Source organism: Kriegella aquimaris, assembly GCF_900103215.1.
Taxonomy (GTDB): domain Bacteria; phylum Bacteroidota; class Bacteroidia; order Flavobacteriales; family Flavobacteriaceae; genus Kriegella; species Kriegella aquimaris.
The window spans coordinates 115344-173014 of the sequence record NZ_FNGV01000001.1; the positions used below are offsets into that span (position 1 = coordinate 115344).

At 39.4% G+C, this 57671-nt stretch carries 58 protein-coding genes (2 of these 58 cut by a window edge); 22 read left to right on the forward strand and 36 right to left on the reverse strand.

The window, feature by feature from the left end; translation table 11 throughout:
• On the forward strand, positions 1-874 hold the 3' portion of the coding sequence (locus BLS33_RS00480; RefSeq protein WP_089884203.1) for a thiol-activated cytolysin family protein. The gene continues 680 nt to the left of window position 1, outside the view; the window shows 874 of its 1554 coding nt (coding positions 681-1554); its start codon lies beyond the left edge, outside the window; its stop codon occupies positions 872-874.
• 160 nt (positions 875-1034) lie between these two features.
• Here BLS33_RS00480 and BLS33_RS00485 read toward each other — a convergent pair whose 3' ends face one another.
• Genes BLS33_RS00485 through BLS33_RS00495 form a run of 3 tightly spaced genes read right to left on the reverse strand, consistent with a single transcriptional unit; the run spans position 1035 to position 5032 of the window.
• A complete protein-coding gene (locus BLS33_RS00485; RefSeq protein ID WP_089884205.1) occupies positions 1035-3209 on the reverse strand; it encodes an endonuclease MutS2 in 2175 nt (724 codons plus the stop codon).
• Between the two features lie 54 nt (positions 3210-3263).
• Positions 3264-4106, reverse strand: a complete 843-nt coding sequence (locus BLS33_RS00490; protein ID WP_089884207.1) for a hypothetical protein — start codon at positions 4104-4106, stop codon at positions 3264-3266.
• Complete coding sequence (locus tag BLS33_RS00495) at positions 4106-5032, reverse strand: aldolase/citrate lyase family protein (RefSeq protein WP_089884210.1); 927 nt, start codon at positions 5030-5032, stop codon at positions 4106-4108. The genes BLS33_RS00490 and BLS33_RS00495 overlap by 1 nt, the downstream gene beginning before the upstream one ends.
• Positions 5033-5275: 243 nt before the next feature.
• Between BLS33_RS00495 and BLS33_RS00500 the strand changes: the two genes are divergently transcribed.
• On the forward strand, positions 5276-6328 hold the full coding sequence (locus BLS33_RS00500) for a DUF6340 family protein (RefSeq protein WP_089884212.1): 1053 nt from the start codon (positions 5276-5278) through the stop codon (positions 6326-6328).
• Positions 6329-6482: 154 nt separating this feature from the next.
• Here BLS33_RS00500 and BLS33_RS00505 read toward each other — a convergent pair whose 3' ends face one another.
• On the reverse strand, positions 6483-7964 hold the full coding sequence (locus tag BLS33_RS00505; RefSeq protein WP_089884214.1) for a TlpA family protein disulfide reductase: 1482 nt from the start codon (positions 7962-7964) through the stop codon (positions 6483-6485).
• 233 nt (positions 7965-8197) lie between these two features.
• Here BLS33_RS00505 and BLS33_RS00510 point away from each other — a divergent pair, with 233 nt between their 5' ends.
• Positions 8198-9511, forward strand: coding sequence for a serine hydrolase domain-containing protein (locus BLS33_RS00510; protein ID WP_089884216.1), 1314 nt, complete (start codon positions 8198-8200; stop codon positions 9509-9511).
• Between the two features lie 242 nt (positions 9512-9753).
• Here the strand turns inward: BLS33_RS00510 and BLS33_RS00515 are convergent, their stop codons facing one another.
• Positions 9754-10185 (reverse strand): hypothetical protein, encoded by a 432-nt coding sequence (locus BLS33_RS00515; RefSeq protein ID WP_089884218.1) that lies wholly within the window; start codon positions 10183-10185, stop codon positions 9754-9756.
• 342 nt (positions 10186-10527) lie between these two features.
• Here BLS33_RS00515 and ung point away from each other — a divergent pair, with 342 nt between their 5' ends.
• Positions 10528-11193 (forward strand): uracil-DNA glycosylase, encoded by a 666-nt coding sequence (gene ung / locus BLS33_RS00520; protein WP_089884221.1) that lies wholly within the window; start codon positions 10528-10530, stop codon positions 11191-11193.
• A 177-nt stretch (positions 11194-11370) separates the two neighbouring features.
• The gene (locus tag BLS33_RS00525) at positions 11371-11790 is read left to right on the forward strand and encodes a response regulator (RefSeq protein ID WP_143017548.1); all 420 of its coding nucleotides are present in this window, start codon (positions 11371-11373) and stop codon (positions 11788-11790) included.
• Positions 11791-11807: 17 nt separating this feature from the next.
• On the opposite strand, the gene BLS33_RS00530 is transcribed toward BLS33_RS00525, so the two are convergent.
• The 5 genes from BLS33_RS00530 to BLS33_RS00550 all read right to left on the reverse strand — a co-directional run bounded on the left by BLS33_RS00530 (position 11808) and on the right by BLS33_RS00550 (position 16036).
• Positions 11808-12659, reverse strand: a complete 852-nt coding sequence (locus tag BLS33_RS00530) for a substrate-binding domain-containing protein (protein WP_089884225.1) — start codon at positions 12657-12659, stop codon at positions 11808-11810.
• Between the two features lie 153 nt (positions 12660-12812).
• Positions 12813-13691 (reverse strand): nucleoside phosphorylase, encoded by an 879-nt coding sequence (locus BLS33_RS00535; RefSeq protein ID WP_089884228.1) that lies wholly within the window; start codon positions 13689-13691, stop codon positions 12813-12815.
• 6 nt (positions 13692-13697) lie between these two features.
• Positions 13698-14630, reverse strand: a complete 933-nt coding sequence (locus tag BLS33_RS00540; protein ID WP_089884230.1) for a DUF1835 domain-containing protein — start codon at positions 14628-14630, stop codon at positions 13698-13700.
• 125 nt (positions 14631-14755) lie between these two features.
• Positions 14756-15082: a translation initiation factor gene (locus BLS33_RS00545; protein WP_089884232.1), complete on the reverse strand. Its 327-nt coding sequence runs from the start codon at positions 15080-15082 to the stop codon at positions 14756-14758.
• 3 nt (positions 15083-15085) lie between these two features.
• A complete protein-coding gene (locus BLS33_RS00550; protein ID WP_089884234.1) occupies positions 15086-16036 on the reverse strand; it encodes an isopenicillin N synthase family dioxygenase in 951 nt (316 codons plus the stop codon).
• Positions 16037-16165: 129 nt separating this feature from the next.
• On the opposite strand from BLS33_RS00550, the gene BLS33_RS00555 reads away from it, so the two are divergent.
• From BLS33_RS00555 to BLS33_RS00605, 11 genes are all read left to right on the forward strand, one after another.
• The gene (locus BLS33_RS00555; protein ID WP_245731229.1) at positions 16166-18139 is read left to right on the forward strand and encodes an alpha-ketoacid dehydrogenase subunit alpha/beta; all 1974 of its coding nucleotides are present in this window, start codon (positions 16166-16168) and stop codon (positions 18137-18139) included.
• A gap of 149 nt (positions 18140-18288) precedes the next feature.
• Entirely contained in the window at positions 18289-18774 is a 486-nt protein-coding gene (locus BLS33_RS00560) for a lipocalin family protein (RefSeq protein WP_089884236.1), read from the forward strand.
• Position 18775: 1 nt separating this feature from the next.
• On the forward strand, positions 18776-19471 hold the full coding sequence (locus tag BLS33_RS00565; protein ID WP_089884238.1) for a YiaD family glycine zipper/OmpA-like lipoprotein: 696 nt from the start codon (positions 18776-18778) through the stop codon (positions 19469-19471).
• Between the two features lie 173 nt (positions 19472-19644).
• On the forward strand, positions 19645-20766 hold the full coding sequence (locus BLS33_RS00570; protein ID WP_089884240.1) for an NAD(P)/FAD-dependent oxidoreductase: 1122 nt from the start codon (positions 19645-19647) through the stop codon (positions 20764-20766).
• A 3-nt stretch (positions 20767-20769) separates the two neighbouring features.
• Positions 20770-21498: a methyltransferase domain-containing protein gene (locus BLS33_RS00575; RefSeq protein ID WP_089884243.1), complete on the forward strand. Its 729-nt coding sequence runs from the start codon at positions 20770-20772 to the stop codon at positions 21496-21498.
• Positions 21491-22546 (forward strand): type III polyketide synthase, encoded by a 1056-nt coding sequence (locus BLS33_RS00580; protein ID WP_089884245.1) that lies wholly within the window; start codon positions 21491-21493, stop codon positions 22544-22546. Before BLS33_RS00575 ends, BLS33_RS00580 begins: the two co-directional genes overlap by 8 nt.
• Before the next feature lie 59 nt (positions 22547-22605).
• Positions 22606-23436 carry an SDR family oxidoreductase gene (locus tag BLS33_RS00585; protein ID WP_089884247.1) on the forward strand — a complete coding sequence of 277 codons (831 nt, stop codon included), beginning with the start codon at positions 22606-22608 and terminating at the stop codon, positions 23434-23436.
• A 65-nt stretch (positions 23437-23501) separates the two neighbouring features.
• Positions 23502-23972 (forward strand): 3-hydroxyacyl-ACP dehydratase FabZ family protein, encoded by a 471-nt coding sequence (locus BLS33_RS00590; RefSeq protein ID WP_089884250.1) that lies wholly within the window; start codon positions 23502-23504, stop codon positions 23970-23972.
• Between the two features lies 1 nt (position 23973).
• On the forward strand, positions 23974-25254 hold the full coding sequence (locus BLS33_RS00595; protein ID WP_089884251.1) for a beta-ketoacyl-[acyl-carrier-protein] synthase family protein: 1281 nt from the start codon (positions 23974-23976) through the stop codon (positions 25252-25254).
• 100 nt (positions 25255-25354) lie between these two features.
• Positions 25355-25609: an acyl carrier protein gene (locus BLS33_RS00600; RefSeq protein ID WP_089884253.1), complete on the forward strand. Its 255-nt coding sequence runs from the start codon at positions 25355-25357 to the stop codon at positions 25607-25609.
• Between the two features lie 3 nt (positions 25610-25612).
• The gene (locus tag BLS33_RS00605) at positions 25613-26044 is read left to right on the forward strand and encodes a hypothetical protein (RefSeq protein ID WP_089884254.1); all 432 of its coding nucleotides are present in this window, start codon (positions 25613-25615) and stop codon (positions 26042-26044) included.
• Between the two features lie 9 nt (positions 26045-26053).
• Here BLS33_RS00605 and BLS33_RS00610 read toward each other — a convergent pair whose 3' ends face one another.
• On the reverse strand, positions 26054-27007 hold the full coding sequence (locus tag BLS33_RS00610; RefSeq protein WP_089884256.1) for a TerC family protein: 954 nt from the start codon (positions 27005-27007) through the stop codon (positions 26054-26056).
• Positions 27008-27165: 158 nt separating this feature from the next.
• Positions 27166-27699: a YceI family protein gene (locus BLS33_RS00615; protein WP_089884259.1), complete on the reverse strand. Its 534-nt coding sequence runs from the start codon at positions 27697-27699 to the stop codon at positions 27166-27168.
• A gap of 134 nt (positions 27700-27833) precedes the next feature.
• Between BLS33_RS00615 and BLS33_RS00620 the strand changes: the two genes are divergently transcribed.
• Positions 27834-28184 (forward strand): hypothetical protein, encoded by a 351-nt coding sequence (locus BLS33_RS00620; protein WP_089884260.1) that lies wholly within the window; start codon positions 27834-27836, stop codon positions 28182-28184.
• Between the two features lie 68 nt (positions 28185-28252).
• On the opposite strand, the gene BLS33_RS00625 is transcribed toward BLS33_RS00620, so the two are convergent.
• Positions 28253-28555 (reverse strand): HPF/RaiA family ribosome-associated protein, encoded by a 303-nt coding sequence (locus BLS33_RS00625; RefSeq protein WP_089884261.1) that lies wholly within the window; start codon positions 28553-28555, stop codon positions 28253-28255.
• Positions 28556-28758: 203 nt separating this feature from the next.
• Between BLS33_RS00625 and BLS33_RS00630 the strand changes: the two genes are divergently transcribed.
• Both BLS33_RS00630 and BLS33_RS00635 read left to right on the forward strand, forming a co-directional pair.
• Entirely contained in the window at positions 28759-29133 is a 375-nt protein-coding gene (locus tag BLS33_RS00630) for a hypothetical protein (protein ID WP_089884263.1), read from the forward strand.
• A gap of 334 nt (positions 29134-29467) precedes the next feature.
• Complete coding sequence (locus BLS33_RS00635) at positions 29468-31078, forward strand: toll/interleukin-1 receptor domain-containing protein (protein ID WP_089884265.1); 1611 nt, start codon at positions 29468-29470, stop codon at positions 31076-31078.
• 962 nt (positions 31079-32040) lie between these two features.
• On the opposite strand, the gene BLS33_RS00645 is transcribed toward BLS33_RS00635, so the two are convergent.
• From BLS33_RS00645 to BLS33_RS00750, 22 genes are all read right to left on the reverse strand, one after another.
• Positions 32041-33678, reverse strand: coding sequence for a KGGVGR-motif variant AAA ATPase (locus BLS33_RS00645; protein ID WP_089884270.1), 1638 nt, complete (start codon positions 33676-33678; stop codon positions 32041-32043).
• 5 nt (positions 33679-33683) lie between these two features.
• Entirely contained in the window at positions 33684-34214 is a 531-nt protein-coding gene (locus BLS33_RS00650) for a helix-turn-helix domain-containing protein (protein WP_089884272.1), read from the reverse strand.
• The gene (locus BLS33_RS00655) at positions 34211-34741 is read right to left on the reverse strand and encodes a DUF6932 family protein (protein ID WP_089884274.1); all 531 of its coding nucleotides are present in this window, start codon (positions 34739-34741) and stop codon (positions 34211-34213) included. The genes BLS33_RS00650 and BLS33_RS00655 overlap by 4 nt, the downstream gene beginning before the upstream one ends.
• Before the next feature lie 606 nt (positions 34742-35347).
• Positions 35348-36592: an exonuclease/endonuclease/phosphatase family protein gene (locus BLS33_RS00660; protein ID WP_089884277.1), complete on the reverse strand. Its 1245-nt coding sequence runs from the start codon at positions 36590-36592 to the stop codon at positions 35348-35350.
• A 10-nt stretch (positions 36593-36602) separates the two neighbouring features.
• Positions 36603-36944: a hypothetical protein gene (locus BLS33_RS00665; RefSeq protein WP_143017549.1), complete on the reverse strand. Its 342-nt coding sequence runs from the start codon at positions 36942-36944 to the stop codon at positions 36603-36605.
• 354 nt (positions 36945-37298) lie between these two features.
• Positions 37299-38252, reverse strand: a complete 954-nt coding sequence (locus BLS33_RS00670; RefSeq protein WP_089884281.1) for a CE1 family esterase — start codon at positions 38250-38252, stop codon at positions 37299-37301.
• Between the two features lie 378 nt (positions 38253-38630).
• Entirely contained in the window at positions 38631-39410 is a 780-nt protein-coding gene (locus BLS33_RS00675) for a hypothetical protein (RefSeq protein ID WP_089884283.1), read from the reverse strand.
• 105 nt (positions 39411-39515) lie between these two features.
• Positions 39516-40424, reverse strand: a complete 909-nt coding sequence (locus BLS33_RS00680) for a hypothetical protein (protein ID WP_143017550.1) — start codon at positions 40422-40424, stop codon at positions 39516-39518.
• Positions 40425-40606: 182 nt separating this feature from the next.
• Positions 40607-41059 (reverse strand): hypothetical protein, encoded by a 453-nt coding sequence (locus tag BLS33_RS00685; RefSeq protein ID WP_089884286.1) that lies wholly within the window; start codon positions 41057-41059, stop codon positions 40607-40609.
• A 111-nt stretch (positions 41060-41170) separates the two neighbouring features.
• Positions 41171-41827: a hypothetical protein gene (locus BLS33_RS00690; protein WP_089884288.1), complete on the reverse strand. Its 657-nt coding sequence runs from the start codon at positions 41825-41827 to the stop codon at positions 41171-41173.
• Positions 41811-42302: an RNA polymerase sigma factor gene (locus BLS33_RS00695; RefSeq protein WP_089884290.1), complete on the reverse strand. Its 492-nt coding sequence runs from the start codon at positions 42300-42302 to the stop codon at positions 41811-41813. The genes BLS33_RS00690 and BLS33_RS00695 overlap by 17 nt, the downstream gene beginning before the upstream one ends.
• Before the next feature lie 150 nt (positions 42303-42452).
• Positions 42453-42743: a hypothetical protein gene (locus tag BLS33_RS00700; protein ID WP_089884292.1), complete on the reverse strand. Its 291-nt coding sequence runs from the start codon at positions 42741-42743 to the stop codon at positions 42453-42455.
• 13 nt (positions 42744-42756) lie between these two features.
• On the reverse strand, positions 42757-43215 hold the full coding sequence (locus tag BLS33_RS00705; RefSeq protein WP_245731232.1) for a GNAT family N-acetyltransferase: 459 nt from the start codon (positions 43213-43215) through the stop codon (positions 42757-42759).
• A 9-nt stretch (positions 43216-43224) separates the two neighbouring features.
• On the reverse strand, positions 43225-43569 hold the full coding sequence (locus BLS33_RS00710; RefSeq protein WP_089884294.1) for a 5-carboxymethyl-2-hydroxymuconate Delta-isomerase: 345 nt from the start codon (positions 43567-43569) through the stop codon (positions 43225-43227).
• A 6-nt stretch (positions 43570-43575) separates the two neighbouring features.
• Entirely contained in the window at positions 43576-44418 is an 843-nt protein-coding gene (locus BLS33_RS00715) for an NAD(P)H-binding protein (RefSeq protein WP_089884295.1), read from the reverse strand.
• 27 nt (positions 44419-44445) lie between these two features.
• Positions 44446-44964, reverse strand: a complete 519-nt coding sequence (locus tag BLS33_RS00720; RefSeq protein ID WP_089886117.1) for an anthrone oxygenase family protein — start codon at positions 44962-44964, stop codon at positions 44446-44448.
• Positions 44965-44968: 4 nt separating this feature from the next.
• Positions 44969-45370: a DUF5367 family protein gene (locus BLS33_RS00725; RefSeq protein ID WP_089884297.1), complete on the reverse strand. Its 402-nt coding sequence runs from the start codon at positions 45368-45370 to the stop codon at positions 44969-44971.
• A 100-nt stretch (positions 45371-45470) separates the two neighbouring features.
• Positions 45471-46325: a helix-turn-helix transcriptional regulator gene (locus tag BLS33_RS00730; protein WP_089884299.1), complete on the reverse strand. Its 855-nt coding sequence runs from the start codon at positions 46323-46325 to the stop codon at positions 45471-45473.
• Between the two features lie 205 nt (positions 46326-46530).
• Positions 46531-47634: an acyltransferase family protein gene (locus BLS33_RS00735; RefSeq protein ID WP_089884302.1), complete on the reverse strand. Its 1104-nt coding sequence runs from the start codon at positions 47632-47634 to the stop codon at positions 46531-46533.
• Between the two features lie 187 nt (positions 47635-47821).
• Positions 47822-50086 (reverse strand): carbohydrate binding family 9 domain-containing protein, encoded by a 2265-nt coding sequence (locus BLS33_RS00740; RefSeq protein ID WP_089884304.1) that lies wholly within the window; start codon positions 50084-50086, stop codon positions 47822-47824.
• A 120-nt stretch (positions 50087-50206) separates the two neighbouring features.
• Positions 50207-51097: a hypothetical protein gene (locus tag BLS33_RS00745; protein ID WP_143017551.1), complete on the reverse strand. Its 891-nt coding sequence runs from the start codon at positions 51095-51097 to the stop codon at positions 50207-50209.
• Between the two features lie 3 nt (positions 51098-51100).
• Entirely contained in the window at positions 51101-53281 is a 2181-nt protein-coding gene (locus BLS33_RS00750) for a hypothetical protein (protein ID WP_089884308.1), read from the reverse strand.
• 577 nt (positions 53282-53858) lie between these two features.
• Between BLS33_RS00750 and BLS33_RS00755 the strand changes: the two genes are divergently transcribed.
• Positions 53859-54623 (forward strand): F0F1 ATP synthase subunit delta, encoded by a 765-nt coding sequence (locus BLS33_RS00755; protein WP_143017552.1) that lies wholly within the window; start codon positions 53859-53861, stop codon positions 54621-54623.
• Positions 54624-54902: 279 nt separating this feature from the next.
• Complete coding sequence (locus tag BLS33_RS00760; RefSeq protein WP_089884312.1) at positions 54903-55151, forward strand: hypothetical protein; 249 nt, start codon at positions 54903-54905, stop codon at positions 55149-55151.
• A 32-nt stretch (positions 55152-55183) separates the two neighbouring features.
• Here the strand turns inward: BLS33_RS00760 and BLS33_RS00765 are convergent, their stop codons facing one another.
• Positions 55184-56545, reverse strand: a complete 1362-nt coding sequence (locus BLS33_RS00765; protein ID WP_089884314.1) for a transglutaminase-like domain-containing protein — start codon at positions 56543-56545, stop codon at positions 55184-55186.
• Positions 56546-56882: 337 nt separating this feature from the next.
• Here BLS33_RS00765 and BLS33_RS00770 point away from each other — a divergent pair, with 337 nt between their 5' ends.
• Positions 56883-57671, forward strand: partial view of a sigma-70 family RNA polymerase sigma factor gene (locus BLS33_RS00770; RefSeq protein WP_089884316.1) — the 5' portion only. Its footprint extends 72 nt past the window's final position; 789 of the gene's 861 nt are visible here — the first part of the coding sequence; it begins with the start codon at positions 56883-56885; the stop codon falls past the right edge of the window.

A 57671-nucleotide genomic window follows, 5' to 3' on the forward strand; every position in this document is an offset into this window, starting at 1 on the left:
GATAGATATGGATCCGCCTAGCAATCCTAGTGATTTGTTCCGAGTCTTACCGGATCTAAATTCCTTAGGATCCACCAGTCCTGTGTATGTAGCATCAGTAGCCTATGGCAGAATGGTATTGTATACCATTGAAACCAATGCTAGCCAAACCGATATTGAAGCTGCTTTTGATGCTTCCTTTAAATATAATGAAACTGAAATTGATGCCGAATATTCTAAAATTATAAATGAATCCAGCATCAAGGCACTTATTATAGGTGGTTCGGGCGGTGATGCGGCAGAAGCCATTAACGGTCCGGCCGATGTATATGAATATATTGCGAATGGAGGTAACTATTCCAAGGATTCTCCCGGAGCACCGTTGGCCTATAAATTACGATATATTAAGAAGGGCACTCCCGTGGCGCGAGTGGTATTGACCTCTGAATACCCCATAAGAACATGTGATTTGGCCTATCCCAGATTTAGGATAAGTATAAATAGTCTTCGTATAGCTGACACACCGGGTGGCTTAGAGGGTTCTCATTTAGAAATATACGGTAATGTTACCGGAAAAGTCAATAAGGGGTCTAACAAAGAAGCGAAGTGGAGCCGTAGTAAAGCCAAAAATTTACGATTTACTGGTCTTCATTTTATTAATGAAAGTGTTGAAATTGAATTATACAGACCTAATTACGATGAGGATTATATTGAACTGTCGGGAAGTTTAACAGATGAAGATACCTCATCGGATGATTTCTTGGGAAAACGATCGAAAATGGTATTATTGAGAAGTTTAGAGCCTAAGGCAGCTTCGACAGGAGTGCAATTAATCTTTGATGAGAAACCCCAACACGATGTACGCGCTAATTTTAGTGTTCAACGTGTAAAATAAGTTTTCGAATTATCTAATACAGATTAGTCGGCATCCAAAGTTGTGATTCAGCAGCTTGGGTGTCGACTTTTATATTTTGTAAGAGTAGAACAGGTATGCTAAAAAGCAAGTTAAATCATATACGATTACCTATAATGTTATGATGGTCAATTAAATAATTCTATTTTTTCTTTGCTTCCACCAATTCCAGCTGGTCAACACTGACATTGGTGGTGAAGATGCCATAATTCACAATTGCTTTATTCTTTTCAAGGGAATCGATACTACCAACGGCTTTTCCATCGTGCATTCGCACGCGGTCTCCTATCTTAAAAACAGGCTTGGGCTTGTTTTTTTCCTTTACAATAGCCTTCTTCTTTTCGACCTTCTTGCGTTCGCGAATGACCTTGACCTCTTTTTGTACCTCTTGTTGTACCTGTACTTTTTTGTTGCGTTCGGCTTTTGCCTCGGTGGCTGATTTTTTCTTTCGCTTACTATTTTCGGTTTCTACGATACGCAATAGTTCAGAGACTAAAGGACGCCTCTTCTTATCATGAAAATACTTATCGGCTGCCGTATTTACCTTATTTCCCAATTGGATCATTCGTTGGTCATGGTCGTACAACTCTTGATAATTCTCCAATTTTGATTTGACTTTCGCGTTCAGTTTTTCCAATCGCAATGTTTCTTCACGGGCTTTGGACTCCTCTTCTTGTAAGCGGGAACCTGTTTGAACCATCTTGCTACGCTCTTTTTGTAGCTTGGCAATGGTAGCATCAAAACGTACTTTGCCACGTTCTATCTTTTTCTTTGCTTTGTTGATCAAACTGTAGGGAATACCATTTTTCTGTGCCACTTCGAAAGTGAACGAACTTCCTGCTTCTCCCAATACCAATTGAAACGTAGGCTCTAGAGTTTTCCCGTCAAAAAGCATATTCGCATTCGTTGTATGCGGTAGTTCGTCGGCCAAGGCCTTTAGGTTGGCATAGTGGGTAGTAATTACTCCATAGGCTCCTCGTTCATAAAAAACCTCCAAGAAGGCTTCAGCCAGTGCACCACCAAGTTCAGGGTCGCTACCCGTGCCAAATTCATCGATTAAAAAGAGGGTGTTTTTATCACATTTGCGTAAAAACCGGTTCATGTTCTTCAAACGATAGCTGTAGGTACTTAAATGGTTTTCAATGGATTGGTTGTCCCCAATATCGGTCAATACTGCATCGAATAAACACATGGTGCTGCGTTCGTGTACCGGAACCAATAAACCGCTTTGCAACATGACTTGTAAGAGTCCTATAGTTTTCAACGTAATACTTTTACCTCCGGCATTGGGTCCCGAAATGACGATAATCCGGTTTTCAGGATGAAGTACAATGCTCTGCGGAAACGTTTTTTCTCGTTTTCTTTTGTTGCTCATATACAACAAAGGATGATAGGCATCACGCAAATGTAATTCCCGTTCTGTATTGATGGTAGGCATCAACGCATTCATTTCCGAAGCATATTTGGCTTTGGCGGCAGTAACATCCATATGCGCCAAAAAATCTTGATAATCGGATAGGAGGGGGGCAAAGGGGCGAATTTGGGCAGTTAAAGCGTTAAGAATACGCTGAACTTCTTCCTTTTCATCAAACTCCAAATTATTTAGTTCACGACTGTATTTTAGGGTAGTCTCTGGTTCGATATAGACGATGCTTCCGGTTTTTGAAGAGCCCATCACGGATCCTTTTACTTTTTTGCGGTACATGGCTTTAACCGCTAAGACGCGACGGTTTTCAACTACAGATTCACGAATTTCATCCAAATAATCAGAACCTTGATAAGTGTGTAGGGCAGATGCAAAACTTTGTCCTATTTTACCCTTGACCTGATGCATTTGTTGGCGAATGGTTCGTAAATGTTCCGAAGCATTATCTTTGATCTCTCCGAAACGGTCGATGACCGAATCAATTTCTTTAGGAATTTCTTTATTGACCTCGACCGTTTCCGATTTCGCATGCAGTAACGGAAAATACTCCTTAAATTTCTTAAAGAATTTTTTAAATTCGTTCGTTGTAATGCAGATAGCACCAATACGCCGAAAACCACTGATTTCTAAAGTGGTATTTTCAATTCGCAATAGTTTCAAATCGGAATTGATGCTATCAAAACCATGGTTGGGAATGTGATTGTCACTAATTAGCGATGATAGATATTCTGAGGTCTCTCCTAGAATATTTAAAAGCGTTTCCTTATCCCGTTGTGGAGAAATAGATAAGGCCCTTTCCTTGCCTAACGCTGTACTACATCGAGCTGATAATTGCTGGAGTACCGTTGGAAATTCAAGGTCTTGAAGTGTTTTTAGTGCAATTTTATCCATTGATCAGTTAAATCGATGGCAAAGGTAGGGATTAGGTGTGAATTGGTAAGGCGCCTATATAAAATGTTCTACTGGCAATATTATTTCTTTAATTTCTACCATTAATTTATTCGCTACTTCCTCGTGGCCGACGGCATTCAGACATATTTGGTCCGGAACATCCGTTCCTTTTACAAATTTATAGTCCTTTTCGATATTGTACATGCCAAAAATATCGATGTAATTGCTACCAATAGAAGTAATGAATTTAGACATCCTTGCATTCAGACCTTTACAAATTAAATTTTCCAAATAGGAATTTGGTCTTGATGTTACCCCTAAGTACACTACCGGTATCTTTCTTTTCCTGGAGTATTCATCTATTTTAATTAAAAGATTTTCATATTTCCGTTCAACCTTCTTATGATTGTTTTTTGCCATCCCCAAGAGCAAGAGCAGTGGTCTTATCAGGTTTCTGCTAATTAGGCGCAATAACCTAAGAAGCGTGCTATAAAACCAAGATTCTTTAGATTTTACATGGAGTTTTATTTTCCTGTACAATCCGAACAACTTCTGATAAAGACTTTGTTCTTCGTTTTTCTTTACAATTGATATGTCGCTATCACCTGCTGATTTTGGTGTTCTTTTTTTATAAGTGGTGTTGCTTAGATAATCGTGCGATCGCACCTGAAAAATCATGAGGTCTACAATATTTGAATCGCAAAATGCCTTAACTTTTGGAAAACAATCTATCAAATCGCTATAGGTGATGATCGGGAAGTCAATGTCTATATCATATGCTTCCGAGATTTCCTTTTTCATGCGCCAATGGTATACTTCGTCTTGACCAATGTTCTTCTTGGCTCTATCTTGAACGGCCATGCAACCACTAACTAATACTATTTTCTTTGTAGCCATTACGAATCGTTTGAAGCCAGAACCCTTTGCGCCATTAAAATTTCGTGTGGACTCATTAAATATCCTTTTTCATCAATACCGAAGCCCTTATCGGTATCTTTAGTACACTCCAAGCTATCAAAAATATATTTTGCAAATGTAATTGGATCTCTTTCAATTGTAGAGAAACTGGTTATGCGGGGCTTTCTTGGAATATATTGATCACACCATTCCGTTTGTTTATAGTTCAGTGTCATTTGCCCATATTTTTCTTTGCACATAAAATGCAATTGGTCTAGGGTAAAATTAAATAATTCTTCATCACCAAGATAGAGACAGGGTGAATTGACGAAAGTGAGGTTAGACCCTTTCATATGATATAGTATGTTGGCAACCCATTTCCAATAAGTTACATCGTCATGATGTATAAAGGGGAAAACATTGCTATCAATATTAAAATCCGCATGGCCGAAAATTACATATTTCAGTTCGGGGGTAACCGGTTCAATTATCTCCTTTAGTGACGAAACACCTTTTCTTGTTTCGGCAAAAATGCCAATATTATTAAATTTTATTTTGTTTTCATACAGTATGGAAAGTACTTTTTCGATTTCAAATCTGTCCTCGACTTTTGGTATCAAGATGGTTTCCCAATGTACTTTTTTAAGGTCTTCGAGTAGAAGGATGTCGTGTTCAAACTCTTTTGAATTAACATTGTTAAGTCGAATACCGATACGGTGGTTTTGGTAGATTTCTTCGTAGGAGTTTAATAAAGCTTTTAAAATACCGCGATATTTTTGTTTTAAGGCATGATTTCCTTCTTCACTGGATACGTCTTGGATGCTGTCTTCAATGTCAAATACAAAAACAGCCTTACTTTTTGAAATTTTCTTAAAATAGGATGTAAACCCTTTACTGAAATATTTGATAAAATATAAAACCTCCATATTAAAGAAATAATTAGGTTAAAATTGAATCGCCCATTCATGAAACAGAGCAAAATTTGCTATTAAAACAGAGGGAAAATAGCTAATGACAGCAACAACCTTATACAAAATGAGCCGTGGAGCCGATATTTTCGACCTATGACATGTGTGAAGCGGAAATACGGACAATAATTTGCCCCCTTCCGAAGTTTTAATACCTCCAACTTCAACATATAATCTACTTTGAATTAGAAAAACCACCCCATGAAAAAACGAAACCTATTTCCAATCCTTTTTGGTACAGCAATTATACTGTCATCTTGTAGTGCTACGAATACCTTGACTATGGGCGCCTTGGAGCCTGCAGCGGTTCCTATTCCGTCTGGGGTTCACAGTGCCGGGATAATTAACCGGAGTTTGCCTTCTGAAAATAATAATGTGCTAGATAAAATTGATAAGATTGTCTCGGCAGAAGGATTGAATTTGGATGCCAAAGGTGCGGAAGCCACCATTACGGCATTACATGACGAATTGGAACGCGATATCCGTTTCGAAGACGTTAAAATATTGGAAAGTGGTGCTGATGTTCGAAAAGGGCTTGGTGTATGGCCGGCAACACTTTCATGGAAAACGATAGATATGCTTTGTCAGCAAAATAATGTAGACCTTATTTTTTCATTGGCCTTTTATGATACCGATACACAAGTAGCTTATAATATGACGACCATGCAAATCCCGAATCCATTGGGCGTCAAGGTTTCAGTACCGGCACATGAGGTTAAATTGAATACCCAAATAAAAAAAGGATGGCGCATCTATGATGCAAAAAATAGAAGGGTTTTAGACGAGTTCACATTTCGGGAGGGCATTTATTCCGCCGGTAAAGGCATTAACCCTGTAAAGGCCTTTGAGGCTATTGCCAATCGTAATGAAACGGTAGTGCAATACAGCAAAAACATGGGAAGTGCCTATGGCTTGCGCTTACAACCCCAAAAGCGAAGGATTTCAAGAAATTATTTTGTGCGGGGTAGTGATAAGTTCGTTATGGCCAAGCGTCGTGCACAAACAGGCGATTGGGATGGTGCTGCCGAACTCTGGGAGATGGAACTCACTAACAGTAAATCCAAAATTGCCGGAAGAGCCTGTTATAATATGGCCATTATCAACGAAATAAATGGCAATCTGCCCGAAGCGATGGACTGGGCGTCAAAATCGTATGCCGATTACGAAAATAAAGATGCGCTACGCTACTTAGATATACTTAAATATCGTTTTGCTCAAAATGAAGTTTTGGAGCAACAACAGGCTTCGCGGTAACCATTTTGCGAATTGCGTTTAGAATGGATGGATGAAAGGAGTTTCATTGTTTCCCTCAATTGGTAGGGGACAACTAATTCAACTATGCAGTTAAGAGCCATTGGGCAGAAATTTATAACGCTAATTAGTATTGCTAAAAAGACCGTTACTTAGACTAAGGAACGGTCTTTTTGGCAACTTTTAACAACTCCAATTTATTATTTAAATCATCCCATCTCAAGTTAGTGGCAATTATTTTGCCATGGGGATCTACTAAATAGGTTGTTGGCCAAGAATTAATTGAGTACCCTTTTATTATCGTTGATGAGTTTTCTTCATGAATATTTGGCCATGTAACATTTTTATCGGCTAAGAAGTCTTTTAAATCGATTTTTCCTCTTACATCTGCTACTCCTATTATTGCAAATTCCTTTTCACTGAATTTATCAAATACTTCTTTAATTTTGGGGAACTCTATAATGCAAGGAGGACATGACGTGCTCCAGAAATCAAGAAAAACATATTTGCCCCTATACCCTTTAAGTGAAATTTTTTTATTATCCAGAATATTTATTCCACTAACCTCCGGCGCAAACATGCCTACTTGATTTGTTGTTGGAATAATTTTATTGTCTTGGTCATAAGCGCTAATCGTTAATTCTATTTTGTCAAGATTTTGTGATATTGGGGAATATTGAACATAATTGTCGTCTATTTCTAGATATTGAGAAGGATTAATCTTGAACTTTCGGTCAAGTATGTTAAAATAAGGACGGTCTTTGACAAAAAAAATGGAACGATTAAAGCTCATAGATTCTGCAACTATGAGATAATCATTTTTGCCAAAAGTAACTTTGCCATATCGATATTGGGGAAATCTGAAAGATATGGAAATGTTTTTACCGTTGCCACCATTTGTAATCATAACAAGTTGCGTATCCTTTTTTATAGTTTCTCCGTCATAATATTCAATATCAACCGATTCAGAGTTCGCAACGATATCATCTTCTTTCATTACATTATCAAGCAATAATATCGGCGTATCATCTGAATAATCATTGTTATTATTTGAATCAACAATGTATACCACTGTACTATCGGCAGCATAACCGGCAACTACTGAAATGGTGTTTTTTACCTTTTTACCAGATAAAAATAGGGTGTCGTTAAGTTTTCTTCTATTCCCTTTAGCTTTCTTAAAGAAAAAATCTTTACTATAAATACCTTGTTTGTAATTGTGATAAAAAAATTGAAAACTATTTAACATAAAAAGATATTGTTTCATATTTGTCAAAGAGTCTGGTAAATTCTTCATTTTAGGATACCCTTTCAGTTCTTCTTCACCTATTAAATCTCTAGAAGCTACTACCATACTAGTATGTCCGTTGGGACCAATACCTTTTACCACTTTGTCAAGTTTTACAATTTTAGAAGTTATTTTATACGAATTAATTTCGACTGTTTTTTGATTTAAATCTGGGTTGCTATTCGTTATCTGAGAATAACTATTCATAGTTGCTATAATCAGTATGATAAAAAAGTTCCGACTTTTCATAAGAAATTCAATTAAAATATGCGCTACAACTATTAATTTCTGTTTTTTAGGATTGTTATCGAAGTTAGAGATTTTTTTACTACTTATGACGCTGATTGTCATGATGCTGTCAGATTATTAGTCTTCCGTCCGCTGAGCACAAACTTTAGGATAGTACCAACCTTCGAATCAAAACGGTCCCGTTTTTTAGAAAGTTTGTAGCCATTTATTTACTAAAAAAGGGATTGGCAAGAAAAAGTGATAAAATTTATAAGAAATTGTGTATTTCAACCGTTATTTAAGTATTTCATCTTATATTCATGCACTCATTTCGCAAGTAAAACCATAATTTATTCATGCAGCGACTCAAAATTTTGGCAGGATGTACATTTCTCGTCCTTGTCCTTTTTTTCCTAACCTTAAGTGCCACCAAACCCGAATCTACCCCTCCATCCAAAGCGACGTTTTCGGCTATTGACATAGCGCCCACAGAAAATTCAATTGACCAAAAAGAAATACGACGGTATAAACAACAGCAACAAGAATTGCAAGATGAGCTAAAGACCTATTTTAAAAAGGCGATTGCGGCGGGTGATATTGTAGGTGCCGGAGTAAGTATCGTACGCGGAGATTCCATAGTAATTTCACATGGTTTTGGTAAGCGAAACACTAACATGAACGACCTCGTTAATGGCGAGACCGTATTTCGACTTGGATCTTTGTCTAAAGGGTTTGCGGGAGTTTTAGCGGCAAATGTAAAGCAAGAGGGAAAATTAAGTTGGACGGATAAGGTAATTGATTATTTACCCGAGTTTCGTCTGGGGGATAGCAGAAATACAAATCAAATTACACTGGCCAATATTTTATCGCATACCTCAGGTACACCTTATCATAGTTTCACCAATCTTGTGGAAGCGGGGTTGCCAATGACGACCATAGCAGAGCGTTTTAAAGAAGTAGTACCGATCAGCAAGCCAGGCTTAATGTATAGCTATCAAAATGCCATGTTTGCCCTCTGTGGTGAAATGATGCGCAAAGCGACAGGTCAAAAAATCAATACCTTGTTGAGCAACCGGTTTTTTAAACCGTTGGAAATGTGCAATACGACCAGTGACTACGAAACATTGAACCATGTAAGCAATGTTGCCTTACCACATTCTAAAAGAGGAAAAAGTTGGAGAACATTAAAACTTACAGATAAATATTATAATGCAATTGCAGCAGGGGGTATTAGCTCCAATGCCCATGACATGGGTCGATGGATGCGATTTTTGCTGGGACACAACCCTGATGTATTGAATAAGTCCGCTTTGGAAGAGGCCTTTAACCCTTTTATAGAAATTGCAGGACATAGTAAGTATTACCAGCGTTGGCCCGGACATGTGAGGTCGTATTATGGCTTTGGGTGGCGGATTCATAAATTTGTGGAGGACGATGATACTCAGGAAAAAACCATTTGGCATCATGGGGGAAGCGTAAACAGTTACAGAAACGAAATCGCATTATATCCGGAAGCCGATTTGGGAATTTGTGTTCTTTTGAACTCGAACTCGAGACTGGCAACAAATGTGATTCCGGATTTATATGAAATTGTAAAGGACATTTACGAGCCCTCGTTCGCAAAAAAACATTCTTTAAATCATGGCACGGCTGCAGTTAAACACGAATAGTTAGATAGCTGTTGGTGCATATGGCTATTTGTGGCGAGGTGGTTTAACATTGACCTCAGGGAGATTTATTATACTCACATTTCCAGTAAAAACTGATATAAAGCTTTTCGTGTTCTTTTATTTTAAAAAGGGCATTAAATTCCACTTTCCACTAAAATAGTTGCATTTGTGAAAGGTGAGGGGAATTCTCTTCTTATTAGCAACTCCTGTTTTGCTATGGTCTTTCTCAACAACAATGGGCATCATTGCCGCTCATCTTTATGAACTATCAATTCTTGGGCGATTGGGTGGGGTTTTGGTATTGGTTGAATGTTTTCTTTAATGCGCATATATTCCTGCCAGCGATATGATTCGAGAACATCGGCCATCTCAGAGGTCTCACGACTCGAAATTTGTTTTAATAGGCTGTACTTGGCATTAGGTGAAAGAGCTGGGTTGGTTTCGATAGATTTGCGCTTCACCAAAAATTTGGCCACTGTTTGTTTGAAGATTAACGCTTGTTCGCTTCCCATTACCAAATGCGGTTGGTATGCTCTTGTAATATCCGCTGCTTTGAAACGTATGTTCCGGTCGATTTGCAAAGCGTAAAAAGTTTGGGCATGGGCTAAAGAGGTATAGCTTAGTACTAAAAACAGGAGTGTTTTGTAACGAATACGGTGTTTGGTTCCTATCATTTTAATATAAATTTCATTTTACATTTTTCGTATGTCATAACCCTAAATTAAGAAACAACACCTTTGTCGTCAAGGGTTTAAAGGGTAAAATTTTCTAAAAATACTGTTTAATTATAGCTATTGTTTTAGTTTAAGTAGTTCATTTCAAATATCTTTAAAACAGCGTTTTAAAAATATTTTTTAATACTTTTTGGTGACATGATACATAATTTGTGGCCCGCAGTAATACCAAAGTTTTTAACTATTTTTAAACTTTCCATTTTTTAGTCGATTCAATAATAAGATGAGCGGAAGGTGGATATACGAAGCGAAAAAAGTTTATAAAATTAAAATAGTTACTTGATGAGCGTTACCATCCATGAAAGTTGGTCAAAACAATTGCAAATGGAATTTGAACAACCTTATTTTAAAGAGGTACGGCGTTTTGTAAAGGCCGAGTACGATCATCATATTTGTTATCCGCCCGGAAGGGAGATTTTTGCTGCTTTTGACCATTGTCCCTTTGACGAAATCAAGGTGGTGATTATCGGACAAGATCCCTACCATGGTCCAAATCAGGCGAACGGACTTTGTTTTTCGGTCCGTGACGGTATTCCGCACCCTCCATCATTGATAAATATTTTTAAAGAATTGGAGACCGATACCGGGGTGCCATATCCTAAAAGTGGAAATCTAGAACGGTGGGCAGATCAAGGCGTACTGCTTTTAAATGCGACCCTAACCGTTCGGGCGCACCAAGCGGGCAGTCACCAAAAGAAAGGATGGGAAACCTTCACCGATGCTGTAATCCGTAAAATATCGGATGAAAAGGAGGGCGTGGTTTTTTTACTATGGGGAGGCTTTGCAAAAAAGAAGGCGGCATTGATAGATCAAGCGAAGCATCATATCTTGACCTCTGGCCATCCATCACCATTAAGTGCCAATCGTGGATTCTGGTTTGGCAATCGACATTTTAGTAAAGCCAATGAGCTGCTTTTGTTGAATGGCAAGGAAGAAGTCGCATGGTAGTTTATAAAGGCCGTTTTAAAAACATTACTTGGTTGCTGTAGAAATATTTTTTACGTTTGTAGTCATCTACTTACTTTAGCCTCAAATTCTTTTATATTTTAATTTATTTTGCAATAAACGGTTGTGTCGGTCGTTGCTGGTAAAAGGTTTTTTTTTATTGAATTTGATGCTAAAAATATGGTACATACCAATTTGAAATGGGTTTTGTTGGTCGATGATGACGGAACCACCAATATGTTAAACACGCTTTTTCTGAAAAGGGTGGTGCCTGATATTAAGATAGACACTGCTGTCAACGGCCATCGGGCCCTTGATTTTTTAGATTCCCATATGGATGAGATAGAACCCGGTACCTTTCTTTTGGTATTGGATATTGAAATGCCCCTCATGAACGGTTGGGAGTTTTTAGAAGCGTATAACATTCTTTTCAAAAAAGAAGAACGCGAAAAAATTGCTTTGACCGTATTGACGGCAAAGCCGAGTGAAGAGGTGAAATATAGGGCATTGGCTAATGCTAATGTCAAGGATTGTCTTTACAAACCGCTATCGGACATCAATTTCAAGAAAATAATCAAGACTTTCTTTCCAGACGAATAAGGTGTTTTTTTAAGGGATTACTTCACAAATAGCTTTGTATCCAGCCTATTCTCGGTTGCAATTAATTTTAAATGCAATAAGGTATCCTGTACTTTTTCAATAATCGCTGTGTTCAATTGGTTCTGGCTCCAACGTGTAATAGAAAGCCATTTTTGAATATCCGCTAATTGTTGGCCATATCGATTTGCCAAAGTTCTATCAATACTAGGAATCTGTTTAAATTCGACTGTATATTGGTTAATGATCTCCAAAACATGTCGCATTGCTCCCTCTTTTTCAGAGATAAATGTATCTGTAGCTGCAATGACAAAACAAGGCCATGGCGTAGGGCAGTCTCCTAAGCGTCTAAATGTTCCATTATCGACCAAAGGCTTGGTCGTAAACCGTTCCCACATAAAATAATCGGCTTGCCCATTGGTCAGTGCCGCTACAGCCCCATTCAAATTGTTGATAATCTCGAACTGCAAATTTTCAGCATCCCACCCCTCATTCAAAGCATTTACATAGGCCATGAGGTGACTTCCGCTTCCAAGTCTACTTATGGCCGCCTTCGTGTCTTTAAGCTCGGAAATCGTCTTAAAATCACTTTTAGCGCCTACATGGACACCCCAGAGCAGGGGAGTGGCTATATACTCCTGAACAATTTTAGCGGGATTACCTTCCGTGATGCTCTTAATGATGCCTTCCGTAAGAATTATGGCCATGTCCGTATCGCCATTTTGAAGCATTTGACACATCTTCCCGGTACCTTCCGGTACATCGGTCCATTCGAGGTCAATACCACGCGCAGCAAAAGCCCCTTCCTCAATGGCCATGTGCCAAGGAAGATTAAAGTGCTCGGGAACACCAATTATTCTTACTTTCTTCATAAAACGATTCGAGTTTAAAGCTTTTTATAAAAATACATCAGCCAGTTTTGATGATACATTTCGTTTAGACCCCAGCAATCTAAATTATTGTTAACTACTGTTTGGCAGCAAGGCCTTTTTTCGTTTCAGCTTTGGGTCGGTAACCTCGGTGGTCTAATTTTGATCAAGCGTCAATAGTTCCAATGCGTGTTTGATAAGTTTGTCAACTGTTTTTTTTGGAGTTTTGGAAAAAGCTCCTGTAATTCGATTTGCCAGTATCGCATTTAAGGAAATAGCTCGGTGTCCCAACAACTTTGAGAGCGCATAAATGCCCGAGGTTTCCATTTCTAAATTGGTCAACTGTTGTCCGTTATATTGAAAGGATTGCAAATCTGAGATAAACTCGCTATTTCGGGCAGCCAAGCGCAATTGTCTACCTTGTGGTCCGTAAAATCCCGTGCATGTTACTGTTGCGCCTAATCGTATACGATTTGAACTGAGTTTTTTGGCCAATTCCCTATCGCATTGGACCGTATAGGGCGTCGATTTTTCAGCGGCCCATTTGGTATGTCGTACAAAGGCTTCTTGAAAGTCAGCGTGCTGTATGTCACCATTATTGTAATAATGTATTAATCCATCCAGTCCTAAGGCATACTCGCTCAGCAAAAAGGAATCAATGGGTATATCTGGTTGAATAGCTCCTGATGTTCCAATACGAATGATATCTAGTTGCGTTTGTTTTGTCTTTATAGCTCGTGTCGTAAAATCGATGTTAGCCAAAGCGTCCAATTCATTGAGCACAATATCAATATTGTCAGTACCAATTCCGGTGGAGACTACCGATATTCGTGTTCCGTTCAGGGTTCCTGTGTGGGTTATAAATTCCCGTTTTCCTTTTTTAAGTTCAATGGTATCAAAATGGTCGGAAACGTCGCTTACACGGTCGGGATCACCAACGGTGATGACTGTGCCGGCTAAGTCTTGAGGCAGTAAATTGAGGTGATAAATACTTTGATCGGCATTTAAGATGAGCTCTGAAGCATTTAAAGCCATCTTATATTAGAGCTTTAGAATTCGATTGGCATCTGTATTGTAAAGGAAATTGTATTTTAATGCTCCGCCAAGGTAGACATCATTATCCTGAATGCAAGAGTAGTAACTGGTTTTTCCTTCCAAAATATCTTTCCCCTTACGTGATAGTTTGACAGGGTTAAAAGTAGAAAACAAGGGTTTAAGTCGGGTAATGGCCCTATCATACTGCGAATCTCCAAAACCAAGTCCTCCCTGATTTTTAACAAGAATATCAATAAATGCCTTTCTAGATGATGGTTTTTGATCTAAGGAAAGCTGCAGAATATTGTTTTCCATTTGGTTAAGGCCATTTTTGATAGTCGGAAACCGATGTAAATGGCTGTTCACCGCGTCGGCAAGGTAATTGAAATTGAAGTCTTCAAAATCTTTTAAGTTTTCAAGACGAATCGGGTTGTCACTACAGTACAATTGCCATACATAATCGGCGTATTCGATATCGTCTTGATTGAGAACCGTTCTGTTCTCGTACATATTTAGCAATTGTTCATCGCTCAGGTCACAGAGCCCGTACATGGTATCGCTATCATCTTCATTTCCACTGCAAACCAATGAGATTTCGGCATATTTCCGATGTGTTTGCAACCAACTGAGCACGGCAAGCATGTTTACTTGGCAAAAAAGATCATATTCGAACCAAAGAACGATATGATCTTCCTGTTTATGGTTACATAGTGATCGATACTCCTTTAGCGTTTTTTCTATGAACCAAGATTTTGATACTTTATAATTTTTGTTCAGGAATTCGAAGCGGGTTTTCCAGAAGGACTCACTGCCCACATTGGTTTCGGTCTTGCCTTCGCACAACATTTCGCGCCAGGTAATAATGTCTCCCTTTAACTTTAAGGATTTTAGTTTTTCCGTAAAGCGGTCTCCGTTAGTTATATGTAAAAGGGAACTCATGTGGGTGTGGTTTTAATTTGGATAATAAAAGTAATATTAAATCGAAAATAACAAAAATAATTAACAGAAAACAATGCTCTTCTGTAATAAAACACAGAAACGGCATGTTTTATTGTGATTGTGCTTTACCCACCTACACGTTTAACGTTAAAACCCTTGGCTTTTAGAATATCCATTATCTTGTTTCGGTAGTCTCCTTGAATGATAATTGAATCATTCTTTATGGTACCCCCAACACTTAATTTGGTCTTTAGTTCTTTGGCCAGTTTTTTAAAATCCTTTTCTGCCCCGTTATATCCTTCCAGAATCGTAATGGGCTTACCCTTTCTTTTCTCATATTTACAAATAATTGGGTCATCCTGTAGCCAGATATCACTTTTAACCGGTTTTTTTTCTTCTTCGGAAGGTTTATGTTCTGGAAACAAATTTTTTAGTTGGTCTTGAAGATCCATATGCTATTTTTTGATCAGTCCGAGCTCTATCAATCGCTCATTTAGAAATTCTCCGGCCGTGATGTCGTCAAATTGCTTAGGGTGTGCTGTGTCAACACAATTTTCCAAACAATTTAAAGGCATTTCACTAATCGGGTGCATAAAGAAGGGGATGGAATAACGGGAGGTACCCCATAATTCTTTTGGTGGATTTACCACTTGATGGATCGTCGACTTAAGTTTATCGTTGGTAAGGCGTGAAAGCATATCGCCTACGTTGATCATAAGTTGGTCGGGTCTGGCAATGGCATCGACCCACTCGTCTTTGTGATTTTTCACTTGCAATCCTTTACCATGCGCACCCATGAGCAACGTAATCAAATTAATATCACCGTGGGCCGCTGCACGTACGGCATTTTTAGGGGCTTCGGTAATAGGTGGATAATGTATGGGACGCAAAATGGAATTACCATTTTTAATATATTCATCAAAATAGTTTTCCTCTAAATCGAGGTGCAGCGCCAATGCCCTAAGTACATATTTCGCTGTCTTCTCCAGCATTTTAAAAGTTTCTTTGCCTACTTTATTAAAGTCGGGCAATTCTTCTACTGTTACGTTATCAGGGTATTCGGAATCCAATTTAGGGTCGTCTTCGACATATTGGCCAAAATGCCAAAATTCCTTCAAATCACCTTCTTTGCGCCCTTTTGCATGCTCTTTACCAAAGGAAGTATACCCACGCTGTCCACCGATTCCGGCAATCTCGTACTTGTCTTTGGTCTGTTGGGGAAGTGCAAAGAACTTTTTAATTTCATCATATAAATTTGCTACCAAGGCTTCGGAAAGAAAATGCCCGCTTAGGGCTACAAAACCAATATCTTCAAAAGCCGCCCCTATCTCATTGATGAATTTTTGCTTTTTAGCCTCGTCGCCAGATAGGAACTCTTCCAAATTTACACTGGGTATCGCACTCATAGGTTCTGTGTTTTTATTTGTTCAAAGTTAATAAAATATAAAGCATACAACATTTGATAACGGTAGTTTTTATGGACTCCAATTTTCTTACTTTTATGGCAGATAAGAAAATCTCTTATTTCAAATGCCATGCAATACACTACTACGGGCGTTGACCCGACCACTCAGATTTCCCTATACAAACGAATGTTAAGGCCGCGTATGATCGAGGAGAAGATGTTGGTACTTCTCCGCCAAGGCAAAATTTCCAAATGGTTCAGCGGTATCGGTCAAGAAGCAATCGCCGTTGGTGTAACAAGTGCCTTGAAAGCCGATGAGTATATATTGCCCATGCATCGAAACCTAGGTGTTTTTACAACGCGCAATGTGCCGCTACCTCGTTTATTTGCGCAATGGCAGGGTAAGGCAAGCGGTTTTACAAAGGGACGGGACCGTAGTTTCCATTTTGGGACACAGGAATATAAAATCATTGGTATGATTTCGCATTTAGGTCCGCAATTGGGTGTCGCTGACGGCATTGCCCTAGCGGATATCCTAAAAGGAAATAAAAGGGTAACCGCAGTTTTTACAGGGGAAGGCGGGACAAGTGAAGGTGATTTTCATGAAGCTTTAAATATAGCTTCAGTGTGGGATTTACCTGTGCTATTCTGTATCGAAAACAATGGATATGGTCTGTCAACACCGACTAACGAACAATATCGATGCGACAATCTAAGCGATAAGGGAGTTGGTTACGGAATAGAATCGTATACGATTGACGGGAATAATATATTGGAGGTTTTTACTAAAGTTGCGTCCCTTTGTGAAAGTATCCGTACTAATCCGAGGCCGGTTTTATTAGAATTCAAAACTTTTCGAATGCGTGGCCATGAAGAGGCGAGTGGCACTAAATATGTTCCGTCAGAATTGTTATCGAAATGGCAGGAAAAAGACCCAATTGAAAACTACAGGCAGTTTTTAATGGAGACCGAAATTATAGATGAGGAACTGCAGTCCGAACTTCAACAGGATATTGAGCAAGAAATCAGTGCCAGTCTGAAAATTGCCTTCGGGGAGAACGAAATAGAAGATGTAAGTGAAGAGATAGGTGATGTTTTTAAAAGTTCTGTATATCAACATTTTAAAGTAAATACAGAAATAAAGAATATACGTTTGGTCGATGCAATTTCCGAGGGACTTAGACAGTCCATGGAACGTCATGACGACCTAGTGCTTATGGGGCAGGATATTGCAGATTACGGCGGCGTTTTTAAGGTGACGGAAGGGTTTGTGGGTGCTTTTGGAAAAGATCGGGTTCGGAATACGCCGATTTGCGAATCGGGTATCATAGCAACCGCAATGGGATTATCCATTAACCGAATGAAAGCCGTGGTCGAGATGCAGTTTGCCGATTTTGTGAGTAGCGGCTTTAATCCGATTGTAAACTATTTGGCCAAAAGCCATTACCGATGGAACGAACCTGCAGATGTCGTGATACGCATGCCTTGCGGAGGTGGGGTAGGGGCCGGCCCCTTTCATTCGCAGACGAACGAGGCTTGGTTTACCAAAACTCCAGGTTTAAAAGTGGTGTACCCGGCATTTCCTTACGATGCCAAAGGTTTATTGACAACTGCAATCAACGATCCTAATCCTGTTTTGTTTTTTGAGCATAAGGGGTTGTATCGAAGTACTTACCAAGATGTTCCTTCCGGGTACTATACGCTTCCTTTTGGAAAGGCTAGTTTCTTAAGGGAGGGTGATGCTATTACCATAGTTTCCTATGGCCTAGGAATACATTGGGCTTTGGAGACTTTGGATAAACAGCCGCAGGTGCAGGCCGATCTTATTGATTTACGTACGCTAATGCCCTTGGATATGGAATCTATCTATACATCCGTCAAAAAAACAGGAAAACTAATCATTCTTCAAGAAGACAGCCTATTTGGTGGTATCGCCAGTGATGTTTCCGCGTTGGTCATGGAAAACTGTTTTGAGTACCTAGATGCTCCGGTACGTAGGGTTGCCAGTTTAGAAACCCCTATTCCCTTTGCTAAAAATCTGGAAGACAATTATTTACCTATACATCGATTTCAAAAGGAACTGTTGTCTCTTTTGGCTTATTAACATCTACGTTAAGAAATAATTCTTTCCGACACTCCTCTTTTTTTACTGTTTTTTATAATGTGGTATCATATTAACAGCAACTTAACGTTACTGTAAAATCGTAAAGCAAAGTGCTTGCGTATATAGTAAGAACTTAATTAAACTTAATAATGAAAAGACATTTTCTGATTTTTATGGCTTTGGCCATGGTTGCCGCTTCCTGCTCGGTATCCAAAAGCGCCAGGGAGAAGCGAAGTCTACTGGATGGTACTTGGACGTTGGAAGACGTTTCTTATGAAAACAACACTGGGAATTTCAAGTCGGTAATCTTTAATGATGCCGAGGATATCTGTTTTGAAGGGAGCGATTGGTTCTTTCGAAATAATAACAGTACGGGGCGCTATACAATAGCACCTTCTACCTACTGCAATGGCGGAGACCGCTATATTCGCTGGTCTGTAGTCGACAGTGATAAAAACTACACCAGTCAATTGCAATTCAAGTTTATAGATGCCAAATCGAAAGATATTTCCGGAGGATTGGGCTATCGTTTGAACATTGTATCCTTGACACCGCAAGCAATGACCTTAAAATCAAACAATACCGTAGACGGAGAAACCGTTACCGTAGTATACGAATTCACAAAAAAACAATAAAATGAAAAGTCTGATTATAAAAAATATGGCATTCGTTATGGCCTTTACTTTGGTATTGGGTTGTAGCGCCGTTAAAAATTCAAATCATAAACAAAGAGGAGCTACCGTAGGAGCCACTAGTGGTGCTGTTATTGGAGGCGTTCTCGGAAATAATGTCGGAAAAGGCAATAATACGGCACTAGGGGCTATTATTGGTGCTGTTGTCGGTGGTGTGGCCGGTGGATATATCGGTGATCGAATGGATCGCCAAGCGGAACGTATCGAGGAGGAAATTCCCGGTGCCGAAGTCACACGCGTTGGTGAGGGTATAAACGTAATCTTCAATGAAGATGCAGGTGTTTATTTCGACACCAATAAATCAAATATCAAAGGTACTTCGGCAACTACCTTGGACAAGTTGGTCGGAATTTTCAAAGAATACCCAAAATCAAATATTTTGGTAGAGGGGCATACCGATAGCGCAGGACCTGATGACTATAATATGAACCTGTCCAAACAACGTGCAGAGTCCGTAACCAGCTATTTGGTAAGCAAAGGTTTGGATAGCGGACGATTTACCACAAAATGGTACGGTGAAAGTCAACCGCGGGGCGATAATGCAACGACTGAGGGGAAAGCGCAGAACCGTCGCGTTGAATTGGCAATTGTAGCTAGCGAAGAATTAAAAGAGGAAGCCAAAGAGCAAACGAAGGGCTAGATTATTTCGGCCGAGGAAAGAATAGTTAATCCCGACACCTACAGTGTCGGGATTTTTTTATACTTGAAAGCCTTGTTTTGCTTTATTTTATTGCATCAAAAAATTGATTAAAAAGAAGCATAAAAAGTGGTTTATTAGTTTTTAGGCATTCTCGAAATGTCTACCTTTCCCTTGTGGAGCACTACGATGTAATTATTATCGGGGGTGGGCTGGCCGGACTCACAGCCGCTATTCAGTTGACCAAGCAAAATTGTGGGGTGCTCCTTTTAGAGAAAGAGCGCTATCCACACCATAAAGTGTGTGGGGAATATGTCTCCAACGAAGTACGACCCTACCTCAAAACGCTGGATATCGACCTCGAAGAAGTGGGGGCGGTGAATATAGAAACATTGCAATTAAGCACGGTATCCGGTGAATTGGTGCAGACCGTTCTGCCATTGGGTGGTTTTGGAATAAGTCGGTATGCCTTTGACCAGATGCTGTACAAAAAGGCCATATCATTGGGGGTATCTTTTATATTTGAGGAAGTTATTACTGTCAACTTCAAAAATGATGCGTTTACCATAATTACGGAAAGCGGTCAGCAAATGGCATCAAAAGTGGTACTCGGAGCTTATGGAAAGCGTAGTAGTTTGGATAAACAGCTAAATCGGGACTTTATTCAGAAAAAGTCGCATTGGTTGGGGGTTAAGGCACATTATAGATATGAAGATTTTCCTGATAATCTAGTGGCACTCCATAACTTCAAAGGAGGGTATGGCGGATTATCCAAAACCGAAACAGGGAATGTCAATTTTTGCTATTTGGCATCCTACTCCAGTTTTAAGAAAGAGAAAGATGTGGAACGTTTTAATGCAAATGTTGTTTCCCGAAATCCCTTCTTGGGTACATTTCTTAAGAGTGCAGTACCCGTTTTTGAGAAACCCCTGACCATAGCACAGGTTTCCTTTGAACCGAAAAGGGCTGTCGAAAACCATATGTTGATGTGTGGCGATACGGCCGGGTTGATACATCCATTATGTGGTAACGGCATGGCCATGGCCATTCATAGTGCCAAAATCGCTTCGGAATGCGTCCATGAATATTTGAACGGCAAAAATACGCGGGAACAGATGGAAAAGTCTTATGAATATCGTTGGAGAAATGCGTTCGCTCGTCGATTATGGGCGGGGCGGCAATTGCAGTCTCTACTATTGAATGAACGATTGACCAATTTGGGTGTTTTGTCGGTGGCGCGGTTTCCTATCCTTTTGAGAAAAATAATTAGAAGTACACATGGTCAACCAATTGATTAATATATGAATTTAGCACACCGAAATAGAACGCCGGAACTGATGGATGATCCCACTGTAGGCGAGTCGATGCTAGAACAGGTCTTGGAAGATATCAATCGGGCGAATCAGTTGTTAAACGGCAATAGACCTACGATAACGGCTGTGAATAGGCTCGTTCAAGATTATCCCGAAAAATCGTATACGATTTTAGATGTTGGTTGTGGAGACGGAACCATGCTTCGGGAAGTAGTTCGGTGGGCCCGAAAGAATAAGTATTCCGTAAACTGCATCGGAATTGACCTCAGCGAGAATGCCTTGCGGGTCGCTCGAAAAAAATCCATTGATTTTCCCGAAATACAATATGAGCGTCAAGATGTTCTTGATGATAACTTTGCCGCAAATTTTGAATGTGATATTCTATTGTGCACGCTGACCATGCACCATCTTTATAATGAACACATTCCTAAATTTTTAGAAAGATTTACAAAATTAGCGCGCACAGGCGTGATTATTAATGACTTGCAAAGAAGTCGTTTTGCGTATTATCTTTTTCAGTTCTTTAGTGCTATTTTTATAAAAACCAAGATTGCAAAACATGATGGTCTTTTGTCTATAAAAAGCGGTTTTACAAAAAAGGAATTGGCAGGCTTTGCAAAGAAAATAAAAAATACCCAACACCATATTCAATGGAAATGGGCCTTTAGGTATATATGGGTCATGCGCACCCATCGACTAACCAAAACATATGCATAACGTACGAATTACAACGGTGGCGAAGGCGCTCCCCAACTATAATAGAAAAACCGAAGACATTCTGCCCTTAGTCGAAGTATGGTTGGCGGGCCAAGAGCGGCGGTTTCAACGGAAAGTTATTAAGATTTTTGAAGGTGCCGCAGTTGATGTCCGGTATAGTATTATGAATCCCGAAGAGGTTTTTACGGCGACTTCGTTTGAAGAAAAAAACGCTATTTATAGTCGTGAATCCAAGAACCTAGGCACAAAAGTCTTGCAAAAAGCTTTAAAGCAGGCAAATTGGGAAGCTGCTTCACTAGACTATATTATTACGGTCAGTTGCACGGGGATCATGATACCTTCTTTAGATGCCTATTTGATCAATGCGCTAGAACTAAGGCAAGACATCATTCGTCTGCCAGTTACTGAAATGGGCTGTGCGGCGGGTATATCGGGTCTAATTTATGCCCGTAATTTTTTACAGGCTAACCCGGGCAAGCGAGCTGCCGTGGTCTCGGTCGAAAGTCCGACAGCGACTTTTCAATTGAATGATTATTCGATGGCCAATATGGTAAGCGCGGCCATTTTTGGTGATGGCGCAGCCTGTGTGCTGCTATCATCGGAAACAGTTGCCGTAGGCCCCAAGATAATAGGGAGTTCCATGTACCATTTTCCTGACGCCACGCACCTGATGGGTTTTGATTTGACCAATTCAGGATTAAAAATGATATTGGATCCTGCCGTTCCTGAAACCATCGCTAAGCACTTTCCGGAAATTGTTCATCCATTTTTAAAGCAACACGGTACTTCGATCGAAGCTGTCGACCATTTGATCTTTCACCCTGGTGGACGGAAAATTGTACAGACCGTGGAAGCCCTTTTTGGGGATTTGGGTAAAAATATCGATGATACCCGTGAAACGTTACGATTATATGGTAATATGAGTAGTGCCACGGTGCTTTATGTTTTAGAACGATTTTTTGAAAAGAACATAACGGAAGGGGAACAGGGGTTAATGCTCAGTTTCGGACCTGGCTTTTCGGCGCAACGCGTACTGTTGGAATGGTAAAAAGGTAATAGAATTTTTATCCTCATTATGAGGAAGCCAACGATATTTGAATAGTTACAATGGATTATAAAAAAGACGATTTTAATGCCGCACCATTAAATGATACGAAACAGCGTTCATGGGCTTTAATCCTTGGGGGAAGTAGCGGCTTGGGGATGGCTACGGCCAAGAAATTGGCACGTAAAGGATTTCATATTATTATCATCCATAGGGATAGGAAGCTTGATATACAGCGAATTAATGCTAATTTTGAAGAAATTACTTTAATGGGTGTAAAATTTGCCAACTTCAATGTCGATGGCACTAAAATTGAAAAGATTAAGGCCTCAATCGAGCAAATCAAAGAACTGGTGTTGCCCGAAGAGCGTATTAGTGTATTCGTACATAGTATTGCCAAGGGAAGCTTAAAGCCTATGTTCTCCGATAGCGGTCAGATGGAGTTGAACCGCCAAGATTTTGAAATTACCTTGGAAGCCATGGCGATAAGTTTATATGATTGGACGCAAGCACTAGTACATGCGGGACTCTTTGCCGATGATACCCGTATTATTGCTTTCACCAGCGAAGGAAATACCCGTGCCTGGAAGAATTATGCAGCGGTTTCTGCCGCGAAGGTGGCGCTTGAGGCCATTACGCGAAATATTGCTTTGGAGTATGCCCCACAGGGAATCAAGGCCAATTGTATTCAAGCGGGCGTAACCGATACCGTTTCCCTCAACCGAATTCCGGGCAGTGCTTTTCTAAAGGAAAATGCCTTGGAGCGGAATCCCAATGGGCGCTTAACAACCCCTGAAGACGTTGCCAATGTGGTCTATTTATTAACAACCAAGGAAGCGCAATGGATTACGGGAACCGTAGTCAAAGTTGATGGGGGCGAGAGTTTGCGATAAACAGTATATGATGGTCCATAAATTTCGGGTACTCGGGCCAAAGTCTAATAGCATGCAATTAGGTTATGAAGCATAAAGAAGTTATTTCTAAAAATAAGTATGACCACATTATACAAAAATTGCCGTATGAAAGACCTTTTCTATTTGTTGATGAGTTGCTTAATATTAATGAAAATAGGGTAGAAGGGTGTTTCACCTTTAGTGATACTTTAAGCTTTTATAAGGGTCATTTTAAGGGTAATCCGGTAACCCCGGGCGTAATTTTGACCGAATGTTGTGCCCAGATCGGCCTGGTTTGTCTCGGAATTTTTTTATTGGATCAAGAGATGCAATGGAAAGAATCGAGTCTGAAAATAGGGTTGAGCAGTTCTGAAATGGAATTTTTACTACCGGTCTTCCCCAACGAGAAGGTCAGGGTGTGCTCTGAAAAGGTTTATTTTAGGTTCAATAAGTTAAAGTGCAAGGTAAAAATGTATAACGAAGCGGATAAATTGGTATGCAAGGGATCAATCTCCGGAATGCTGACAAACACATAGTATGGGAAAACGTGTCGTTATAACCGGTCTTGGTGTCTGTGCACCCAATGGTGTAGGGATAGCTGATTTTACCCAAGCCCTTCAGAATGGGAAAAGCGGTATACGTTTTCAATCCAAACTAAAGGACCTTAATTTCAGCTGTCAGATAGCGGGCGAGCCTTTGGTGCGCGACAATCTGGTCAATCACTATTTCACGCCACTCCAACTTCGGGGATTAAATGCTAGCGGTATCGTTTTCGGTGTACTTGCCGGTACCGATGCCTGGAAGGATGCCGGACTTTCCATAGCCTCCAAAGAAACGCCCGATTGGAATGCAGGTGTTATTTTTGGCACAGGAATTTTAGGGGTTGATAAGTTACGGGAGTCCATACACCAAATTGATGAAGGTAAAGTGCGCCGTCTGGGCAGTACAAGCGTGCTACAGACCATGGCGAGTGGAATAAGTGCTTATTTGGGAGGAATTTTGGGGTGCGGTAATCAAGTTACCACCAATTCGTCGGCATGTACCACGGGTACAGAAGGCATTTTAATGGCCTATGAGCGCATTTCAGCAGGAAAAGCCGATTATATACTTACCGGAAGTTGTAGTGATAGTGGACCGTATATCTGGGGCGGATTTGATGCTATGCGTATCCTTCCCAGTAATTACAATTCAAATCCTGCCGAGGCAAGTAGGCCGATGAGTGCCACTGCCGTTGGGTTCGTACCGGGCAGTGGTGCAGGAGCCATGGTGCTGGAGTCCCTGGAGAGTGCCAAAAGACGTGGCGCCACAATCTATGCCGAAGTGCTTGGCGGCGCCCAAAACAGTGGGGGACAACGCGGCGAGGGCAGTATGACCGCCCCGAATAGTGAAGCGGTGCAACGCTGTATTGTAGCGGCAGTCAAAAATTCAGGTGTTGAAAGTGCTGCTATTGATACCATCAACGGGCATTTAACCGCTACCGCCAAAGATCCGGTCGAAATACAGAATTGGTGCGAAGCCTTGCAGCGTTCCGGTCATAACTTCCCTTATATAAATTCTTTTAAAGGGACTATCGGACATTGTCTGGCGGCCGCGGGAAGTATCGAATGCGTCGGCACCATATTGCAATTCAAGGAAAATAAGGTATTCGGCAATGTAAACTGCAACGACTTACACCCTGATATTGAGAATCTTGTTGCTTCTGCCAAAATTCCGCATCAGACTCTTGATTTTCAACCGAATATAACGGCGAAGGCAAGTTTTGGTTTCGGTGATGTCAATGCCTGCGTTATCTTTGGACGCTATAAGGAACCGGAGTAACCATTTTTTTTGGAGTTCCTTTTTTAGGCCTATGTTTATCATTTGTTTTTTTAACTTCACATTTCAAAATTTACAATACATCAAGACTTATTGCATACCCATGACAAAAGAAGAACGCTATCAAAAATTACGTGCTATTATACAAGTATATCTTCCCGAAGACGTCTCGGTCGATAACATAACTATGGAAAGCCACTTTATCAACGAACTCAATATCAACTCTGCCAATCTTGTAGATATAGTTTTGGATGTGGAAGATGCGTTTGATATCATGTTGGAAAATGACGATATGGACAGCATGCAAACCGTTACGGATGCACTTTCCATTATTGATGCCAAACTAGGAAATTCATAGTACATGAAAACGTTGTGGGCTTGGGCAAAACCCAAACTTTTTGTTGACAGACGCTTGATTATCACCTATGGTATCGTCTATTTTCTTTGGGGATGGGGCATGAATTGGTTCGGTACCGAAATGGAAATCGCCAAATTCACTTATTGGTGGCAAATAATTAGTTGCTACGTACTGTATATGGTCCCGGTTTCATTGCTACTCCGCGGTCTCCCATTTCATCGGCAGTATGCTTACGGACTGATTGCCATGGGTTTTTTGGAGTTTGGAGGGTATGCCTTGGAAACTTCCTATGCCTATCCGAATAACCTATTGGACCAACTTTTCGGAATCCGAAATTTTAGTTTGGGCATGGCCTTGTTTTTTGCACTTTATTTCCCATTGGGGAATTGGGTGGTACCGAAAATCTATTCCCTAATTTTTTCCAATAAGGCGTAGCCTAATCGTTTAACCTTCGGTGGGCGTCTCCTTTTCCTTGATAAGCAATGAAGCCAATATGCCGGACAGTAAGGCTACCGATATTACGGTGAGCGATACCCATTCGGGCAATTCGATTTGATGGGAGAACAACATTTTTAGTCCGACAAAGGCCAAGATTACTACAAGGCTGTAATTGATGTACCTGAATTTTTGCAACATCCTCGAAATCAGAAAATACATGGATCGCAACCCTAAAATTGCCAAAATATTGGAACTGAAAACGATAAAGGGGTCTGCGGTTATGGCCAAAATAGCGGGAATACTATCAAGCGCAAAAAGCACATCGGTCAACTCGATGACAATCAGTGCTACAAAAAGGGGAGTGGCCGCGTTGAGTCCCATCCGCTTGACAAAAAAATCATGACCGTGCAAAGAATGCGTAATCGGATAGACTTTTTTTAGTTGCCTAAAGACAAATGATGTCTTTGGATTGAATTCATGTTCGTCACCTTTCAGCATTTTAAAGGCGGTATACAGCAAGAAAACGCCGAAAACATAGATAATCCATTCGAATTTATTGATCAGCGCTACTCCGAATACAATCATGAGTCCACGGAAAATGATGGCCCCTAAAATACCCCAGAAAAGTACCCGATGCTGGTAAAGCGCAGGAATCTTAAAAGCAGAAAAAATTACGGCGATGACAAAGACATTGTCGATACTTAAGGAAAGTTCGATCAAATAGCCCGTAATATATTTTAAGACGGCATTATTGGGAGTGAGCCCCGTGGGGTTGTCAACAAGGCCCTCTGAAAAAAGCCAATAGATGACGCCGCTAAAGCTCATGGCAACGGTAACCCAAATAACCGTCCAAATGCCAGCCTCCTTACTTTTTATAACGTGATCGTTTTTATGGAAAACACCCAAATCCAAAGCCAAGAATACAACGATCAAAGCAATAAATAATACCCAAATCCACATAGCTATCAAAAATTTTAAGCCACGAAGGTAAGCATCATTTTTTGATGGAATGTACTGGTTTACCCAATTTTTGGACTGGTTTGATAAAAGAATTTATGGGCGTAATTCCAGCCCTGGTCACTGGTGACGATTTTAAGGATTTAGGTCATGTATTTTCGCTAGTTGGAGGCTTCCAGGGTGAACTGTAGCGTAACGATCACCTTATTATCGGTGCGTTCCTTTTTAATATCAATATTAAAGTCAGACGAAAATAGGGTAGTGGTACCTACCAATGTATTCCCCTCTTTTTTAAAGTCGATCGTTATCGATTTTGATATATCCTTGATGGTCAACATACCTTTTACAGTGAAGGCTTCCCCCGTACCCGAAACGGAAGTACTTTTGAATGTTATTTTCGGATAGTTGTCCGCATCAAAATACTTTTTTCCCTTTAATGACCAATCCCTTAAAAAATTTCCGGTCTTTAACGAAGAAACGGCGACCGAACCTTCTAAAGAAGCCCTTTCGATATGATCAAAATCTAGGGAAGTGTTGGCGCTGAATTCAGCAATACTGCCCTGTACATCTTTTGATACGAAGGAAAATGTAATCTCGGCCGATGAAATTACCACAGGTTTTTGCGCAAGTGTAATTATGGGCGTAAGACCTATGCACAAAAAGAGTAAACTAAACAGGGATGCCATTTTAAACATGATGCGATAATTTAATACAAAGTTTACAGCGACTTAATAGCCAATCGGTGTAGTCTTCGGATAAACAAAGGTAGGAACCGAGCCTAAAAAAGCAAAATTTGCTATATTTATCGGGAGCGCACAAATGAGAACGGATGAAAAAATGGAATTTTTTGGTATTTATACCACTACTATGGTGTTTTTTGATGACATCGAACCTAAAGGCGCAAGCGCAATCTGCTACGCCAAAAAAGGACGTTTCGGTTCAAAAACATACCCTTATGGAGCGCTTTGAACCTGATCTGATGGTTCCGTTAGAAGAGCGTATAGCCCTTAAGAAACAGCGTATTGCCGATGCGCAACGTACCCGGGCGTTATTGGATACACTTGATATTTCGGAACGAAAGCGACAAAAATTATTGAACGACCTTAAAGAAAGTCCGTTTTCAAATCGATTGTCCAAGACCATAGCCGATTCAAAGTTCGAGGATGCGGAGAACGATTAACGCTAGCTTCCACATCCTCGATTCAGGCATTTTTCCTACAAATTATTGCCGGACCATGACCCGCGAACTTAATGCGATTTCATTTTCGCCTTTCGTTTTTCCAATTGTCTTTCCAAATCACCCACAGACTCGGCGATTGAAGCCTCAAACGAGCCATGACTCGATTCGGCGAAAAGCCGGGGACCGGGAGCACTGAGTCTAATGTTACAGATTTTACCTTTTTCGGGTGATGATGTCTTTTCCGTCTTAAAAAAAACATCGGCCCGAACAATAAAATCATATTTGTCGAGCAATTTGTTAATCTTCTTAATGGCCAAAGCCTCAAGGCGTTGGCTTGCATTTACATCGTCGTATTCAAAGTTAACATCCATATATTAATTTTAAAATGAATTTATAAAGGAAGTAAAGTAAAACCAAATTAAAATCAACTTATTTTAACAAAATCTGAAATTTAGGATAAATAAAGGTTAAAGTCTGATTTTATGTGTGTTAGATCTTGGATTATTGCGTTTTTTTGTGTAAATTATAATAATTTTCTTACAATTTAGATTAGCTACACTTAAATCTATTTATAATGGAAACAACTCAACAACTTACCCAAGAACGCAGAAGAGCTGTTTACGATCGGTCGCCCGATACCTCTCGATTTGAAGATCAAAGTGCCTTGGTACTTCGATTGGAACGCAACGAGAAATACGTAAGACAGCTACGTGACAAGTTAAATTCGTATGTGTGTGAACCGAACACCTATAGTTTGTTCGAACGCCTACAAACGCTTAAAAATGGCCTTGATTCGTTTAGTAGGAATAATCACGAGATTATTGCTGCGATTCGGGATCATCGAAAAACCGTGGAAGATTATGTTGATAAGGTCAAGCAACAGTTTTCCGAATTCAACGAATTGCGAAAAGATGTCGACGAATATGTCGATGTCGCCCGTAATTATTAGCCAAGCTATGTGTAGCACTGGTCATGCGCAGATAGGTTGGTGATCGTTTTCAAACAAATAGGGTGGAAGCGGTGCTCTAAGAAAAGCACTTACTTTTGGCCATATTTCGTGAATTAGCCTTCTGGTTTTTATACGACGTATGGCCAAAAGTATTTTTATAGGTTTCCTCAAGTCCGATTTTTAGAGATGTTTTTTATACTTCTTCCAACAAGGAATCCCTGCTGCTTTCTTTCCCTTTCAGAATTTTATTGTAACTTTTTTGCTGCAAACAATTACGTTTGCCGTATCAAAACTTCCCCCTTGATATTTCACTCCATTAAATCTAGCATGCTGCATGGGTAAAAAGAGCATAGTTATCAGTTATTCCCGTAGTGACCTGGCCTTTGTTTCGCAGCTGGCCGATGCCCTTAGAAGGGAAGGGCATATCGTGTGGTTCAATAGTCCTCTTCAATCCGGCACAGAAGGAGAAAATACCAAAGCGCGGCAAATAGGTAAAGGCGACATATTGATTGTAGTGCTTTCCGATACTTCCGTTGGTTCATCTGAAGTAATGGAAGAAGTCGCTTTGGCGATAAGGCTAGAAAAAATGATACTTCCGATACGCATAGCGAATTGTGAGCTGCCCGAACAACTTGCACACCTTCAAGTTTGGGATTTTAGGAATAGTGCCCATTGGAGCTTGGACATCGAACAATTACTATCGAGTTTTAATCTAAAGCGTAATGTTGACCATGATAGGCCAGTTTCGGTGACCGCTCCACGACCTAAGGCTACAAAGAAAAGTAAATTGCCAAAGGCAAAACGCTCGGTAACCGATGTAATTGGCGGCTTGTTCGGTAAGTTTCGGGGAATTATAGGAAAGGGTACGGTCGGTGAGGCCAGTAGTTCAGAAACGGTGTTCGAAGAGGGAAAAGTACAGCCCGGGTTGGGCGAACGTGCCGGAGTGGAATTTGAGGGTCTCGAGGAAACGGGAGTATCGGGTGGCATTGTGGGCGGACAGGATAATGCTACAAGCTCGAAAATGCCGAACAAGGGGGTATTGGCGCATAGTATTCCTACGAAAATGCAATTGCAGAATACCCATCGCTGTATTATTCGGATCGGTTTTGATGAAGTTACCATTATCAAAGATTTTCCCGAACGAAATCGGGAGGTAGTGGTCAAAAAAGATATTCGGGTGTCGGATGTTATGGAGGTGGAGTTTTTGCCCAATCCGCATTTTGAGATTACCGCCTTGAACAATATCAAACAGCCTGTCGACGCGTATGAATATACGGAGTGGAATTTTGACGTTATGCCGAAAACGATGGGGGAATTTCCGTTGACCTTTAAAATATCGATTTTTCTTCCGAACGGCTCCAAGGAGATGATTTTACGGGAAACGGTGTCGGTAATTACCCAAGCGGTGCCGTCGGGAGAGGTCTTTATTCCGTCGGAATTGATGACTTTGGGCGAATACTATAAGACGCTAAATAAAAAGCTCAAAATCGTTACCTTATTTTTGGCATCTTCTTCGGAACTGGCCGATGATCGAAGGGCCTTTGAGATATTGATAGGGCGAAAGAACAAGAATTTGATCAAGGAAAACTACTATTTGGAGCTGATCATTTGGGAAGATTTTATGGATGCCATGTCCGCCAGCCGATTACAGGACGAATACAACAAGGCGATAGCCGGATGCGATGTTTTTATCAGCCTATTCTATACCAAGGCGGGGAAATATACCGAAGAGGAATTTTTAAAGGCCCTCGATGCCTTTAAAATGAACAAACGGCCATTGATCTATACCTATTTTAAGGACACGGACGTAAAAGAGGCGAGCCTAATCGATTTTCAACAACGGCTTAGTGACTTGGGACATTTTTATACCCGGTTTAAAGACGCCGATGATTTGAATTATAAGTTCGGGGAGCAGATAGAGAAATTTCTATCGTTGATCAAATAAACTTTCGTAAAAAGAAGAATTAGCGAAGACTGATTCAGCAGGTAGGAGTGCCCTCTCAAATATTCTATTTTACATAATATAAATTATAGTACAAATATGTCTATAGCGTAAAACGGCGTATGCTTGCATTTTACATAATTGCAGATATAGCAACACGCCAGTGTTCTATATCGTCAGCCATTATGTAAAAGCCATTTCACTGGAATGCATCTTACTATTCTTACTAATTTTCAACCAGCATTAGGCAGCCGCATCGTCTCGCCGCCAAATAAAATCAGCCACTGGCTAATCTTATTTGTCACGGGTTATGTAAAATAGCCGCTACCAAGCGCTCGATTGTTTATTAAAATCAAATTGCTTTCCCAGCCGCATCGTCTCGCATGAAAAACCAAAAGTCTAGTAGACTTTCGCTTTTTACATCGTATTTTAAACACAATTTGCCAGCGCTTGCCAACGCCATATAAAAGCTAGCCTTAGATTCATTTAAAATTTGAGTATTCGAAGAAATGTGTGCAAAATTTTTTTCTACGACATTCTCGTCAGCTTGCCGCAACAGCTAAAATTTTCTCTGCGAGCAAAATTCTTAGCCCTTGCTAACCTCTCGACTTGATTGAAGTTTTTCTTTAGGTGTTTCTAACATTATGTAAAATAGGATTTCAACACCGCGACCAGTAACCGTTTATTTCTATCTTTTTTTCTTGATAAAAAAAGAAACAAAAAGATACTCATTGATATCTATTGTCTTTTAAAGGTATTCGTTAATCTACGATTTCAAGGCTAACAGTTAATTTTAGAAACAATGTACGGGTCGGTCGCTAAATTTTAGGATTTATTGTAACCCTTAAGACTGCTTAAGGTCATACAACCAATATTGCCAGTCAATAAGTATTGTAAACAGCCCCCTAAAATTCTTAACGCGCCCCTCCCCTATTGTTTTGCCAAAATTTTCTTAGGCCTTTAATCTACTCTGGCAATTTCACTTTTATCCTGTATTTTTCCAAAAGATTAGTAAACTTTTCATCTTCAAATAGAGGTCTGTATATATTGGTAGAGTGTGATAACACTTCTTGAAAATATTTACTATCCATGCCAAAAACTAATGCAAGCTGAAAATTTTTGTAAAACTCTTTATAATCACCTTTAGCTAAGTATAATTCAGCCAAAGTACCAGTTGAGTCTATACTATTAGGTTTAATTTCTAATGCTTTATAAATACTTTTGAAAGCCTTTTCATAATCACCTAAACCTTTATAAACATTAGCTTGTAAATTATATATATTATGGTCTTCTGGAGCTAACTCTAATAACTCATTGCTATATTTCAATGCCTTTTCAAATTGTCCTTGGGATATTTTAATTACAGTTAAAACATGTAGTGCTTCGAAATTATTCGAATGTTTTGCTAAAAGCTTTAAGAGTTTTTTTTCTGCGAGATTGTATTTTTTTAGACTTAGGTAGCAATGAGCTTCAATAACCTTATAATTAGGTTCATCTTCATTTAAATTAATAGCTTTTTCTATATACTCTAATGCTTCATGGTATGATTCTAACTCACCGTATGTTATTGATATCATACTATGAATTTCATCTGAGTCAGTATTTAGCTCTAAAGCTTCCTTGAGTTTTTTCAATCTAAGAGCATTGTCACGACTATTTAAAGCTTCTTCAATTAGATACTCGGATTCTCTGAGTTTATTAAACTTATCAATTTGCTTTTGGTCTAAATCACCTGTAGTTAGTTCCTTGAAAAGGGTAAGATAATCTTCTTCAATTGGAACTACATTCTTGGTGTTTTTACTTAAATAATTGATTTTGAACTCCTCTTCTACTTCTAAAGCAGGGTCTGAGTGGATTACAAAAAGTTTATCTATTAGTTTTTCATCTTTATTTATAGTATGAAGGGCCTTTTTTACCATTCTTGTTTCTTTGTATTTCTCTTCAGGATTAGGATAGTATGGTATTCGAGTTAAAACACAATATGTTTTAGGTAATTTTCCAGTTAAATTGTTTGAGTCATTTTTCAAACCCTTAATTATTCTTCTACTCCCAATTAAGTTTTCTTTGTTATTTGCCGCTAGAATAACTACGGAATCGGATAGTAAAGTCATTGCCATCCCGGAAATATCGGTTATCCCTGTTCTAGAATCTATAAGTAGGAAGTCTGGATTTATTTCATTTTTTATTTTCTCTTTTAGGTTCAATAGTAACTCAACTCCTAAATTATTTTTGGAATAAAAAAGCTCTTTCCAACTAATCGAAGATAGTTTTTTCCAATATGCATTGGTATTCAAATTTCCTGCTGGAAAAAAATAAATTGCACCACTCAAAGTACTATCATAGTGAATTTTCAAAAGATAAGAATCAAACGTATCTGGCAAAAAACCATCATTTTGAAAATCAGAAATATATTCAACTACACCTTTTTTTAATTCGGATGATTCAATATAATCACTAAACTTCAAATGTAATCCTGGAGCTTCTAAATCAAAATCTACTAAACATACTTTTTTTCCCAAATCAGCCAATCGCATGGCAATATTGGATAGAGTAAGAGACCTTCCAACGCCACCCTTGTAAGAATAAAAAGTTATAGTTTTCATATTATTTAACAAATTTCAAATGGGACATGCTTATCTCTAATAATTCTTCCTATTCCTTCCGTATCAACGTTTGGTGGTAGTGAAAATTTAAAACTGGACCTTTCAATTTTTCTGTTTGAAAGACTAAGAACAGTTTCACCTCCAATTTCTAATATTTTTATTATCTCTAGTAATCGATTTAAACTAGTTTTAGTGTAATTCTCGGATTCGTATTTTTGGATTTGCTGTGCTTTAATTCCAAGTAAATCTGCAAGTTTTTCGTGATTATATCCTCTGGCTATTCTTGCATTGATTAACCCTGTGCTAATGTCATTAATATCAATAACGATTTTTTTTACTTCACCAGATTTTAATTTTTCATATTCCAGGACTTCTTCTTCCAATTCTTGAATTTGACTTTCAATAGAATCATACTGAGCCTTAATTAATAAAGGATGAATATCAGTAACATTACTTTTTTTTAATAATACTAATGCATCTTTGAACTTTTTTAGTTCATTTTTGGTAATGCGATATTGTTTTTCGTTTTTTATCATAATTCTTGAAGTTTGATTCCAACTATCCCTTTTTTCTCATCATCTTTAGTCTTTTGGAAAAAATCTAAGTATCTAGTATTAGGGGGCATTGCAATTTCACTACTTGGAAAAAATTCACAACCATATTTCATTTTCTGTAAGGCTCTTCTATTGCTAAAAATTAGAAGTATTGGGTCTAATTTGGTCGGGTCTACATTTGAGATATCCCAACAGGCGTCTATATCGCTTGGTTCATTTTTTGAAGTAACAAAACTTCCATCAATATACATTTTTTCACAGCCAGCAATTTTAAAGCTTTTTAAAGCCAGTTCTAATCCAGCTATTAGTGTTCTTCTCTTTGTTGAAAAACTTAGCTTTTCCTTAATGTCATCTAAAGTTGCCCAATGAATTCCTTGGGGTAATAATCCATTAGAAGTGAATTCAGGTATCAAACGTCGAATTAGTTGTGTTATTATATACACAAATATATAATTGTGTTTTAAATACACAAGGTTTTTAGCAAATAATTGGCATTTTTCCCATTCCATACACATTACCACTTCTCTCCTATCGTCGCTTGGGTAAAGAGTATTCCATTACATTTTAAAGAATTTGTTGAAAGAAAAAAATCATAGAAGTTTAGTAGAAACTTTCGCTTTTAACCAAAGCTCAAGTTACATAACGCAGAACATTATGGTTCAAATATGTTTATATTGTAAAACGGCGTATACTACCGTATTTGATATAATATCAGATATAACTTCGCGTCAGCGAATCATATCGTCAGCCATTTTGTAAAAGCCGTTTTACTGGAATGCATCTTACTATTCTTAAGAATTTTATCCAAGCTAATTTGCGACCCGCATTAGGCAGCCGCATCGTCTCGCCCCCAAATAAAATCAGCCACTGGCTAATCTTATTTGTCACGGGTTATGTAAAATAGCCGCTACCCAGCGCTCGATTGTTTTATAAAATCAAATTGCTTTCCCAGCCGCATCGTCTCGCATGAAAAACCAAAAGTCTAGTAGACTTTCGCTTTTTACATCGTATTTTAAACACAATTTGCCAGCGCCTGCCAAGGCCATTTATAAGATAGCCTTTTAGATTCTTTTTAAATATGCGATTTATTAGCTATAATGATTGCCTTCCCTTTATTATTTGGGGGTTAGCATAATCGTTGTTGAAATGCCCAAATGGTCCGACATAAATCGTATATCATCTAAATCAGCTGCACCATCTGGGCGCACTGTAAATGGGCGACGGGGCCTTGTGAAATCTATCGTAAATGAGGTGTTTGCGGTAGCCCCTGTTACGAATAAATGATCTATGGCTGTAGGTCTGTCCGATGTGCGGGTATTGGGCACTACCGTATCATCGCAATAGAATGGGAATTCCGAATCACGAATCGGAACATTGGAAGCTATGGGTGAGGTCGGTAAATTTGAGGTATATCCTGCGCTTCCGTTTCGTGTAGCCCATAAATCTTTAAATCCAAGTACTGAAAGCAGATCTCGCAATAAATGAAAAGCGGTTTTCGCGCTTCTTAAATTATTCGTGACCGTACCATCTGACAGTACTTCATGGTTTACAGCGCGTTGTAGGTGCGTCGGAAGTGCACGCACTTCAGACCACCGAAGCACATCAGCTGTACGTAATGAACCTCCCCGTTGGTAACGGTCCAAATTAAAATCGCCACATAAAATATTGTTGTTCAATCCGGGGCGGCCTGGTCGTGAAGTATCACCTACCTGTTTATCCATCGTTTCCCAAATAAACTTCACTAATTCAAACACCTGTTTGTTCTTTGCATCACCTGACGCATTCATATGCGTACTGTAGATGTTCAGACTACTGGAGGTTCTAAAGGTTTCGTGGGCAAAGGGCGTCAATACGGTAAGCAAACATCCTTTTTTGGCGTTTTTATCGGCTCCGGATTCATTTTTATAGGCATAGAAATTTTTACGATGGATTTCATGAGTCCGTGATATGGTCATTAACCCGGAAGAACCTAACATAGCCCGTAAATTTATCCATGCAGCGCCTCCTGATTCATGTTCAACATGGGCTGAAGCGGGCCATTGTTCAAGAAGATCAATTCGTTCTTCCCTAAGCCAGACTTCGGAGAGACAGCAAATATCAAAATTATCGGCTGTATACTTTCCTATTTCAGCGTCACGGTATTCAACAGCTGGTTTTCTACCTGCTCCAGGAATGTCCATTAAATACGTATTGAATGTAAAAAATCGTTGGGTAATACCATTAGGGTGATTATGTCGTCGCCATACTTCTTTATATCCGTCACCTTCTTCCAATAGATGCATGCCCAGTAATTTCCGTAGACTTCTGGCCGGATCAACGGGATCCATAAATTCTGCTATTGCTTTAAAACTATTTCTCATGACGTTTGTTTTAAGATCTTGATAAGGTTTCGACTCTTTCTTGTAAACTATCGATTTGCTGTTTCAATTCCCCAATGGTGGCGATTAACGAGGAATGCCCGAAATAGCGCCGTATTGTTGGCATCTCAATAGCATCTACCTTAATTGTGCCTTTAATTGTAACACCACCTGGATAGTCCCCATTATAATTTATGGTCAATCCGTCTTGGTGGTCATGAACAAGAGCGCGTCGGTGACCAGACCCTGTTCGTCTACCGGCATTGTCCAGTTTGATATCGTGCGTTTGTAAAAACAGTTCTTTACCTTCAACTTGGACTACACCTCTCTCAAATAACTTAATATCACTTTCCATAATTTTTGATTTTAATGAAACATTCATTTTTAGTTTCACTTTTTAATGAAAGAAAAAGTAGAAGGTTAACATTTCAGTTATAGGTTTTTATTATAGTGCCCAGGGGATGTCAACCGCCGATAAAATGTAATTTGTAGTAAAATAACATTTCATAGTAGCCATTTCGCTTTTATCGTAGCTTGGGCAAGGCTTATTTCATTACCTTTTCAAAGCAGGTTATAGAAGACGACCTAATTTTTGGGCTTTCTGATCTTGAAAAATTTGTGCGAGATGGAGTGTTGAAAAAAGAAAGTGAAGTGACAAATACTTTTGCCTTGAATCGTCTTTTTATATAAAACCTTATGGCATTAAAATTCAAAGCGAATCAAAAAATCCCCAATATTCATCAACGAGATGATGAAGATTTGGGTTTCTGTTTGAATTTAGCGCACTTGGATACACATGTTCTGTATCTGACCAAAAAACCAGTTTATAAAAATGTGTTTGTGTTGGGTCAATGGGTTGATTCCATACCATAATTATACGGTCCGCATTTTCACTAAGTACCGTGTAATTGTCTTGAATTTGCAAGGCATCCAATTCTGTATCATGTATATCTTGCATAAAGGCGGTAATCTCGGCAGCATTCAGATTTAGGGGAAGATTATTGTTATTATCCACTACAAAAGATTCTGAATCACCCGCAGAAAAATACACGGGCCTATACGCTATCGGGGTTACGCCGGGGTACTCTAAGATACCTGAACTTGGGGCAAAGGCTTGAAAAATATCGGCTGCTTCCATGGCCAAGCGCCACACAAAACCGCCTCCGTTCGAAAAACCGCTGGCATAAAACTTGTTTTGATCTGTGGAGTAGCCCAGCTTAACAAATGCCACCATTGACCTTACAAAAGCAACATCATCTGCTACGGTTTGTGTTGCCGGGTTAAGGTCTGACGGATTAGCAGGGTCGCTTAGCTCTCCGTCATCCCATTTGGTCATTGAAATTTGGTTTGGGCCAAAGGTATAGGACAACCCCTGGGGATACACCGTTATAATTTGCTCGGTTTCCCCTTTTTCTTTCCAACCCCAAAGATTCCAAGCTCTTTCATTAGATTGACTTAAGCCATGAAATGCAACGACCACAGGATAGTCAATTGCGCAATCATAATCTGAGGGCAAATCAACGATAAACTCTCGATCTACACCATTTATGGGCAAGGTATGATAGAATTTATCTACACCGCCCACAATCTTCTGGCAACCGCATGAAACAAGTACAACTAGTACAAGAATTACAACAAAACTTCTTATAATTATTCTTTTCATTTTTACTGGCTTAGGTAGATTATGTATGGGCTGTTTCCCATTCTGGAAGTAATTTAGAAACAAATAAACCAAAATATCGATCTGCCGATTACAAAAGTGTGTAATCTGCCAGCTTTAGTGTATACCTTAAGGAATTTCCACCATTTGTTGCATGCTTCAATTTTATTCACATATAAACATCTCCCGCGTTGGTGTCATTGCCTTTTAAGAAGAAAGTTTATAGCCGCAGGAAATGTGATTGCCCCGTGGGTGATTGTTTTTCTGGTGCGTTGGAGATGAGGAAATAGAAAGGGTAATACCAAATACTTTGCCTTACTTAGGCAGAGCTATATGTACAAGAAATAATAGTACATTCTGAAGTTGACGGAGTGCTATATATTACAATACCGTGCCATTGTTCAGCCAACGTTGCAAAAGGGTCTCGTTATGGGAAATAGCGACCAAATGAAATTTAGTAAATCGCTTAAAAACGCGTGATTCCTTGAGTGTTTCCATACAAACCGATACTGGGGAAAGATAGTTGGAATGGATTAGAAAGAGTTCACCTTCACGTTTTAAGAGATAGCCCACATGGCCTTCGTCAAAACCGATAAAGTAGAGTCCTTCTTTGGTTAAGCGATCAATTTCTGCAAAGGCTTTTTCGGAAGTATTCTGTACCACCTTATTAATTGCCGAGCCACAACTGATCATTTTAGCTTCATCGATAGGTGATTTTTGAGCCAATTTATACCGATTGAGTTTTATACCCATATCGCGCAAGGTGGTCGATATAAAATAACCACATGCGATTTTACCTTGGTTAGGCACCGCTGTATGGCCCCCGAAACTCCAAGGCGTGCCATACCAGTGCGGTATGATATTGTCGACTAATTGATTGGTAAACGCTTTTTTAATGTTGTCAAAAGAGATGGTACCCGATCGAAGGCCTTCTTTTAAGCGCAAACGAAGTTTATCGGCAGCTACTTTAGAGCTGGCATACGAAGCCACAATACTATCGGGATCGGTTTTAAATCGAATGGTTGCCCCTTCCTTAAAACTCATGGTATTCGCTATGGGCAAGGGCTTTTCTGCAACAAAGCTCTGGGCTGCCACCTTGTTTATTTTAGGTGGTATTTCGTTGGTAAAGCCTAAAGCTAGTAGTAGCGAAAAAAAAAGCATGGTTTTTCTGTGGATTTAAGAGTAAGCCTCCTATCGTGTAACGTATTAGTTAAGAGTAAATTACATTTAAAATGTTAATTTTTTATCTTACTCTAAATCCATCCGCTAAATACTAAGGTTCACCGCCCACCACACTTCGTAATCACTAGGTCTTAAAGGCCTGTAACTTTGAAACCCTTGATCGGCTATTTTAAGCCCAACAATTTCATTATTTTCATCGCGCAGATAGCTTATAAAAATGAACGAATGTCCGTAAGGATCTAGTTTTTTCACATCTACGCCTTGCACTACCTTTTCATAATCTTCCTTATACCGCCAAACCTGCATGAGTGCCCCCGGTTTTAATTGGCCACTCCAAATGCCTGACGTATCTACCAAAGTACCCATACCCGCATACGTAATCGCACCTGCATTGCCCTTGCCCCTATATTCTTCGGGTAGGCTTCGCCATTCCATTTTTACGTCTGAAGCGGAAGCGTAGAGCGAATTAAACACCTGTTTAGGGGTGTAGAATTTTGAGGCCATACTAACCGGTAGATCTTGATAGGGCAAATGTCCGTAAACCTCTTTATACGCCTGTTCAAAACGACCTTTACTCACGGTAAGGCAATGACCCCCAGGCTCCTTTATTTCACTGTTCAGATAATTCTCTACTATCTTTTCCGCAACCGGGCTTGCACTATCTAAATTAGCCTGTGATTCAATCTCGTTTTCTTCGGCAGTTGTACCGCTTTGTGCCAATGAATCTTCAGCTTCGGTTGGGATTGGTATTAATTCGGCGGTGTTTTGGGTAATGGAGTCATGATTATGAACGCTATAACCATGTGCGGTAGTTGTTGTGTTGCCATTACTGCCATTATCTTGAACAGTATTTTGATTGGGACCATAGAGGACAATTTCCTGTTTACTTTTTTTGGTCGAGCTACACCCCAATAGTATAATACCTATTAGACTTATAAATGTGACGTACGTAATTAACTTCTTTGACAACTTTTTTAGGGGGATTCTCCTCATTTTCAAACTTGTATGCGCCTTTCTTAAAATCGGCTTAGCCTACTAATTACCATTGTTCGGCATAATTCAGCGTACACGAACATAGCTGCAAAGGTAACACAATTACCGATTTATTTTTTCGTCGGATGGTTCCGAAAAATTTGGAATAGCAGCAAAACAAGATGTTAAAATACGGTAGGGGGTCACAGCACCTTGTTAGCTGTTTGGGCCTGAGCATCCATACGACGACCTATATATGCTCCAATAAACAGTCCAATACATATGCCAAAGGAAATCCCTAAAGACTTTTCAAAACGCTCACCTATTAGAACTCCCATAACAACTCCAAATAGCACTCCTAAACTTACACTCAGGTTAGTATAGTATCCTTTGGGAGTCAAGGAAAAGGTATCCTTTAAATATTTCTCAAATTTACTTAGTGCCTTCTTAAAGTACTTTTTTCTATTTTCGGGACTAGCCTTTAAACTCAAGTTTTCAAGTGCGGTTTCGATGGATTGAATTTCTTCTTTAGAGAACTCCCTATTCTTCAATTCATTTAAAATATGAAGGAATTTTTCATAAACCTTCAGTTCCTCTTTTTTAGTTGTTTCAGTTTTTAAACTTTCAAAAAAGTTATATGCTTCTTGTAATGTCATAATAATTGGTGTTTTCTTGGTTAGTGGCTGAAAACAAAATTTATTACATGTAAATCATATTTTTTTATAATATCACAAAAAGTTTAATAAGGTCAGCCCATTATGAGGTGTTTAGCTCCTTAAACTTTCTATGTCTGTCATCAATTCTTCTAGTTTTTTGAATACTCTTCCATAAACAATATTTAAATCCCATTTATAAATTTGACCTCCAAAAAACGCCAGTAAGACTAAAATTAATATTACACTAATGATTCCTATTAGCGGAATTCCATATACCAAATAGACATCAGGAAAACCTATACGAATTTCATTTACTAATCTTTCACCCAACGGAATGCCTTCAGCATCTTTAAACCAAAATCCTAAAATCATTGATATAAATATAATTGGGTACAAAAATTTTGACATTCTCTTATTGATAGCTATCTGTTTGTTTTTCCATTGGTTGAAAGCCTTTAAGTACTGATAACTACTTACACCTAAATCTATTTTCTCTAAATCATTCAATAACTTCTTATTGATAAAAACAAGAACTGAAAGGGTAACAAAAAATATAACACCTGTTATTGGTATTCCTATAAAGAAAGAGACAATTAAAAAGATAAATGAGAATGCGACAATTGCAATCAAATTTATTTTAAACATTCTTTTAAATTTATCAATGACATGAATTGATTTTTGGCTGTATAGTTTATTTATTTTAGGTGCTATCAATGCATCTGTTTTGAGAAAACCTTCTTTCCAGATATCTTCAATTGATTTTTCCATCTACTATTTTTTTTAATCTTGTTTTAATCCTTTTAACGCGTACCCCGATATTGTTAGGATTGGTTCCTATAATCTCAGCGATTTCTTTTTGTGATTTTTCTTCCAAATAGAGCATAATAACCGCCCTATCGATTTCCGATAGTTGTCTGATGGCATCGTATAGCACATTTAAAGATTCGTCAGAAAACGCATGAGAATCTTCTGTTTGTTCAGCGACCAAGGTATCGGATACAAAATGGTTCTTATTTTTTTTATCCTTTTTAAGCAATGTCAAACAAACGTTTAATGCTATTCTGTAAACCCAAGTACTCCATTGCGATTCCTCACGAAAGCGCTCTTTACTACGCCATATTTGCAAACACACCTCTTGATAATAATCTTCAAAGTCCTCTTGAGAATCGGTATAGGCCCTACATAACTTGATAATTATGCCGGCATACGGTAAAATGGATATGTTATAAAAATCGCTACTCAATACTCAATTTTATTGATTAGTGGCTGCTTTTTCAAATTATTACAGTCTATGTGAAGATATTCTAAATTATAATATTTGAAGATGCAAAGTAAGTTGACCTTACAACATTTTTTAAAGTATGGATTTAACCCTTGATCGGAGTCAAAGTATTTATTCGGAGTATATTTTTTCGGTTGCTTTTTTTAAATCCGCTTGAGGTAAGAACTGATCGGAAATTGTGAGAACGGCATGAAGGTTATCGCGAAGTCTTTCTGATTTGATTTCTCCTGGTAACATCGCGGTTTGAAGCAGATGTAGAGCCATATCGGCAAGAAGCAATCTTTGTTTTTCCAACCAATCATCATCTCCTTGTTTTGCTTGATGATTCAAGTAACCCCTTTCAACTTGAGCGTGCAGTGCCCAACTTGTTTTTATGAGGTCTTTTTTTTCGTTGTCTGTCATTACGGATTCAATTTTAATTGAAATGTATTTTCATGCCTTCATGTGATGCTATAAAACCAAGCTTTTTATAAAAGCGAAGTGCCTCCGGCCTTTTTTTATCCGTGGTCAATTGAAGCACGTGCGCTTTACGTTCTTTGGCACGTGTGATTGCCCATTCCAATAGGGTTTCACCAATGCCCATACCTCTGTATGCTTTGTGTATTCTTACCGCTTCAATTTGCGCTCTTATGCCTCCGCAATACGTGAGGTATTGTATAAAAGATAGCTGTAATGTTCCAATAACCGCTGCCTTTTCATTTTCAACAACAATGAGTTCCTGATTTTTATCCGCATTTATGTTTTCAAACGCCATACGATATTCCTTTGGTAATGGCGTTTGAAAATTCTCCCTTGTTTTTCCAAGCGTATCATCAGCTATCATTTGCACGATAGCTGAGATATCACTTGTTGTCGCTCTTCTGATGTTTATCATTTTCCTGTATTAGACCATGGATTTATTGCAGTAGCCTACTTTTTCAAAGTCTTTTATATTGATTGAGACTATGGGTACATTTGGGAATAATAGTTTGAGTTCGGTAACCAAGCGTTTTGCAAGCATGTTTTTTTCAGCATGGCTCCTACCTTCCATGATATAGGAGAACACATGAATGAAATCATCCTTGGTATTTCCGATAGTGTAATGGGTATACGGATGGATTCTTACCTTGATATCACCTTTGCTAAAAAGCTCTGTGGCCTCGGCTGTATCGTATACCTTTTGTATGATTTCTTCTGGAGATTTCATAGCCATAACAGGCGCTGAGCATTCAATTATAAAATGTGGCATAGTAGTTTAGTTTGTTACTAGCGGATTCCATATGCCAGCAGTTGTTGTTTCTTTTATATACTCGGAAAAATCTTTCGGTGGTCGGCCAAGTACCTGTTCGATATCGTTGGTTATTTCCGCAGTGTTAGGATTGCCCAAGACTTCGGTAAACAAGTACTCGATCAACCAAATGAAATCTGCGGGAACACCTTGCTCCTTCATAACATGTATATACGCAGACAAAGCAATTGGCGTAAAGGCAATATCTCTTTGCGTTGCTTCGGCAATCTCTTGAATCACTTCTCTAAAAGTTAGTGTTCTGGGGCCAGTAAGTTGATATATTTTTCCATCGTGCTTGTTATGCAATAAGGCTTCTACAGCTACATCGGCAATATCATCTGTATCTACATAGGGTACTTTGACATCGGCTTGTGGTAAAGCCACAAAGCCTTCGAGAATAGGTTCCAGAAAAAAGCTTTCACTAAAATTTTGATTGAACCAGCTCGCTCGAACAATCGTATAAGCCAATCCTGAGTGTATCACAACCTGCTCACAAAGTTCAGCTTCGGGCTCTCCCTTACCCGACAACAACACCAACTTTTTTACATCGGCCCTTTTCGCTTGTTTGGTCAATTCCTCTATAGCTGCCAAGGCTCCCGGAACAGCTAAATCGGGTTGAAAAGTGATATACACTTTATCCATACCCCGAAGCGCATGGCCCCAAGTTTCTGAATCGTCCCAATCAAACGAGGGTGACGTCGATCGTGAACCTATACGAACATTATGGCCGGCTTTGGTTAATTTGTTGGCCACTTTACGGCCTGTTTTTCCAGTTCCGCCTATGACTAAAATGTTACTTTGCTCTTTCATTTGATTTATGTTTAAATTATTATTGATTTATATTCCGTTTCCAATCGTATTTCTTGTGATTTGAATAAGGCTTATGATAAGGAGTGCAAATGACACCGTAGCACTTATGGTTCTAATGAGATGCAAGTGATTCCATTTTACTTCAAAGAGTTCTCTTAAGGTTTTTAAGTCCACTTGATTTGCCGTACTTAATTCCGTTGCATCTAAAATGTTATTGAGGGGCACATTTCCGAAAATGGTCACAAGTGCCACGCCTACAAAATAAATGGCTACGGCAACGAGCAATACCCAGAATAGTGCCGTTGTAGCACCTCTAAAGGCAATCAAACTGTGGAGCCCCAATATAACGGGCCCAAAAAATGCAATAAGGAACATCGGGTTTACTATAGTTCTATTCATCTGCTGAAAAGACAGGAGATAACTCATATCATCTAACCTACCAATGCCTGGTGTTATCGCATTTGTCCAAGTAAAACATAATCCTGCCGATAGTCCGGTGAGAAACACCAGTAGAGCCATTGCGATATATTCAAAAGTAATGTCCATAACCTTATTGTTTTGATGCATTTATTTGCGGATTTACACGGGCATACCAGTACAATGTGGCTACCAATAGAAATTCAATGGCGATCATCCAGAATCCTAAATCGGTAAAAAAGCTATAGTGACTTCCTCCTTTTGGAATCACAAAAAATGGAACTGTAATGAGTGCATCTAACGTAACAGCAGTTAATAGCAGTGTCTGACCAACTCGGTAACCATGGGTTTGACTATCTTTTTTGTAGTAAAACCAACAGCCAAACCAAACCAATGGGATGACAGCTACAAACAAAGCAAGATTTGCTTGTGTCTCTGGATTTTCTAAAAGGGGCACATTATAAGAAATTGAATACAATAGGATGCCAATACTCCAAATGAGGATACCCAATACAATGGCGCGTTTAATTTTCATGTCTCTTAGTTTAAAAGTTACATGGCAAAACTATTTCAATGTTGTGCTGGAGGTTTGTTTTAAAAGGAGTATGATCTGTTCGAAACGGAGTGTGCCTAAATTACTTGATTTGGCTCGGTCTGTAACCGAACTTTTTTTCGAACGCATTGGAGAATGAACTCAAACTGTCATAACCAACATGCCAGGCGGCTTCCTGTACTGTCGATTCTTGAGTTCTGATGAGTTTGTGCGCGAGCGTAAGACGTTCGTTTTGAAGGTATTTAAATACAGGTACCCCAAAGAATGCTTTAAACTCCTTTTTCAGTTTAAAGGTGTTCAATCCTATTTGTTTGGAGATTTCACTAAGTGATGGCGGATTATCAATATGCTGTAATAAGATGTCTTTGGCCTGATTTAGTTTTTCGCGTTCAGCCGTATTGATACGTTGCGTTCTTACAAGGGCTAGCTGACCAAAGAAATGAGAGAGTAATGCTGTGATTTGACTACGGAAGAACATCATTTTTGTTTTCCCCTCATATTGAATATTAAATAGGGAGTCGACAATAGCCTGCATATCCGGTGTCATGATAAAACTAGGTCCTTCTACATAGTGATCCGAAGGATTGACCAACTGATTAAGGAGGTCTCCAAATAGCTCACCTTCTTGATTGGGCAGCTTATCAATTGTCTTTGCAGCTGTAGCAATGACAATACATTCCAAAGGTTTTGAAGCGGAAACCGAATGAATGAATTCTACGTTGTCATTGGCATAAAATGAAAGTGCCAAGCCTTTGGTATGACTGAACTCTTTTTGTTTAGTGCCGTATTTAACGGTTAGATCAACATTACCTGACCCATAAAAAGCAACTGCAATCAGGGCCTCATCAAAAAAGCAAGCGTCGGTTGTAGGTTCATTTACTTTGGCTTCTTCTACCAAAATAATAAAATCATTTATGTCTATTATATCCCTTGTCATTTCGCATAACAAATTACAAAATTTCAACTTTGTAATTTTCTTATGGAATTAGAATACCCCAATCCCTATTTATGACAATCTTGATTTCTCCGAATGAGCAAAAGCGGCGCAGCCGTATTAGCTACGCAAAATAAAGTAAATTCCCAACGGGTTCAAAACTTTGTATTTGCCGTACACTATCGAAGCTGTGGGACTTGATTGCTTCTTAAATTCTGATAAATATTTTCTTTTTGTACATCCAGTAACAAATGTACCAAAGCATAAAAAGTACAATACAACTTAAAATGATTTGTGAGCTCAATTCGCCGGTCCAACCAAATAGGGCATTTGAAAATGGAAGAAATATTTTCTTAATAAGTTCAGCGCCCCCAACATGGGCAAAAAGGTAAATAAATAGCGGATTCATACCGACTATGGCAAAGAACAACACCCCTTTTTGATATTTTTTGATATCGATCAACCAATAACATAAAGCGAGTGCTATCAACGACCATCCACCGCTGGCAAAAACAAAGGTACTGGTCGCTATCTTTTTTATAATTGGCGTAAATGGACTCAGACCATACCCTATAACTAATCCGATCAGCCCTGCCGCAAACAAGATTAACAGCTTTTTCTTGGCCGAATAATTGCCTATGAGTAATTGACCTGCCATAACACCCCATATGGTATGTGCCGCCGTTGGAATAGCGTTAAACATAGCCCACCCGGCTCCACTATCTTCCCCTGATATAAGCATATTAAACCAAGCCGGAAAATTTTCTCCGTTGACAAAGGCATTTGTAAAGCCTTCCACAGGAAAGAATCGATATAAGCCTTCGGTAATTAAAAGTAAGAGTATTGAAAAACCAATTTGAACTGCTACGGATTTACGGATTATCAAAAAAGCCAAAATATAGGTAACGCCTAGTTGTGCCAATACATTTTGAAACCTGAAAACAATCTCTCCTGGATCGATACAATATAATGCCCAGCCCAAGAGTAACATTAAAAATGCCCTTTTAACGGCATGTATACTTAAATCCTTATAAGAATCCCCTCTCGCCATTCTTTTTGAAAAAGATAATGGCATGGCGACTCCAACAATGAACATAAAAAACGGTTGGATTAAATCCCAAAAATGTAGTCCTTCCCAACGAACATGGTGCAGCTGAGACCCAATAGCATGAATAAAAGTTCCTTCAAATTGTGGTAATACGAAAAAATTGAAGAGGTGCGTAAACTCGGCAATAAGTAAAAACATGGTTAACCCCCTATAAAAGTCGAGGGATAAAAGCCGACCGGTAGACTTTAGTTGTACTTCAGACATGGTTTGTTATTTTAATTGGTTTCTAATTCAAGTAAAAAAGTTCATTTTACACCATAGTGCTTCCGAACTTTGACTAAAGATAAACGAACAGTTCTTTATGACTGCTATTGCGGGACTATTTTTAAAATCACAGGCTCCAATTCTGCGATTTATTATAGTTCACGAAACGCTGAATTTAGCATCCGCACTAGATATTTATCCAATACGTAAACTTAAAGATTAGTGCGCGGTCTTTACTGGCAAAACCGGTTGGAAAATAGTTTTCGGTATAAACGATAAAGAAATCGGAAGCCGGTTTGTAACGCCATTGCAATCGTGCATTCAAATTCATATTATCGGCCAGGTTGTTATACTGGTAATAGCCCGTAAAGAATAATTTATCGGTAAAGGTGACGTCTAGCTTCGGCCCCAAAAGAATTAGCTCTTCATCACCGTAGTCTTCAGGTAATTTTAGATTATTGTAATCAAAACGCATCGTTAATTTCACATAGGGCTGAAAACGCATATTCAGCTCGCCCGACATATTTAGGTTGGTGCCATTGTAAAATCCACCATAAGTTGAGTTCAACAAATAATTGAATTTGTTGGTCGTGTTGCTTTGATAAGTGGCGGAAATGGTATTCCAATGGTACCCCTCCCCTTCCAAAAATTTAGTGTACTTAAAATTGTTTACCGGATTAAAATCCATGGTCAAATATTGAAAAATATATTGGTAATCGAATGTCAGGTTCGCCGAATTTTTAAAATCGAAAACGTACCCCAGGGCAAGTTCCCTATCCGCCAAAGTACCGTTCGGTAAATAGGTGTCATTCATGCTAGCTTGAGGACCCGTAAATAGAAGGGCATCGTTCTTGGGATACATTTTGTAGGCTACTTCGGAATAATAACCGATTTGACCCGGATACACATTGCTACCTGGCACAAAACCTACTTCTGCATTGAAGTTTTCATTTACAAAGAAGGTTCCAAAATTTGCATTCAGGCTTCGATCCGAATATTCAAAAAAGGCAGAGCCCGACATGGTCTTTGATTTATCACGGGCATCGAACGATTTGGCTAAAAAAGAACTATGGTACCATCTGTTATCTTTACTTCGCAGTACCAGATCGACATCGATTACACGATTGTAAGTGTTTGGTTTAAGATGCTCGTCCAGGTTCGCCCTCCCATATATACTGGGGTGGTAATATTTCAAGGAATCTCCTTCTCCAACTCCTATACTTTCTTTATTTACAAAAGTCGTTGAGAAACTAGACTGTTGCCAAAACTTTCGTTGTAAGGTGGCGACTGTATAGTTCTGGGCGGGCAATCCCAATTCCAACATTTTCTTCGTATGCATATTCATAAGACCCAAGCGCCATTTTTCATTTATGGACCCGCTAAGTCTGGCACCATACAAAATGGGAACTTTTTGAGCAATACCAGCGGTGTCTTGAACAATACCGATACGCCTCGAGAAAAAGGGCCGAGCGGATTCAAAACCCGCATTGGCAAAGAGATCGGTGTTTTCTAGGAAAAATTGTCTCCGCTCAGGGAACTGAAATTCAAACCGCGATAAATTAAGAATTTGCTCATCGACTTCTATTTGGGAAAAATCAGGATTCACGGTGAGGTCTAAACTCATGGAAGGGGTGATACCTATTTTGGCATCGAAACCGGCTTGCAGTTCTTCAGAAGATTCGATGGGGTCTACCTGACGATTTTGAAATAGGCCTCCAGAAACATACGGAATGACGGAAATATTGGTTCTGGCCGTAGGAATCGGATCTTCCCATACCAGTTGCCCGGCATAGGCAAAGGTGCCCGTATAGAACTGTCTGGGCGTTTTTACCCATGCCGACTTGATATTTCGTTTTTTATCAAGCCTATCGAAAGTGACATTCCATTCGCTTACATCGCTTTTGTACTTAAAACTTTTAAACGGAATAGCCAATTCTGCAATCCACTTATCTTTGTACCGTACAACCTTGGAATACCATTTATTGTCCCAATAAATATTAAAGGCGTTTTCTCCGGCGCCGCCACTTGATACCGTACCATCCCGTTTGGCTCCGGCAGCGGTAACATTAAAGAAATACCCGTTCAGGCGATCGTTATAAGGGCCGAAAATAAAGGAAACATTATCATTTAAAGGATATTCGAAATCTCTTCGAAGGGTGCTAACGTTATCGGGACTGTCATCATCAAAACAAACGAATGCGACATAAATAAATTCATCGGTAAAGGTCAGCCGTGCCTCCGTTTGAAATGGGGAAGGCAGACTGTCGACCGGATAGTTCTGATACCAATTGTCTGCTACATCGGCATCTTTCCAAGCAGGTTCATCAAGAATGCCGTCGAGTACAATTTCTCCATCAGATTTTTTAATCTTCAGTTTTGTGCCTGATAGGTTTTGAGAATGTCCCGTTAAAAAAAAGAAGAAGAATAAACTCCCCAGAAAATAGCGCCCCACTTTTAGTACATAAGAATTACCGATGAGGAAGTTAACAGTTTTTTTGGACTTACGTATGTATTGCTTTTAATAAAATATCTCTCCCCAACAAATCAATGAAGGTAATCAGGTGACCCCGCCTTAAATTATCTGAAAAGGACTCCCGATTAACCGGAATTTTAACCAATTTTCAAGCACCAAAGCATCATTTAATGCTAGCACTTGTGAATGCGCATCGGCAATTAATTCCCCTACGGTTACTTTTTGAGCATTTGTAAATATTGCTAACAGAATTTTGGTAATGGTACGTAAGGGAACGATATGAACGGAATCCCATGTACCAAAGAACGTACAACTTCGCCCTTCCATAATGAGCTGAAGTCCCATAGGCAATGATTCCTTTTTGTCATGAAGAAGGCTGTTGCACGATAAAGAAATAAGACTACCAATGGGCACGGTCTGCTTGAATTGGTTTAAATGTCGCCATCGAAAACCGCGATAGCCAGACCAGCCTCGGCTTCTGCCATGACCGACATAAATGGCAAGCGTACAACCTCGGCTGAGTTTATGGCCCAACTCTACATTAGTAGTCGTATCTGCAAAGTGCCTTTTCACCTGACCTTTGTTATAGCGATGTCTTCGCAAACATTGATAGATTTTTTCGCCCCATTTCATATAGAGCGGTTTCATCATGGCAAGCGTCAGAACTTTTTGTGGCTGTACTTTTGAATATAGCTTTATGGCCATCATCCAATTCACGATATCAGCTACTGTTTTATAAAATACCAACGATAGTACAAGATCATCAACACAGATCTCTGGAAAATCAGCTGGATTCCTTTTTCCATATTGAACAAATAGAATCACGTTACCATAATGTACCCCATTCTGATTCAAAAGTTTTACAATCGTATCTTTCTTATATGGAATAGATTTAGGAGTAAGCCAATGGTCAACTTTAATTGTTTTGGCCAAGTTTGTCTCAATGGCCTCCTTTACGAGTTTCGAGGATAATATGCTAGTCAACCTCAAAACTTATGAATTGAATACAAATTGTTGATACGGATCAAAAGCTGCTGTATCAAAAACAACGGGATTCCCTACCGTGTCCAACAAGGTGAGATGCTTTCTAACAAACCAATGCATCATTATTTGCCCTTGCTGCTCTCTATTGAAGGCCTCAAAGTCACCATTTGCATCATTGAGTGCCGTTTCACCGTTTCTTCCCAAAATACGGCCTAAGTTTCTATGATTTGTGGTTATGCCATCGTAACGATCATTAATAGTCAACGAATTGGCTACAGGTACATTAGAATCGGCATAGCCATAGTTGTACCCGCTTCCAAGATCGGTTTGTGCAATTGCAGCTTCGGCCATATAAATACCGCCCACCTCTTTGCTTTGCCAAATGTGCGTAAGCTCATGAATAAGCGTTGGGCGATCAATAGTTCCGTCGCTCACATCAAAGTTAATAAGATTGATAGTTACAAAGGCCCTGGATTGGGGCTCCTTAGTCCATAAATCCTGAATTCCGAAAATGATAAAATTCAGTGGGTCTTCGGTAGACAAAAAGACATTTTGATAGTCTAGGCTATTGCCAAATACCAATCTTGCGTCCGCTTCCTCTTCTGGTCTAAGCCCCCTGTAGCTGCCCAAAAGACAGAACAAATGGGCAATAAGCGTTGCGAAGGCCGCAGCACCTAAACGCAAGGTCGCCATGAGCATATCTTGAACCGCCTCTCTCAACTCAATGAGCATGGCCACAACTTCTTCTAGAAATTCTTCGGCTGTATCTATAATGACAGCCTGGAAGAGGTCGTCGAGCGTTTGACCGATATCTTGCATACCTTGAATGAATATACCCAGGGCATTTCCCGGGTCCTGGGCGATTTCGACAAGCATGTTGCCAATGGTAAGCCCCGCATCTAACCCCGCACGGATAACTTCGGCACAAGCTTCTACGGTTTCGGTTACCGCCCAACTGATTAGCCCGGCTATAGCGATTCCGGCATCAAGTAGACCGCGTGTATAGTCGAAAATAAAAGGTATTGCACTGGTAGTCAAGAAATGGTATGCATAGTAAAAAGAATTACCAATGGCCGCCGTAGCAATTCCTATTTTTTCCCAGATTAATGTACCTGTCGTATTGGCCCATTCGTAAAAAGTACTTAAGGCCTCCCCAATACTCTCCCAAGCTCTGAGCATACCTTCAAGTGCCATTTGTGATTGCGTCGCTACCCAATCTAATGCGCTCATCAGTCTTCCCTTGGCATATCGAACGGCGAGCAATGTACTTCTCCATAAGGCACTAGTAGCGTTTTCCGCTTGGTCTAGAACAAAATTGAATATATCGGAAATAGGGCCTAAGTTTTTAATTATCCCGTTTACGAACCTGCGCATTACAAAATAGGATTCGGAAACTACCGTTTTTAAAATATCGGCAATCGTATAACCTACGGCAAAAGCAGCTTCTACAAACTTGGATGCTTGATTATAGGTCCAGACAAATACGGCCCCGATAAATTCACCCAATTCACGCCCAGCTTCTATCAATGCGGCCAACATATCACCGATTTGTTCAGCCGTCCATGCGACCACTTTTTCGAACAACCTAGCTAGCCCTTCCCCAATATTGGTTGCGGCATCAATAATCGCATCGACAGCTTCTACAATACCATCTACTGTATCTTCAAGGGCATCTACCAACCATTCAGCGGCATCATCAAGCGCGTCTACGACAATGTTAGCGGTTTCAGGCGACTTCACACGATGTTTTCTGAGCACCTGCCCGGCATACTGTAACCAAACGGCTATATCTGGCATACTTCCACCGGCTTCCATAAAATCTTTCATACAGGTGCGCGCATCTTTCTTTTTGAGCGCTGATATGTTTTGAATCACAAATAGGCTACCGGCTTGCCCGGCTTGATCTAAGACCCCACTGAGTACCATCTTACGTTCTGGCGCTGTCAATTTTATACTGGCATCGAATAGTCGCTGGGTTTCGTCTAGAAATTGTTCTTTGGTTTGTTGTGTCCCGATAAGGTCGCGGGTAAAGGAGTAGATCGCATTTTTGGATTTTGAAGCAGCTACTTTAAGATGTTTGCCGATATCCTTTGAGGCTATATCTTGTTTTCGAATTTGCATACCAATCTGTTTTTTGTCATTTTTTAGATGCTTTGTTCCCTTCTGGTTTGATTTTTTTTCGGTTGTCATAAAAATTAATTTTTGTTAGTGGTTCGATGCTACTTCAATGGTCCGCAGTTATGGAAAACAGCGAATTATCAGTATGATTCTATGAGATATGGCATTTAATTGTTATTACCCCGCCTTGAGGTGTTTTTCCTGATTTTTTGTAATTGGCGCGTATCAACTAAGAGTAAGTTATTTAGATTGCCCACCATATGGGTACGTAATGTATAACTGGAACCTATTTGTGTGTAGGCTGTAGGTAATTCATACTATACTCAGTGCCCTATCCCTTTTGGCAAGATCTTTGCCGAGCGAAGCCGAAGTGCTCATGGCAGTAACCATAATAGACATTGTCGTTTATATGTACCAATTAGGGGTAACCCAGAAATGTGCTATTTAATATAGTGCTTGATATTGGCTGACCGAACACTTGCAACGTAGCTGCATGATTTCCCCGAAAAGAAAGATAAAATCGGAGTTTCCGAATGATTTGTACTTATGTGTGATGTACAGGAAACAGGACTTTCACAACAAAAAATTGGTCGTGGTCTGGTGTACGGTTTTATTTGCATCAAATAATATGAATCCCAAATTCAATTTTATGAAATTAAATTTATTTACCATGTTGTTCTTCTCTGCTATCATTTGTTTTGCACAAGAAGATTTAAAAGAACGTGAAAAGCAAGCGGCATTCGATCCTGCTTACAGTTCATATTCAAGAAAAAAACCTGCTTATGTCACCCTTAAATCCGGTGAGAAAATCGAAGCTGATATCAAAGATGTCGACCGAAAAAAAGGTCAAATCAACGAGGTCAAGTTTATAAAGCCAAATGGCGAGAAACTTCGGGTCAAGGCCGAAGAGATTGTTGATCTTTACATGGCCCCTTCGGGCATGGAAAAGCTGCAACAGCAAAGCAATTTTATAAACGATGCTACCAAATGGGGCAAGAGTGATGCTTCTAAATACATGAACAAAGGTTATACAATGTATACCAATCAAATGGTTTCTTTAAAAAATAAAAAGAAAGAAGCCGAATTTTTGATGCAGGTAATCAATCCTAAGTTCAGTCAGTATATTCAAGTTTACGCTGACCCATGGGCAAAAGAGACCATGAGTATCGGCGTAGGTAGTATGAAATTGGCAGGTGGTATCGCAAAATCATATTATATAAAGAAAGGTGATGAAAAGGTATTATGGTTAACAAAGAAAGATTTTGATGAACACTTTAGTTCTTTGTTCATGGATAATGATAAGTTTAAAGCCAAGTATGCAGATCACAAATTCAAGTGGAGCTTGTTAGGAGTGTATATTTTAGACTACACAGAATTTAAAGCTGAAAGCGGAGAATTGGCAAATAGTAAATAACACAATCTTTTAAGGTATTGCATAAAAAGTAGCGGGGACATTTCCCCGCTTTTTATTGTCTTAAGTTTTCACCTCATAAGATTAAATTGACAAGCTACCGGTACGAATAGTTAATTTTCTGATAATATTGAAAGCTAACAAGCTTACTTTCAATATTTCCATTCGTTTTTATAAGCCGCACAATTTGATTAAGTTCTTGTAAATTTTGTTATATTTAATGAAATCAAGCGCTTAGTAACCGTTCTACTTGATTTTTTAATTCATATAATAATTGATATTATGAACAGATTAAAAGAACTTAAGTACTTTATTTTGGCAACCATCTTATTTAGCTTCGTTGCGGCGGGCTCATTGAGTTCTTGCAGGGACCAAAAGAAACAAGAAAATACCGAGCAGCAGGGAGAGCATCCCGAAGGTGAAGAACATCCTACGGAGGCAGGGGAAGCCAAGGAAGAACACCCTACAAAAGGTGCTGAAGAACACCCTTCAAAAGATGAGGGTGAGCATCCCAAAAAAGACGGGGAATAATATTTAAAGATCCGGTACCATCTAAAACATGGCTACCGGATTTTTTTATCAACTTTCCTGCGGAAAGAAAAAAATGTTTTAGGAAATGCCGGGGTCTCCCCTATTTCCATGACAGGGTATGCGAGAAAGTTAATTGGTCCCGAATGAGGGCCCGGTTCTATCTTAAGATCTCGTCCTCGGGTGAATTCGATACGATTTGCCGGATGCCTTCCAAAATAATAGGTAGCGAGTGCTGTGTACTTGTTGGCTTCACTAATATCGACGGGCCACCATTTTCCCTCCGCGTAAAATTCCGCCCAACAGTGATAGCCATCTATTCCACCTTCATTACGATCTGAGGGAATCGAGGCCCCTACGGCAAATCGCGATGGTATTCCTGCAGATCTGGCTAGGGAAATAAAGAGCGAATGAAACTCGGTACAATTACCGGTAAGCGCATCGCACGCATAAACGGCATCACCCGTGCCATATTTGCCCGCCTTTAAGTAACGCATATTATCGATTACATAGTCATATAAGGCTCTGGCCTGCATGATAGTGCCTTCGTTGCGTTTGTTACCAATGATGGAATCTGCTAGAATCTGAAACCGGTCACCGACAGGCATTAGCAAACTGGGATCTAAGTATCTTGTAGGCGACGCATCTTCCTCATAAGGCTTTTTCTCTTTCCTTTCAACGTTATAAACGAGTTCCAATTTTTTTCCGCTTTGTTCCGGGGAAAGTTCCATATATAATATGGAATTGCCGTAGTACTTCTCTGTGATTATTTGATGTTCCACGGGAGTCTCGATAGTCAGTAATTCAACAGTTTGAAAGCGGTCGCTCTGCGGAACGGGAATCCAAATTTTTGCCGCTGCCGTTATTTCGGGCAAGGTAACTTCGTAATGAAAGTCAAATTTGTCCTCACCCTCGATGACCCCGAGCAAATCTGATGATGCATTTTGAATAGGCATTCTATACCAAGTCTTGTCCTTACGTTGTTTCCATGTATAAAAAGGTTTCCCATTAAGCTTATGCAAGGTCGTTTCGGTCACGGTCATGCTACCCGGATCGCCTTCTAGGAAAAAATCCACATCATATACATCACCGCTGACATCGGCAAGGTCAACACAGGCAAAATGGCTTCTAGGACCCAAATTTGACAGGTATTCGGTATGTACACGCACCAATTGAAGGCGTAGCTCTTTGTCTTCTGTGGTCATTTGGAAATAACCGCCCCCTTCTGCCACCTTTTTGGCAATATTGGCTTTAATACCCGCCTCTATATCGGCGGTAACTACTTTAGGAATGTGATAATCCGCCAATGTTTTTACCTCTTTTTTTTCCTTTACACTGGAATTGCAGGCCATTACCGAAGTAAGTATGAAGAGATAAAAAATTCGAGTGTGCTTCATTTTGTAATCTGATTAAGATTTGTATGAATTTACAATAATTCTATGGTTCTCTCCATACGTAAAATGTTCCGTAGCAATCTAATCCGTTGCCGGGCTAGAAATTCCATGAATTTTCTCGGTCATATCGGAGGGTACGAAATGTATCCAATAATTCTTTTGCGGATGCTTTCAAGCATTCTTCCCCTTATTAAGTACCATAAATCTTGAAAAATATTAATTTATTTACCGTTTGAGCGGAGGCATTTGAAAAAAAATCAAATAAATTACGAATTTATTAGGAATATTGCAATAAAATCGTAGATTATAGATGAGTAATATTAATTAAAACAAATAATATATGAGGCAACTTAAGATCACTAAACAAATTACAAACAGAGATACCAAATCATTAGAAAAGTACTTTCAGGAAATATCAAAGATCGATATGATTACCGCAGATGAGGAAGTAGAACTGACAAAAAGAATACGTGAAGGAGATCAAGTTGCCCTTGACAAATTAGTCAATGCGAATTTACGTTTTGTGGTTTCTGCCGCAAAACAATATCAAGGAAGCGGTTTACGGCTTTCCGATTTGATAAACGAAGGAAATATCGGCTTGGTCAAAGCAGCCAAACGTTTTGACGAAACCCGTGGTTTCAAATTTATCTCCTATGCGGTATGGTGGATTCGGCAATCTATATTGCAAGCGATGTCGGAACAATCGCGTATGGTGCGATTACCGTTGAACAAAATCGGGGAAATCACGAAAATAAAGAAGGTATACTCCTCTTTGGAGCAGACCTATCAGCGGCCCCCCAGTGCTATCGAAATTGCTAGGGAACTTGATATGAGCGCTACTCAGGTGAAGCTTGCCATGAAAAATTCTGGAAAACATCTATCAATGGACGCACCTTTTCAAGAAGGGGAATCTTCCAATTTATACAATGTAATAGAATCTCAAGATGCAACGAGTCCTGATGCCAAAATGATGGAAGACTCCCTCAGAACAGATATTAGTCAGGTGTTAAAAACTCTTCCAATCAGAGAAAGTGAAATTGTAAGGCTCTATTATGGAATTGGAGAACCAAGTCCGATGAGCCTAAGTGAAATAGGTGAACTCTTTGATATCACTAGGGAACGCGTACGA

What these genes read in the sequence shown, in the direction of transcription:
- BLS33_RS00635 (WP_089884265.1), top strand. Translation starts at nt 29,468, where the DNA reads ATGGGTAAAAAGAGCATAGTTATCAGTTATTCCCGTAGTGACCTGGCC.
- BLS33_RS00565 (WP_089884238.1), top strand. Translation starts at nt 18,776, where the DNA reads ATGAAAAGTCTGATTATAAAAAATATGGCATTCGTTATGGCCTTTACT.
- BLS33_RS00560 (WP_089884236.1), top strand. Translation starts at nt 18,289, where the DNA reads ATGAAAAGACATTTTCTGATTTTTATGGCTTTGGCCATGGTTGCCGCT.
- BLS33_RS00600 (WP_089884253.1), top strand. Translation starts at nt 25,355, where the DNA reads ATGACAAAAGAAGAACGCTATCAAAAATTACGTGCTATTATACAAGTA.
- BLS33_RS00765 (WP_089884314.1), bottom strand. Translation starts at nt 56,545, where the DNA reads ATGAAGCACACTCGAATTTTTTATCTCTTCATACTTACTTCGGTAATG.
- BLS33_RS00715 (WP_089884295.1), bottom strand. Translation starts at nt 44,418, where the DNA reads ATGAAAGAGCAAAGTAACATTTTAGTCATAGGCGGAACTGGAAAAACA.
- BLS33_RS00525 (WP_143017548.1), top strand. Translation starts at nt 11,371, where the DNA reads ATGGTACATACCAATTTGAAATGGGTTTTGTTGGTCGATGATGACGGA.
- BLS33_RS00700 (WP_089884292.1), bottom strand. Translation starts at nt 42,743, where the DNA reads ATGACAGACAACGAAAAAAAAGACCTCATAAAAACAAGTTGGGCACTG.
- BLS33_RS00590 (WP_089884250.1), top strand. Translation starts at nt 23,502, where the DNA reads ATGAAGCATAAAGAAGTTATTTCTAAAAATAAGTATGACCACATTATA.
- BLS33_RS00710 (WP_089884294.1), bottom strand. Translation starts at nt 43,569, where the DNA reads ATGCCACATTTTATAATTGAATGCTCAGCGCCTGTTATGGCTATGAAA.
- BLS33_RS00670 (WP_089884281.1), bottom strand. Translation starts at nt 38,252, where the DNA reads ATGAAAAGAATAATTATAAGAAGTTTTGTTGTAATTCTTGTACTAGTT.
- BLS33_RS00685 (WP_089884286.1), bottom strand. Translation starts at nt 41,059, where the DNA reads ATGACATTACAAGAAGCATATAACTTTTTTGAAAGTTTAAAAACTGAA.
- BLS33_RS00660 (WP_089884277.1), bottom strand. Translation starts at nt 36,592, where the DNA reads ATGAGAAATAGTTTTAAAGCAATAGCAGAATTTATGGATCCCGTTGAT.
- BLS33_RS00720 (WP_089886117.1), bottom strand. Translation starts at nt 44,964, where the DNA reads ATGGACATTACTTTTGAATATATCGCAATGGCTCTACTGGTGTTTCTC.
- BLS33_RS00725 (WP_089884297.1), bottom strand. Translation starts at nt 45,370, where the DNA reads ATGAAAATTAAACGCGCCATTGTATTGGGTATCCTCATTTGGAGTATT.
- BLS33_RS00580 (WP_089884245.1), top strand. Translation starts at nt 21,491, where the DNA reads ATGCATAACGTACGAATTACAACGGTGGCGAAGGCGCTCCCCAACTAT.
- BLS33_RS00680 (WP_143017550.1), bottom strand. Translation starts at nt 40,424, where the DNA reads ATGAGGAGAATCCCCCTAAAAAAGTTGTCAAAGAAGTTAATTACGTAC.
- BLS33_RS00485 (WP_089884205.1), bottom strand. Translation starts at nt 3,209, where the DNA reads ATGGATAAAATTGCACTAAAAACACTTCAAGACCTTGAATTTCCAACG.
- BLS33_RS00730 (WP_089884299.1), bottom strand. Translation starts at nt 46,325, where the DNA reads ATGACAAGGGATATAATAGACATAAATGATTTTATTATTTTGGTAGAA.
- BLS33_RS00535 (WP_089884228.1), bottom strand. Translation starts at nt 13,691, where the DNA reads ATGGCTTTAAATGCTTCAGAGCTCATCTTAAATGCCGATCAAAGTATT.
- BLS33_RS00610 (WP_089884256.1), bottom strand. Translation starts at nt 27,007, where the DNA reads ATGTGGATTTGGGTATTATTTATTGCTTTGATCGTTGTATTCTTGGCT.
- BLS33_RS00505 (WP_089884214.1), bottom strand. Translation starts at nt 7,964, where the DNA reads ATGACAATCAGCGTCATAAGTAGTAAAAAAATCTCTAACTTCGATAAC.
- BLS33_RS00655 (WP_089884274.1), bottom strand. Translation starts at nt 34,741, where the DNA reads ATGGAATGGGAAAAATGCCAATTATTTGCTAAAAACCTTGTGTATTTA.
- BLS33_RS00615 (WP_089884259.1), bottom strand. Translation starts at nt 27,699, where the DNA reads ATGTTTAAAATGGCATCCCTGTTTAGTTTACTCTTTTTGTGCATAGGT.
- BLS33_RS00555 (WP_245731229.1), top strand. Translation starts at nt 16,166, where the DNA reads ATGCAATACACTACTACGGGCGTTGACCCGACCACTCAGATTTCCCTA.
- BLS33_RS00495 (WP_089884210.1), bottom strand. Translation starts at nt 5,032, where the DNA reads ATGGAGGTTTTATATTTTATCAAATATTTCAGTAAAGGGTTTACATCC.
- BLS33_RS00650 (WP_089884272.1), bottom strand. Translation starts at nt 34,214, where the DNA reads ATGATAAAAAACGAAAAACAATATCGCATTACCAAAAATGAACTAAAA.
- BLS33_RS00530 (WP_089884225.1), bottom strand. Translation starts at nt 12,659, where the DNA reads ATGAAGAAAGTAAGAATAATTGGTGTTCCCGAGCACTTTAATCTTCCT.
- BLS33_RS00645 (WP_089884270.1), bottom strand. Translation starts at nt 33,678, where the DNA reads ATGAAAACTATAACTTTTTATTCTTACAAGGGTGGCGTTGGAAGGTCT.
- BLS33_RS00545 (WP_089884232.1), bottom strand. Translation starts at nt 15,082, where the DNA reads ATGGATCTTCAAGACCAACTAAAAAATTTGTTTCCAGAACATAAACCT.
- BLS33_RS00595 (WP_089884251.1), top strand. Translation starts at nt 23,974, where the DNA reads ATGGGAAAACGTGTCGTTATAACCGGTCTTGGTGTCTGTGCACCCAAT.
- ung (WP_089884221.1), top strand. Translation starts at nt 10,528, where the DNA reads ATGAGCGTTACCATCCATGAAAGTTGGTCAAAACAATTGCAAATGGAA.
- BLS33_RS00625 (WP_089884261.1), bottom strand. Translation starts at nt 28,555, where the DNA reads ATGGATGTTAACTTTGAATACGACGATGTAAATGCAAGCCAACGCCTT.
- BLS33_RS00605 (WP_089884254.1), top strand. Translation starts at nt 25,613, where the DNA reads ATGAAAACGTTGTGGGCTTGGGCAAAACCCAAACTTTTTGTTGACAGA.
- BLS33_RS00675 (WP_089884283.1), bottom strand. Translation starts at nt 39,410, where the DNA reads ATGCTTTTTTTTTCGCTACTACTAGCTTTAGGCTTTACCAACGAAATA.
- BLS33_RS00515 (WP_089884218.1), bottom strand. Translation starts at nt 10,185, where the DNA reads ATGATAGGAACCAAACACCGTATTCGTTACAAAACACTCCTGTTTTTA.
- BLS33_RS00510 (WP_089884216.1), top strand. Translation starts at nt 8,198, where the DNA reads ATGCAGCGACTCAAAATTTTGGCAGGATGTACATTTCTCGTCCTTGTC.
- BLS33_RS00760 (WP_089884312.1), top strand. Translation starts at nt 54,903, where the DNA reads ATGAACAGATTAAAAGAACTTAAGTACTTTATTTTGGCAACCATCTTA.
- BLS33_RS00540 (WP_089884230.1), bottom strand. Translation starts at nt 14,630, where the DNA reads ATGAGTTCCCTTTTACATATAACTAACGGAGACCGCTTTACGGAAAAA.
- BLS33_RS00690 (WP_089884288.1), bottom strand. Translation starts at nt 41,827, where the DNA reads ATGGAAAAATCAATTGAAGATATCTGGAAAGAAGGTTTTCTCAAAACA.
- BLS33_RS00755 (WP_143017552.1), top strand. Translation starts at nt 53,859, where the DNA reads ATGAAATTAAATTTATTTACCATGTTGTTCTTCTCTGCTATCATTTGT.
- BLS33_RS00575 (WP_089884243.1), top strand. Translation starts at nt 20,770, where the DNA reads ATGAATTTAGCACACCGAAATAGAACGCCGGAACTGATGGATGATCCC.
- BLS33_RS00750 (WP_089884308.1), bottom strand. Translation starts at nt 53,281, where the DNA reads ATGACAACCGAAAAAAAATCAAACCAGAAGGGAACAAAGCATCTAAAA.
- BLS33_RS00705 (WP_245731232.1), bottom strand. Translation starts at nt 43,215, where the DNA reads ATGATAAACATCAGAAGAGCGACAACAAGTGATATCTCAGCTATCGTG.
- BLS33_RS00630 (WP_089884263.1), top strand. Translation starts at nt 28,759, where the DNA reads ATGGAAACAACTCAACAACTTACCCAAGAACGCAGAAGAGCTGTTTAC.
- BLS33_RS00735 (WP_089884302.1), bottom strand. Translation starts at nt 47,634, where the DNA reads ATGTCTGAAGTACAACTAAAGTCTACCGGTCGGCTTTTATCCCTCGAC.
- BLS33_RS00665 (WP_143017549.1), bottom strand. Translation starts at nt 36,944, where the DNA reads ATGGAAAGTGATATTAAGTTATTTGAGAGAGGTGTAGTCCAAGTTGAA.
- BLS33_RS00620 (WP_089884260.1), top strand. Translation starts at nt 27,834, where the DNA reads ATGAAAAAATGGAATTTTTTGGTATTTATACCACTACTATGGTGTTTT.
- BLS33_RS00585 (WP_089884247.1), top strand. Translation starts at nt 22,606, where the DNA reads ATGGATTATAAAAAAGACGATTTTAATGCCGCACCATTAAATGATACG.
- BLS33_RS00550 (WP_089884234.1), bottom strand. Translation starts at nt 16,036, where the DNA reads ATGAGTGCGATACCCAGTGTAAATTTGGAAGAGTTCCTATCTGGCGAC.
- BLS33_RS00490 (WP_089884207.1), bottom strand. Translation starts at nt 4,106, where the DNA reads ATGGCTACAAAGAAAATAGTATTAGTTAGTGGTTGCATGGCCGTTCAA.
- BLS33_RS00500 (WP_089884212.1), top strand. Translation starts at nt 5,276, where the DNA reads ATGAAAAAACGAAACCTATTTCCAATCCTTTTTGGTACAGCAATTATA.